Source organism: Hymenobacter nivis, assembly GCF_003149515.1.
In the GTDB taxonomy this organism is placed as follows: Bacteria; Bacteroidota; Bacteroidia; order Cytophagales; family Hymenobacteraceae; genus Hymenobacter; species Hymenobacter nivis.
On sequence record NZ_CP029145.1, the window covers coordinates 4,159,285 to 4,216,617 of the forward strand.

The 57,333-nt window shown below is 59.7% G+C and carries 48 protein-coding genes, 1 tRNA gene, 3 rRNA genes and 3 pseudogenes (2 of these 55 cut by a window edge); 34 read left to right on the forward strand and 21 right to left on the reverse strand.

Translation table 11 applies throughout. The annotated features are described in order from the left end of the window. Positions 1–661: pseudogene (locus tag DDQ68_RS18470) on the forward strand (excinuclease ABC subunit UvrA); its annotated part reaches 335 nt to the left of the window's first position; the annotation flags it as partial. On the opposite strand, the gene DDQ68_RS18475 reads toward DDQ68_RS18470, so the two are convergent. Further along, a complete protein-coding gene (locus DDQ68_RS18475) occupies positions 653–1,765 on the reverse strand; it encodes a transposase (protein ID WP_109656069.1) in 1,113 nt (370 codons plus the stop codon). The pseudogene DDQ68_RS18470 and the gene DDQ68_RS18475 sit on opposite strands and share 9 nt — an antisense overlap. A gap of 81 nt (positions 1,766–1,846) precedes the next feature. On the opposite strand from DDQ68_RS18475, the pseudogene uvrA reads away from it, so the two are divergent. After that, positions 1,847–3,715 (forward strand): annotated as a pseudogene (uvrA, locus tag DDQ68_RS18480) (excinuclease ABC subunit UvrA); the annotation flags it as partial. A 6-nt stretch (positions 3,716–3,721) separates the two neighbouring features. Continuing rightward, the gene (locus DDQ68_RS18485) at positions 3,722–4,120 is read left to right on the forward strand and encodes a DUF2251 domain-containing protein (protein ID WP_109657626.1); all 399 of its coding nucleotides are present in this window, start codon (positions 3,722–3,724) and stop codon (positions 4,118–4,120) included. Positions 4,121–4,124: 4 nt separating this feature from the next. On the opposite strand, the gene DDQ68_RS18490 is transcribed toward DDQ68_RS18485, so the two are convergent. Beyond that, positions 4,125–4,559 carry a DUF4174 domain-containing protein gene (locus tag DDQ68_RS18490; RefSeq protein WP_109657627.1) on the reverse strand — a complete coding sequence of 145 codons (435 nt, stop codon included), beginning with the start codon at positions 4,557–4,559 and terminating at the stop codon, positions 4,125–4,127. Positions 4,560–4,778: 219 nt separating this feature from the next. Between DDQ68_RS18490 and DDQ68_RS18495 the strand changes: the two genes are divergently transcribed. From DDQ68_RS18495 to DDQ68_RS18515, 5 genes are all read left to right on the forward strand, one after another. Further along, entirely contained in the window at positions 4,779–5,684 is a 906-nt protein-coding gene (locus DDQ68_RS18495; protein ID WP_109657628.1) for a TspO-related membrane protein, read from the forward strand. A gap of 44 nt (positions 5,685–5,728) precedes the next feature. Beyond that, complete coding sequence (gene tpiA, locus DDQ68_RS18500; protein WP_109657629.1) at positions 5,729–6,490, forward strand: triose-phosphate isomerase; 762 nt, start codon at positions 5,729–5,731, stop codon at positions 6,488–6,490. 229 nt (positions 6,491–6,719) lie between these two features. Then, a complete protein-coding gene (locus tag DDQ68_RS18505) occupies positions 6,720–7,121 on the forward strand; it encodes a 7(1) septoil knot domain-containing protein (protein ID WP_109657630.1) in 402 nt (133 codons plus the stop codon). Between the two features lie 114 nt (positions 7,122–7,235). Then, complete coding sequence (locus tag DDQ68_RS18510) at positions 7,236–7,997, forward strand: ABC transporter ATP-binding protein (protein ID WP_109657631.1); 762 nt, start codon at positions 7,236–7,238, stop codon at positions 7,995–7,997. Beyond that, the gene (locus tag DDQ68_RS18515; protein ID WP_109657632.1) at positions 7,976–9,385 is read left to right on the forward strand and encodes a hypothetical protein; all 1,410 of its coding nucleotides are present in this window, start codon (positions 7,976–7,978) and stop codon (positions 9,383–9,385) included. Before DDQ68_RS18510 ends, DDQ68_RS18515 begins: the two co-directional genes overlap by 22 nt. A gap of 245 nt (positions 9,386–9,630) precedes the next feature. On the opposite strand, the gene DDQ68_RS18520 is transcribed toward DDQ68_RS18515, so the two are convergent. The 4 genes from DDQ68_RS18520 to DDQ68_RS18530 all read right to left on the reverse strand — a co-directional run bounded on the left by DDQ68_RS18520 (position 9,631) and on the right by DDQ68_RS18530 (position 11,571). Further along, entirely contained in the window at positions 9,631–9,957 is a 327-nt protein-coding gene (locus DDQ68_RS18520; RefSeq protein WP_162550241.1) for a hypothetical protein, read from the reverse strand. A 31-nt stretch (positions 9,958–9,988) separates the two neighbouring features. Then, positions 9,989–10,168 (reverse strand): hypothetical protein, encoded by a 180-nt coding sequence (locus DDQ68_RS23545; protein WP_211320172.1) that lies wholly within the window; start codon positions 10,166–10,168, stop codon positions 9,989–9,991. Positions 10,169–10,510: 342 nt separating this feature from the next. Beyond that, a complete protein-coding gene (locus DDQ68_RS18525) occupies positions 10,511–10,837 on the reverse strand; it encodes an OmpA family protein (protein WP_109657634.1) in 327 nt (108 codons plus the stop codon). 14 nt (positions 10,838–10,851) lie between these two features. Beyond that, on the reverse strand, positions 10,852–11,571 hold the full coding sequence (locus DDQ68_RS18530; RefSeq protein WP_109657635.1) for a hypothetical protein: 720 nt from the start codon (positions 11,569–11,571) through the stop codon (positions 10,852–10,854). Between the two features lie 129 nt (positions 11,572–11,700). Between DDQ68_RS18530 and prmA the strand changes: the two genes are divergently transcribed. From prmA to DDQ68_RS18560, 5 genes are all read left to right on the forward strand, one after another. Continuing rightward, positions 11,701–12,531 carry a 50S ribosomal protein L11 methyltransferase gene (gene prmA / locus DDQ68_RS18535; RefSeq protein WP_109657636.1) on the forward strand — a complete coding sequence of 277 codons (831 nt, stop codon included), beginning with the start codon at positions 11,701–11,703 and terminating at the stop codon, positions 12,529–12,531. Between the two features lie 227 nt (positions 12,532–12,758). Then, positions 12,759–18,530, forward strand: a complete 5,772-nt coding sequence (locus DDQ68_RS18545; RefSeq protein WP_162550242.1) for a hypothetical protein — start codon at positions 12,759–12,761, stop codon at positions 18,528–18,530. An 89-nt stretch (positions 18,531–18,619) separates the two neighbouring features. Then, positions 18,620–19,264, forward strand: coding sequence for a glycerol-3-phosphate 1-O-acyltransferase PlsY (gene plsY, locus DDQ68_RS18550; RefSeq protein ID WP_109657639.1), 645 nt, complete (start codon positions 18,620–18,622; stop codon positions 19,262–19,264). 75 nt (positions 19,265–19,339) lie between these two features. Further along, positions 19,340–19,909, forward strand: coding sequence for a GNAT family N-acetyltransferase (locus DDQ68_RS18555; protein WP_109657640.1), 570 nt, complete (start codon positions 19,340–19,342; stop codon positions 19,907–19,909). Positions 19,910–20,158: 249 nt separating this feature from the next. Continuing rightward, entirely contained in the window at positions 20,159–21,532 is a 1,374-nt protein-coding gene (locus tag DDQ68_RS18560) for a dipeptidase (protein WP_109657641.1), read from the forward strand. A 101-nt stretch (positions 21,533–21,633) separates the two neighbouring features. Here the strand turns inward: DDQ68_RS18560 and DDQ68_RS18565 are convergent, their stop codons facing one another. Continuing rightward, positions 21,634–22,239: a porin family protein gene (locus DDQ68_RS18565; RefSeq protein ID WP_109657642.1), complete on the reverse strand. Its 606-nt coding sequence runs from the start codon at positions 22,237–22,239 to the stop codon at positions 21,634–21,636. A 243-nt stretch (positions 22,240–22,482) separates the two neighbouring features. Next, on the reverse strand, positions 22,483–23,154 hold the full coding sequence (locus DDQ68_RS18570) for a porin family protein (protein ID WP_109657643.1): 672 nt from the start codon (positions 23,152–23,154) through the stop codon (positions 22,483–22,485). Between the two features lie 446 nt (positions 23,155–23,600). Here DDQ68_RS18570 and DDQ68_RS18575 point away from each other — a divergent pair, with 446 nt between their 5' ends. Beyond that, positions 23,601–24,287 (forward strand): hypothetical protein, encoded by a 687-nt coding sequence (locus DDQ68_RS18575; RefSeq protein WP_109657644.1) that lies wholly within the window; start codon positions 23,601–23,603, stop codon positions 24,285–24,287. On the opposite strand, the gene DDQ68_RS18580 is transcribed toward DDQ68_RS18575, so the two are convergent. The 6 genes from DDQ68_RS18580 to DDQ68_RS18605 all read right to left on the reverse strand — a co-directional run bounded on the left by DDQ68_RS18580 (position 24,232) and on the right by DDQ68_RS18605 (position 32,318). After that, the gene (locus tag DDQ68_RS18580) at positions 24,232–25,263 is read right to left on the reverse strand and encodes a quinone-dependent dihydroorotate dehydrogenase (RefSeq protein ID WP_109657645.1); all 1,032 of its coding nucleotides are present in this window, start codon (positions 25,261–25,263) and stop codon (positions 24,232–24,234) included. The genes DDQ68_RS18575 and DDQ68_RS18580 overlap by 56 nt on opposite strands. 10 nt (positions 25,264–25,273) lie before the next feature. Next, positions 25,274–26,809, reverse strand: a complete 1,536-nt coding sequence (locus tag DDQ68_RS18585) for a YifB family Mg chelatase-like AAA ATPase (RefSeq protein ID WP_109657646.1) — start codon at positions 26,807–26,809, stop codon at positions 25,274–25,276. A gap of 175 nt (positions 26,810–26,984) precedes the next feature. Next, complete coding sequence (lpcA, locus tag DDQ68_RS18590; RefSeq protein WP_211320173.1) at positions 26,985–27,581, reverse strand: D-sedoheptulose 7-phosphate isomerase; 597 nt, start codon at positions 27,579–27,581, stop codon at positions 26,985–26,987. A gap of 30 nt (positions 27,582–27,611) precedes the next feature. Then, positions 27,612–28,052: a hypothetical protein gene (locus DDQ68_RS18595; RefSeq protein ID WP_109657647.1), complete on the reverse strand. Its 441-nt coding sequence runs from the start codon at positions 28,050–28,052 to the stop codon at positions 27,612–27,614. A 58-nt stretch (positions 28,053–28,110) separates the two neighbouring features. Further along, positions 28,111–29,955 carry an ABC transporter ATP-binding protein gene (locus DDQ68_RS18600; protein ID WP_109657648.1) on the reverse strand — a complete coding sequence of 615 codons (1,845 nt, stop codon included), beginning with the start codon at positions 29,953–29,955 and terminating at the stop codon, positions 28,111–28,113. Positions 29,956–30,287: 332 nt separating this feature from the next. After that, the gene (locus DDQ68_RS18605; RefSeq protein ID WP_245897107.1) at positions 30,288–32,318 is read right to left on the reverse strand and encodes a capsule assembly Wzi family protein; all 2,031 of its coding nucleotides are present in this window, start codon (positions 32,316–32,318) and stop codon (positions 30,288–30,290) included. Between the two features lie 208 nt (positions 32,319–32,526). Here DDQ68_RS18605 and upp point away from each other — a divergent pair, with 208 nt between their 5' ends. Continuing rightward, positions 32,527–33,228, forward strand: coding sequence for a uracil phosphoribosyltransferase (gene upp, locus DDQ68_RS18610; RefSeq protein ID WP_109658511.1), 702 nt, complete (start codon positions 32,527–32,529; stop codon positions 33,226–33,228). An 86-nt stretch (positions 33,229–33,314) separates the two neighbouring features. Beyond that, positions 33,315–33,761: a hypothetical protein gene (locus tag DDQ68_RS18615; protein WP_245897108.1), complete on the forward strand. Its 447-nt coding sequence runs from the start codon at positions 33,315–33,317 to the stop codon at positions 33,759–33,761. 157 nt (positions 33,762–33,918) lie between these two features. On the opposite strand, the gene DDQ68_RS18620 is transcribed toward DDQ68_RS18615, so the two are convergent. After that, positions 33,919–35,328, reverse strand: coding sequence for a DEAD/DEAH box helicase (locus DDQ68_RS18620; RefSeq protein WP_109657649.1), 1,410 nt, complete (start codon positions 35,326–35,328; stop codon positions 33,919–33,921). A gap of 90 nt (positions 35,329–35,418) precedes the next feature. Here DDQ68_RS18620 and DDQ68_RS18625 point away from each other — a divergent pair. The 3 genes from DDQ68_RS18625 to DDQ68_RS18635 all read left to right on the forward strand — a co-directional run bounded on the left by DDQ68_RS18625 (position 35,419) and on the right by DDQ68_RS18635 (position 36,899). Continuing rightward, a tRNA-His gene (locus tag DDQ68_RS18625) sits at positions 35,419–35,492 on the forward strand. A gap of 146 nt (positions 35,493–35,638) precedes the next feature. Continuing rightward, a complete protein-coding gene (locus tag DDQ68_RS18630) occupies positions 35,639–36,571 on the forward strand; it encodes a PfkB family carbohydrate kinase (RefSeq protein ID WP_109657650.1) in 933 nt (310 codons plus the stop codon). A 73-nt stretch (positions 36,572–36,644) separates the two neighbouring features. Beyond that, positions 36,645–36,899 carry a hypothetical protein gene (locus DDQ68_RS18635; RefSeq protein WP_109657651.1) on the forward strand — a complete coding sequence of 85 codons (255 nt, stop codon included), beginning with the start codon at positions 36,645–36,647 and terminating at the stop codon, positions 36,897–36,899. Positions 36,900–36,981: 82 nt separating this feature from the next. Here the strand turns inward: DDQ68_RS18635 and DDQ68_RS18640 are convergent, their stop codons facing one another. Then, positions 36,982–38,718, reverse strand: coding sequence for a M61 family metallopeptidase (locus DDQ68_RS18640; protein WP_109657652.1), 1,737 nt, complete (start codon positions 38,716–38,718; stop codon positions 36,982–36,984). Between the two features lie 200 nt (positions 38,719–38,918). Between DDQ68_RS18640 and rpmH the strand changes: the two genes are divergently transcribed. The 6 genes from rpmH (at position 38,919) to tsaB (ending at position 43,102) form a co-directional block, all read left to right on the forward strand. Then, complete coding sequence (rpmH, locus tag DDQ68_RS18645; RefSeq protein WP_070741311.1) at positions 38,919–39,077, forward strand: 50S ribosomal protein L34; 159 nt, start codon at positions 38,919–38,921, stop codon at positions 39,075–39,077. A gap of 47 nt (positions 39,078–39,124) precedes the next feature. Further along, the gene (locus DDQ68_RS18650; protein WP_109657653.1) at positions 39,125–39,613 is read left to right on the forward strand and encodes a ribonuclease P protein component; all 489 of its coding nucleotides are present in this window, start codon (positions 39,125–39,127) and stop codon (positions 39,611–39,613) included. Positions 39,614–39,637: 24 nt separating this feature from the next. Beyond that, positions 39,638–41,335: a S41 family peptidase gene (locus tag DDQ68_RS18655; RefSeq protein ID WP_109657654.1), complete on the forward strand. Its 1,698-nt coding sequence runs from the start codon at positions 39,638–39,640 to the stop codon at positions 41,333–41,335. Between the two features lie 50 nt (positions 41,336–41,385). Continuing rightward, on the forward strand, positions 41,386–41,718 hold the full coding sequence (locus DDQ68_RS18660) for a hypothetical protein (protein ID WP_109657655.1): 333 nt from the start codon (positions 41,386–41,388) through the stop codon (positions 41,716–41,718). Positions 41,719–42,120: 402 nt separating this feature from the next. Next, a complete protein-coding gene (locus DDQ68_RS23080) occupies positions 42,121–42,402 on the forward strand; it encodes a hypothetical protein (protein WP_162550243.1) in 282 nt (93 codons plus the stop codon). Positions 42,403–42,412: 10 nt separating this feature from the next. Then, entirely contained in the window at positions 42,413–43,102 is a 690-nt protein-coding gene (gene tsaB / locus DDQ68_RS18665; protein WP_245897109.1) for a tRNA (adenosine(37)-N6)-threonylcarbamoyltransferase complex dimerization subunit type 1 TsaB, read from the forward strand. 9 nt (positions 43,103–43,111) lie between these two features. Here tsaB and DDQ68_RS25100 read toward each other — a convergent pair whose 3' ends face one another. Next, entirely contained in the window at positions 43,112–43,282 is a 171-nt protein-coding gene (locus DDQ68_RS25100; protein ID WP_498366108.1) for a DUF8622 domain-containing protein, read from the reverse strand. 86 nt (positions 43,283–43,368) lie between these two features. On the opposite strand from DDQ68_RS25100, the gene DDQ68_RS18670 reads away from it, so the two are divergent. The 7 genes from DDQ68_RS18670 to rrf all read left to right on the forward strand — a co-directional run bounded on the left by DDQ68_RS18670 (position 43,369) and on the right by rrf (position 53,579). Continuing rightward, complete coding sequence (locus DDQ68_RS18670; protein WP_438830710.1) at positions 43,369–43,893, forward strand: DUF2480 family protein; 525 nt, start codon at positions 43,369–43,371, stop codon at positions 43,891–43,893. An 82-nt stretch (positions 43,894–43,975) separates the two neighbouring features. Further along, entirely contained in the window at positions 43,976–45,331 is a 1,356-nt protein-coding gene (locus DDQ68_RS18675; RefSeq protein ID WP_245897110.1) for an APC family permease, read from the forward strand. Positions 45,332–45,393: 62 nt separating this feature from the next. Next, positions 45,394–46,662 carry a hypothetical protein gene (locus tag DDQ68_RS18680; RefSeq protein WP_109657658.1) on the forward strand — a complete coding sequence of 423 codons (1,269 nt, stop codon included), beginning with the start codon at positions 45,394–45,396 and terminating at the stop codon, positions 46,660–46,662. Positions 46,663–46,806: 144 nt separating this feature from the next. Next, positions 46,807–48,063, forward strand: a complete 1,257-nt coding sequence (locus tag DDQ68_RS18685; protein ID WP_162550244.1) for a serine hydrolase — start codon at positions 46,807–46,809, stop codon at positions 48,061–48,063. 632 nt (positions 48,064–48,695) lie between these two features. Continuing rightward, a 16S ribosomal RNA gene (locus DDQ68_RS18690) occupies positions 48,696–50,211 on the forward strand. A gap of 222 nt (positions 50,212–50,433) precedes the next feature. Next, positions 50,434–53,360: ribosomal RNA gene (locus DDQ68_RS18695) — 23S ribosomal RNA — on the forward strand. Between the two features lie 107 nt (positions 53,361–53,467). Beyond that, positions 53,468–53,579 (forward strand): 5S ribosomal RNA (rrf, locus tag DDQ68_RS18700). Together the 16S, 23S and 5S rRNA genes form the textbook arrangement of a ribosomal RNA operon. A gap of 301 nt (positions 53,580–53,880) precedes the next feature. Here rrf and tnpA read toward each other — a convergent pair. The 4 genes and pseudogenes from tnpA to DDQ68_RS25030 all read right to left on the reverse strand — a co-directional run bounded on the left by tnpA (position 53,881) and on the right by DDQ68_RS25030 (position 55,243). After that, positions 53,881–54,214 (reverse strand): annotated as a pseudogene (gene tnpA / locus DDQ68_RS18705) (IS200/IS605 family transposase). 160 nt (positions 54,215–54,374) lie between these two features. Beyond that, on the reverse strand, positions 54,375–54,512 hold the full coding sequence (locus DDQ68_RS24860) for a hypothetical protein (protein WP_109657660.1): 138 nt from the start codon (positions 54,510–54,512) through the stop codon (positions 54,375–54,377). Positions 54,513–54,548: 36 nt separating this feature from the next. After that, entirely contained in the window at positions 54,549–54,851 is a 303-nt protein-coding gene (locus DDQ68_RS23085; protein ID WP_162550245.1) for an IS1 family transposase, read from the reverse strand. A 296-nt stretch (positions 54,852–55,147) separates the two neighbouring features. Continuing rightward, positions 55,148–55,243: an IS1/IS1595 family N-terminal zinc-binding domain-containing protein gene (locus tag DDQ68_RS25030; RefSeq protein ID WP_438830711.1), complete on the reverse strand. Its 96-nt coding sequence runs from the start codon at positions 55,241–55,243 to the stop codon at positions 55,148–55,150. A 510-nt stretch (positions 55,244–55,753) separates the two neighbouring features. On the opposite strand from DDQ68_RS25030, the gene rodA reads away from it, so the two are divergent. Next, positions 55,754–57,049, forward strand: coding sequence for a rod shape-determining protein RodA (rodA, locus tag DDQ68_RS18715; RefSeq protein WP_109657661.1), 1,296 nt, complete (start codon positions 55,754–55,756; stop codon positions 57,047–57,049). A 92-nt stretch (positions 57,050–57,141) separates the two neighbouring features. Beyond that, positions 57,142–57,333, forward strand: a protein-coding gene (locus DDQ68_RS18720) for an IS3 family transposase (protein WP_109657662.1) (it continues 905 nt past the right edge of the window). Within the gene, positions 57,142–57,333 belong to an annotated coding region that runs on past the window's edge; the region does not span the whole gene.

The window sequence follows — 57,333 nt, forward strand, 5'->3', positions numbered from 1 at the left end:
CATCAAGAACAACCGCTCGACGGTGGGCACCAGCACCGAGATTTACGACTACCTCAAGCTGCTGTTTGCGCGGGTGGGGCGCACGTACTCGCCCGTGAGTGGCGTGCAGGTGCAAAAGGATAACGTGGCCGACGTGGTAGATTTTTTGGGGGCCCTACCCGAGGGCACCCGCGCCATGATTCTGGCCCCGCTGCCGCCGCTGGCCCCGGGCCGCACCCTTATTAAGGAGCTGGATTTGCTGCTGCAAAAAGGCTACAGCCGCGTGGTGGTAGGCGGCGAAACGGCCTTCATCGAAGACCTGCTGGCCGTGGGGGCCCCTGAGCCGAAAGGGGAGGTGTTCATCATGATTGACCGCGCCGTGCTGCGCCCCGGCGATGAGGACCTGCTGTTTCGCCTCTCCGATTCGGTGCAGACTGCGTTTTTCGAGGGCCACGGCACTTGCCTGTTGCGCCTGAATGATGACGAGGCGCGCACGTTCTCCGACAAGTTTGAGCTGGATGGGATGACGTTTGAGGAGCCGAGCGTCAACTTCTTCTCCTTCAATAACCCGTATGGGGCTTGCCACACCTGCGAGGGCTTCGGCTCGGTGCTGGGCATCGACGAGGATTTGGTGATTCCCGACAAGAGCATGACCGTGTACGAAGGGGCTACTCTACCCTACTATTTTAGTTACTTTATAATGAGTTAGTTGATTGATAATCCATCGGAACACAGCATTCATGTTGGCGGTAAATACCGGGTCGGTGCTGCGGCCGGGCCGCGTGTACTGGCGCAGGGCGTTGAGGCCGTGGCGGCCAAAACTGGCGCGTTTGTAGCCGTTGTTCTTCTGGGGGATGGGTTGCACTTTTTCGTGCAGGCGGGTGCCCACGCTCACGCAAAGCGCGTAGGCCAAACTCACCAGGCCCACGAGTTTTTTGAGTTTGTCCCGGCAACGCAGGTGCGTGGCCCGCAAGGCAAAGCCCCGCCCTTTCAGGTTCTGGAAACAAGCCTCAATCGTCCAGCGCTTGCGATAGAACTGGCCCAAAAAAGCCGGGTTGGCCGTGCCGAAGAGGAAGAGGTACTCGCCCCCGGCCAAGGCCGTGACCTGCGCCCCGCCCCAAACCCCGTCGACTTGGCACACGGGCAACTGGCGGCACTGGCCTGGCCGCAGGCCCCAGTCGGCCACGGCGTGACGACGGCCTTGGGGGTCGGTGAGCAGGTGGTGCTTGGGCAGACGCATGACGAATAATATGCCCTTGTCTTTGAGGTATTTGAACCAGGCATGGCCCACAAACTCGCGGTCGCCCACTACCAGCCCCACGCGGTCGGGGCCCAGCACCCGCAGGCAAAAATCCAGTAGCGCCGTGCGGTCGGCGGTGCCGGAGTTGCCGCTGCGGTTGTCGAGCAACTCCCAGCACAAGGGCCAGTGGCAATCGCCCCGGCCCACCGTCACGAGCAGGATGTTGACCTGGCAGCGGCCGAAGTCCCACTCCGTGCGGTCGATGCACAGGCGCAGCTTGCCCGTGCCCGGCAAGAGGCCGACGAGCAACACGGCCAAGGCGACGTAATCCAGGTCGGCTTCGCGGAAAAAGTCTTGGATGCGCGTCTCGTTCGAGGCCAGTTTCACGCCGTCGTTGAGGTGCTGCGCCACCTCGCAGAATTGCACATTTCGGCTTTTAAAGAGGCCGAGCACGAAGCGGGCCACGAACTTTTTGCGGGCCAGGTTCCGCACCAGCGGGACCGAATGTAAAAGGGTCGTAATTTTGACCACGAGGCGTTGCTTCACGGGAAGGAGCGCATTTGGTAGTTGAGGAACTCCAAAGGTCGGGCCTTCCCGTTTTTATGCCCGATTTTTAGTAGGGTAGAGTACGAAGGGGCCATTGCGCCTTGGCGCACCGAAAAGCAGGGTGAGTGGCTGAAGCCGCTGCTAAAAAACGGCATCCGCTTCGACTTCCCCATCCACCGGCCCTACAGCGACCTGAGCGAGGCCGAGCAGCGCCTGCTGTGGACCGGCAATAAGTACTTCCAGGGCCTCGACGCCTACTTTAAGTGGGTGAGCGAGCAGAGCCACAAAATCCAGTACCGGGTGCTGCAAAGCCGCTACCGGGGCCGCACCGTGTGCCCTGACTGCCGCGGCACCCGCCTGCGCAAAGACGCGCAGTACGTGAAAATTGACGGCCGCAGCATTGCCGACGTGGTGCTGCTGCCCATCTCGGGGGCCCTGGAGTTCTTCGCCGGCATGGCCCTGAGCGAGCACGAAGCCAAGGTGGCCGAGCGCCTCGTCACGGAAATCACCAACCGCCTGGGCTACCTCAACCGCGTAGGCCTGGGCTACCTCACCCTCAACCGCTTGAGTAATACGCTGAGCGGCGGCGAGAGCCAGCGCATCTCGCTGGCCACGTCGCTGGGCTCGGCGCTGGTAGGCTCGATGTACGTGCTCGATGAGCCTAGCATCGGCCTGCACCCCAAGGACGCCGAGCAGCTCATTGGCGTGCTGCGCTCGTTGCAGGAACTTGGTAATACTGTAGTAGTCGTCGAGCACGAGGAAAAGATGATGGAGGCCGCCGACCAGATCATCGACATCGGGCCCGAGGCCGGCAGCGGCGGCGGCCACCTCATGTTCCAGGGCACGTACTCCGAGCTGCTGCGCGACACGGCCACCTACACCGGCAAGTACCTCAGCGGGGCTATGGCGGTGCACGTGCCCGCCGTGCGCCGCCCCTGGCGCAACGCCCTGGAGCTGACCGGGGCCCGCGAGAACAACCTCAAAAACGTAAGCGTGAAAATCCCGCTCGGCGTGATGACCGTCGTTACGGGCGTATCGGGCTCGGGCAAGTCCACGCTCATCAAGCGCATCCTGGCTCCGGCCCTGATGAAGCAGCTGGGCGGCGGCGCGGGCGAAAGCACCGGCAAGTTCGACAAGCTGACCGGCGTGCAGGGCCAGGTGTCGCACGTCGAGTTCGTGGACCAAAATCCAATCGGTAAGTCGTCGCGCTCGAACCCCGTTACCTACGTGAAGGCTTACGATGCCATCCGCACGCTGTTTTCTGAGCAGCCGCTGGCCAAGGCGCGGGGCTTCAAGCCGTCGCACTTTTCCTTCAACGTGGATGGTGGGCGCTGCGAGGTGTGCCAGGGCGAGGGCCAGGTGAAGATTGAGATGCAGTTTATGGCAGACATCTACCTGACCTGCGAAAGCTGCGGCGGCCGCAAGTTCAAGCAGGACGTGCTGGACGTGAAGTTCCAGGACAAAGGCATTGACGAAGTGCTGGAGCTGACCGTGGCCGACGCCGTGCAGTTTTTCAAGAGCCAGCCCAAAGTAGCCGAGCGCCTCCAGCCGCTGGAGGATGTGGGCCTGGGCTACATCCGCCTCGGGCAATCGGCCAACACGCTGAGCGGCGGCGAGGCCCAGCGCGTGAAGTTGGCCTCGTTCCTCACCAAAGGCGCTACGCTTCAGCAGGATAAGATTCTGTTCATCTTCGACGAGCCCAGCACCGGCCTGCACTTCCACGACATTGCCAAGCTGCTGGGGGCCCTAAATGCGCTGATTGAGCAGGGCAACTCGGTGCTCATCATTGAGCACAACGTGGACATCATCAAGTGCGCCGACTGGCTGATTGACCTGGGCCCCGAGGGCGGCCTCAACGGTGGCCACCTGCTCTTCGAGGGCACACCCGAGCAGCTGGTGAAGCTGAAGGACACCAACCACACGGCCCGCTTCCTGGCCGACAAAGTATAGGCCCGCATGCAATTAGGCACCGAAGCCACCGTGGTGGTGGGCACCCCCGATACGCTGCTGGTGAGCACCGCCGCGGCGGGAACGGCGCAGGTTATTTTTGAGGACGATGGCACCACTGGCTATTTCTGCGCCGTGGCGCCGGGGCCCGAAACGGTCATCCTCGACGCGCTGCACGTGGCCGATGTGGCCGATGTGGCCGACCGGAGCATCCCTGTGGCTGTGCAGCTGTTCTGGACCGTGGGGGAAACGGCGGCCGCGCTCGTCATCAACGGCCACTGCCACGCGCTGTACGATTTCCAGCGCCGGGCCGGGTTCTGCCGCAACGCCTTCCCGCCGGCGCCCCACGGCCAGGTGCCCAAGCGCGAGCTGACCGACGAGCTGGTGGAACAGTACTTCGGGGCCTAGCCGGCTACTGGCTGCGCCGGCGCATTTCCTGCTGCCGCATGGGCATCTTGTCCACCGTGCCGAACAGGTCGTCGGGCAGCAAGGGTTTGGCGCTGCTGCGCTTGGCTCCGCCGTCTTTGCCCACCAGCACCACACCGAACGCGGGTGGGTGCAGGCCCAGGCGCTGCACTAGCTGGCGGTCGGCGGGGCTCAGCTGGTCGTAAAACACGTCCAGCACCTGGAAGTCGCGCGCTTGCAGCTGGTCGGCGGCCGCGGCCAGCAGGGCTTTTTGGCGCTTGAAGTCGGGGTGCTCGGTGCTGGGGGCCCCCACCAGCAGGAAGCGGTGCTCGCCGCGGCCGGCACGCAGGGCCTGCTGCAACGACGCCGCAGTGGGTGTTTGGGCCGCCGCCCAGGGCAGGGCCCCCAACAGCGCGGCCAGGAGGAAACAGAAATGTTTCATGGTGAATTGTTTCTTAGCGAAGAGCCGTTAACCTTGTGGTCCTGCCGGGCCACGCAACGCCAACAAAAAGCGCCGGCCTTTTCGTTTGATGGCCGGGTTCGTCGGTAGAAAGCCGTTGTTGGGCGAGTAGGGCTCGGAACTGGGCGACTGGGCGATGAGCCAATCAAGCCTGGGTTGGTGTTTTGTTCGTAACTGTTCTTCTTTCTTGTCTCTCTAGCCATGTCCTCCGCCCATTCCCACCCGCCCGACCTTTACGCAACTCCCGAACGCTCGGCTACCGGCCGCGCGTGGCGCTGGCTGGCGGCGGCGGCTATTTTTGGCAACATTTTTCTCAATTACTACTCCAACACGCATCCGCTAAACGGGCAAACCATGGGCGCCGTGTCGGCCAAATACCCGACGCTGCTGACGCCGGCGGGCTATGCGTTTAGCATTTGGGGCGTGATCTTCCTGGGCCTGACTATTTATGCGGTGTGGCAGCTGCTGCCCGCCCAGCGGCTGCTTTCGCTGCCCGACGCGCTGGCCAAGCCCCTGGCCCTGGCTAACGTGGCCACCGGCGCATGGGTGGTGCTGTTTGCCTACGAGCTGATTTTGCCCAGCGTGGGCGTGATGCTGGTCATTTTAGGGACCCTTATCACGGCCTACGGGCGGGCCCGGCGGCGGGTGTTGGCCCAGGCGGCCCCGGCCTGGGCCAGCTTGCCGGTGGCCCTGTACCTGGGTTGGATTTCGGTGGCGTCGGTCATCAACGTCACCACCGGGTTGCAGCAGCTGGGCTGGCAGCCCGTGCAGGGCGGCGCCATTGTGCTGGCGCTGGGTATGTTGGTGGTAGTGGTGGCCCTGGCGCTAATTATTAGCCGGGTGTTTCAGGAAGTGGCGTTTCCGCTGGTGATTGCCTGGGCCCTGGTGGCTATCTGGCGTGCCCAAATAAATGAGGTTCCCGAGCTGGGTTGGGCCGCGCTGGCCGGGGCTGCCGTAGCGGTCATTGGCGGCGTTGCACTGTCGCGGGTGGGCCGCCGCCGGCAGCCGTGGGAAATTGCCACTACCGCTGCCGAAGCCCAAATCGCGGACCTGGCCCGCCGCCGGGCCGCGGCCGCGGCTGCGCCGCCCACCCAAAATCCTGCATAGCGTGCGCCGCGTAGCTTTGCGGGGTCTCACCCTCACTTTGTGCTATGCGTCAAAAACTCGTTGCCGGCAACTGGAAAATGAACCTCATCTACCCGGGGGCCCTCGCGCTGATTTCAGAAATCATTGACCAGTTAGGTCCGGCCGCGCCTACCGACCCGGTGGTAGTGGTGTGCCCCCCGTTTCCGTTCCTGGCGGGGGTGGGTGAAAAATTGCCCAAAGGCGGCACCGTGCACCTGGGGGCCCAAAATTGCCACCAGAAAGAAAGCGGCGCCTTCACCGGCGAAGTAGCCGCTCCAATGCTGGCCTCGGTGGGCTGCGAATACGTGATTCTGGGCCACTCGGAGCGCCGCCAGCAGTTTCGCGAAGACGACGTGCTGCTGGGCCAGAAGCTGAAGGCCGCCCTGGCCGCCGGCCTCAAGCCCATTTTCTGCGTTGGCGAGTCGCTCGAAACCCGCGAGGCCGACGACACCTTCGATTTCATCGGCAAGCAACTGAAAGACGGCTTGTTCCACCTCAGCAACGAGGAGTTTGCCCAGGTCGTCATCGCCTACGAGCCCGTGTGGGCCATCGGTACCGGCAAAACCGCCACCAGCGCCCAGGCGCAGGAGGTGCACGCCTTCATCCGCGAGCAGGTGGCCCGTGCCTACACTGCCGCCGCGGCCACCGACGTGTCCATTCTCTACGGCGGCTCGGCTAATGCCCAGAACGCCCGCGAGCTGTTCGGCCAGCCCGACGTGGACGGCGGCCTCATCGGCGGCGCTTCGCTGAAGGCGGCTGATTTCGTGGCCATCGTTCGGTCGTTCTGAGTTGTCAGGTAAAACTGTTACAGCATAAAAAGTGGTCATGCTGAGCCTGTCGAAGCACCTCTCCCGCGTAGGTAATCCTGCTGATTGGGTTAATTACACGGGAGAGATGCTTCGATAAGCTCAGCATGACCGCTTTCTTTCTCTTCATTTAAACAGGCTCTAAGCACCAGGGCCCGCTTTTTGCCTTGGGGGCCCGTAGCTTTTTCACCCTTTAACCACCTGCCCGCCCGTGTTTTTCTCCTTTCTCTGCGCGGCGCTGCTGGCGCTGGGGCCCCCGCCCACGCCGGGCGCCGGGGCCCCCAAGCTGGAAGCCCGCCGGCCAGCCCCCGCGGCCCGGCGCGGCTCTGTTGATCCGTGCAAAGTGTACGGCTCCATTTACCTCGAAACCGACCCGACGCGGCGCAGCGGCTGCTTCGGCATCGTGTACGTGGAGCCCGACCAGGCCTTTGCCGATTTGCTGGTATTCAAGGAAGCCAACAAACTGTTTGCCGACAAGGCCGGGCTGTGGGCTGAAGCCCCCAACCGCGACTTTGCCGACTACGTGCTGTTCGTGACGCCCACCCGCGGCCTGGCCGATTTCACGATTCACTACACGCCCGCGCGCTCCTTTGCTGGCTGCAAAACGCAGTAAAATAGTTGGTTAAGTACGCGAACCGTTAGCGAGCCACCTCCGTTGGGAGGCGGCTTTTTCGTGGTAGGCCGCTGTGGGGCCCCGGGGTAGCCGGGCCGCCGTATTTTGCCGCCGATGGAACTAGAACTACGCCACCTCGCCAAAGCCTTTGGGCCCAAAACCGTGCTGCACGACCTGAGCCTGACCGCTCGCACCGGCTACTGCGTGGGCGTGCTGGGCCGCAACGGCGCGGGCAAAAGCACACTTTTCAACCTGCTCACCAACGTGCTGCTGCCCAGCCAGGGCCAGATCGTGGTCGACGGCGCGGTGCTGGGCGAAACCTTCCCCATAGCCGTGAAGCGCCGCATGGGGGCCCTCGTGAACCAAGGCTACTTGGTGGAGGAGCTCACGGCCGAGGAGTACCTGCAATTCGTAGCCCGCATTTATGAGCTGCCGGATGCCCAGGCCCGCATTGCCAGTCTGCTGGCCCACCTGCTCGAAGACTACGACACCGTGCGCCGCAAGCGCCTGAGCACGTTCTCGACGGGCATGAAGCAGCGCGTGGCCATTGCCTCGTGCCTGCTGCACCGCCCCGAGCTGCTGATTCTGGACGAGCCCTTCAACGGCCTCGACGTATTTGCCGCCGACCGCGTGCTGAGTTTGCTGCGCAGCTACCAACCGCAGGCCCTCACCTTCGTCTCGTCGCACAACCTGGCCCACATCGAGCAGCTGGCCACCCATTTGCTGGTGATTGACGGGAGCGAAGTGAAGTTCTGGGGTACCATGGAGGAGTTTGCGCATGGCGAGCGCGCCGCCCTCGGCGATGCTCTGCTCCAGCTGCTGCACCCGGCCACCAACCAAACCCAGGACCTGACATGGCTGACCGCGCAACGCTAGGGCCCCCGGCCCCGGCGGGCCGGCTCGGCCACTTCCTGCCCTACCTGCTGCGCCGCCGCCTGCGGGCCGTGCTCTGGCCCGGCGATGGTGGCGAGCGCGCCGGGATCCTGCTAGTGCTGGGGCTCACGGCTTTCTACGGCGTAGGGTTGGGCTTCTTGCTGAACCACACCAACGCGTTGGGCTCGGTCAAAGGCTTCGACGAGCTACTGCTGGGCCTGAACGCTACCTTGCTGGCCTCAGCGCTTTTAGTCGATTTTCTGCCCGCCATGCGCTCCATTACCCGCGTGGTGCCGGAGCATTTTCCGGTTTCGGCCCGCTGGAACGTGGCCGGAGCCTTCCTGCTCGATTTTATCACCCTGCGCCGGCTGCTCATCCTCACGCTGCTGCTGGCGGCGCTGGCCGTGGCGCCCCGGCAGGCCGGCGCCACAGGCTTTAGCTTGCTGCTGGTGCTGGGCGCCACGGCGTTCAGCTTCAACTTACGGCTGCTGCTTACACTGCGGCGCTGGCGGCACCCGCTGCTGCTGGCCCACCTCGCCAGCCTGGGCCTGATGCTGTGGTGGCTGGCCCACCCGGCCGCGCCATATGCGCCGGCGCTGGGCCTGGGCATGGCCCTGCTGCCGTGGGCGCTGGGGGCGGTGCAGCTGGCTTGGCTGGGGCCCTATTTTAGCTCCCGCTTCCTGCCCGATGTGGCGCCTCCGGCAGCAGCTGGGGCCCCGGCCGGAGCCCTGCTGAGCCGCCTGCTGCCCGAGCAACGTGCCTACCTGCGCCGGACGTGGGGCATGCTGCTGCTGGGGTTCGTGCTGAAAATTCTGCTGTTGGGCATCGCTCGCTGGCAGCTGGCCGATGGGATGGGCCCCAGCACGCAGTACACCTTTTACCTGGGTCTGGCGGGCATCAGCGGCTTCACGTACATCAATAATAACCTGTTCGGCTTCATGCGGGGGCTGGCGGCTAATGAGCTGCTGCGCCTGGGCCTGACGCCGCGCGTGCTACGGCTGTACCTGCGCCTGGTGGTGCCAGTGGTGGCGCTCGATGGCCTGCTGGCTGTGCTGCTGACGCTGGCGCTGTTCCCTAGTACGGTGTGGCCCTGCCTGGGGCTAGTGCCGCTCTACGCCCTGTCCCTCACCAGCTTGGGGCTGTGGAGCTCTCTCTACCAAGCCAAGGTGGTGAGCAAGGCCGTTAATTTTTCTAACGCCAACAAAAACAACAGCATGCTGATGGGCCTGGTGACTGTGGTCGTGGCGGCCGCGCTGTACTTCGTGCCGTGGTGGTGGGCCCGGGTGGCGCTGGCGGCGGTCGTTACGGCTTCTGCTTACTGGCCCATCCGGGCAGTGCTGCGCAACGATGGGGCCCTGCGCCGGCGGCTGTGGCGCGGCATCGGGGCGTAAGAGCAGGTATATTATCATGCCAAAAAGCCCTTTCGTGACTTACGAAAGGGCTTTTCATGTTCATGCAGTGGCTGCTGCCATCTATGGGCCCGGTTCTGTTTGATGCTGGAAATCAACCTGGCAGGTATCTCCATTGGCGGCCTCGTGCGTCTGGGAACTGCGCGGCCCGGGCCCCGCCGTCGGGCGGCGGGGCCCGGGCCCTTTTGTGCCGGGCGCTGGAGTGGCCCATTTACTCCGCGCCGGATTTACCGCAAGCCTTCTGCGGCCTTCAGCGCTTTCTGCAAATCCCCCATCGACTTCTCGTAGTCGCCAAAAGGTAGGTTCTTGAATGTGCCCTTTACCGTATGTTCCTCTAGTTTGAGAAGCGCCCTCGGCCGGCCCTGATACTCGACCTGTTGTAGGGCATTCGTTACGAGCCGGTACACCAGCGACTGAAACGAGCCGTCGGCGGTGCCGCCCCCCACGCGGGTAAAAACCAGCTGGCCCAGCGGCCGCCCCCGCAGCTCCTGTAGCCACTGGCCCCGATTATGGATAACCAAGGCGCTAAGCGGGGCATCTGCTGGAATGGGCACGAAAAATGGCGCGGAAAAACCATCCAGGTCGTCAGGGTTCGCCCGTTCCTTGCCGGGCTTGGGGCAAGTTGCCCGTTATCAGCACGGCCGATGCGGTGTCGAAGATAGCGTATTTACCCACGACCAGCGGCGCTTTCAGGCCCCCAAAAATCTGAACCGCTACCTTATCCGCTTCAAAACCCATCGTAAAGCCTCCTTTTGCGCTGAGCATAACCAGGGTAGCCGACTGCACCGGCTGCGCTTCGCCGTCGATGAGTAGTGTATTAGGATGCGCCGGCCGCGCCGGCGTTTGCGGGGGCAGGGGAGGGGGCCCCAGCGTTGGCTGGGGCGGCAGCTTCCCCGTTGGCCAGAGCAGTGCCGCCCTCCTGGCAAGCCAGCAACAGGCCCAGCGAAAGCACACCGATTGCGCGTGCCCGCGCCCGAAAAGGCCGGGGCGCGGTCGCATCAGGCGCATATTGGGCGGGGCAGAGAGTAGCAGGCGAAACAGGAAAGACGGGCATGGGCGAAGGCGGGAAAAGGGCGTTTTAATCGTCGGTTTGTACGGGGCTTGCCGCTACAGTTTCACCAGTTCCACGCGGCGGTTTTTGGCCTTGCCCGCTTCTGTCGTGTTCTCGGCCAGCGGCTTGGTTTGGCCAAAGCCGGCCGCTTGCAGGCGGCTGGCCGCAATGCCTGCCTGCGCAAGCGCCGCCACCACCGCTTGGGCGCGGGCCTCGCTTAGCTGCTGGTTGTGGGCGGGGGTGCTGGTGTTGTCGGTGTGGCCCTGCACGGCCAGGCGCAGGTCGGGGCTGTCGGCGAGCAGTTTCTGCACTTCAGCCAGTACGGGCTGGGCATCGGGCCGCAGGGTGGCCTTATCCGGGTCGAAGTTGAGGTAGAGGGCCACGTGCCCCTCCGTTGCTAGTTTTTTTTTAAATCGGCGGCGGGCATCGCAGTAGTTAGTTTGGGCATCACGGCTTTTTCGACCACATCAATCCCGTAATCACCTCCTGGCTGACTATTTACCTGCACCCATACCTCTTTGTTTTTCTGGCGGATGAGGTACGTATCGCTGGCATCATTGTCGCTGGAACCGAATCCATGGTGCTTATAAAATTCATCGCTCCCAATTTTATCGACGGCTTCCTTCGGAATCGTGCCCGTCCACACCTTCACGGCGCCCAGTTTCTTGAGCAGGTTCTCGAAGTTGCGGTCAATCGCCAGCTCAGATACCGCTTTAGTGTTTTCACCCGACCGTTCCGCATCAAATAAACGGCGCGATACCTTGCCTTCGATGGCCAGGAGAGTTTTTCCGTCGTACACGTAGGTCCGCTCAAAATCGTACTCCTTGCTATTGCTGGTGTTGAGGCTGAACCCTTTAAGCCCGGCGATGTACGGAAATCGGCCTAGGTTAGCCGTCGAAACGGGAACCGTGGTGATGTCAAACGCGGCCGCTGGCGCAGCGGCGGTGGCTGGCGAAGTCTCGGCGGGAGCGGTGGCCGTTTCGGTGGCCGCGGGCGGGGCAGTAGCGGTCGTGGTGGGCTGGCTGGCTTGCTCGGCGGCTTGGTCTTTGTGGCCGCAGGCGCTGAGGCCGCCAGCCAGGGCCAGGGCAGTGAGGAGAAGACGGGGTACTTGGCGCATGAACGGGGAATGAAGATGGTTTGTGGCGGCAAACATAGCAATGTCTTGTGAATCGGAATCCTGGCAAATCCATTACAGCCGTTTGTAGCGACTTTTGTGCATTGTTAACTTATTGCTCCGGTACGCCGCATGGATTTTATTGAACTGACCGTTGAGGCCCCCCGCGAGCTGGCCGACATTCTGGTGGCCGAGCTGGGCGAAGTGGGCTTCGATACCTTTGAAGACAACGACGCCGGCTTCTGCGCCTACACCACCGAGGCCGCGTTTGACCCCGACGGCGTGGCCGAAATCATGGCTCGCTACGAGGGTCTGGGCGAGCTCAGCCATTCGCACCGCGTCATCACCCGCCAAAACTGGAACGCCGAATGGGAGAAAAACTTCCAGCCGCTTATCATCGCCGAGCGGGTGTCGGTGCGGGCCCCGTTCCACCCCAAGCCCGCGGGCGTTGACTACGACATCGTGATTATGCCGCGCATGTCGTTCGGTACGGGCCACCACGAAACCACGGCCCTGATGATTGAAAACCAGCTCGATATTGACCACCGCGGGCTGCGCGTGCTCGACATGGGCTGCGGCACGGGCATCCTGGCCATCATGGCCGAACTGCTGGGGGCCCGCCAGGTGCTGGCCGTCGACGTGGAGCCCTGGACCGTGGAAAACGCCGCCGACAACGCCGCCGAAAACCAGTGCCGCACCATCGAATGCCGCCTGGGCGGGGTGGAAGTGCTGGCCGGCGAAGCGCCGTTCGACCTTATCCTGGCCAACATCAACCGCAACGTGCTGCTCGAAGACATGCACGCCTACGCCACCCTGCTGCCCAGTGGCAAGCCCATCTTGTTCAGCGGCTTCTACGAGGAAGACTTGGATAAAATAAAGAATGAAGCGACGCGACAGGGCCTGGTTTACCAGCGCCACCGCACCCTGCGGAGCTGGGTGTCGGCACTTTTCGTAAAAGCTTGAGAAAATTATAACATATCAAGATATTTTGCTTAAATAATTGATAATAAATTAGTTGAAATATAATAATTAGAACCCCGGGCACGTTTTGACTGGTGCGGCGCGTTGCCGCGCCAGTTGGGCGACCTGGGGTGCAGGGCAGATGTCCCGGCAATTCCCGAAATTGTAGCCCGACGCTGCACCTGCGCTATCAATCCTTGGGGCGCGGCGGGTTTTAGATTGCTATTGCTATGAGATATCTCTTTGTTGTGGCCGCGTTGGCGGCAGGTGTGTGGGGCAGTGGGCGGCCGGCGGCGGCCCAAACGGTGCCGGCCGCCAAGGCCGCGGCCATGCCGCCCACGGGCACCGTCCGCGGTAAGCTTTCGTCCGAGCCCGCCCAGTTTATTGTGGATGTGCAGGCCATGCTGGCCAGTACCAACAATGCCCCGGCGAAGGCCGTGGGGGCCCAGCTCCAGCAGCTTTGGGGCGGCGGCAGCTTCACAGGGCCCCAGCAGGCGCGCATCGTGGCGGTGTCGCAGGCCATGCTGGCTAAGAAATTCCGGCCCCGGCCGCAGTTCGAAACGTTTTTCCGGGCCCTGGTTGGCGCGGCCACCACCGCCAAGCTGAGCCCCGCGCAGCTCGACCAGTATCTCGACGTGCTGGCCCAGACGCTGGACAAGGAGCCCGTAATGGAAACCGATAAGTTCCTGACTTCCAGCAGCCGCTTCCTGAACGGCGGTTACCTGTACCGCTCGGGCTTCAACTCGCTGCGGGCGGCGGGCGGTACCGTGTCGTTTGCCTATTCACCCATCGCGGCCCCGGTTTCCAACCTGGAATTTGGGGCCCCCGCTCCGGCGAAGAACGAACCGCTGCCGGCCGCCAAGCCCGCGGCCAAGCCGGCCGCTAAAGCCGCTCCTAAGGCCGCCGCCAAGCCCGTGGTCAAAAAGAAGAAGTCCAGCAGCGGCTGGGATACATCCGACCTGTGGTCGTCGCCGGCGGCCAGCAGTGGCTGGGGCGACAAGGACGACGGCTGGGGCAAGGCCGACGATGGCTGGGGGGGGGGCGCCAAGAAAAAAGCGCCCGCCAAAAAAGCCGTAGCCAAAGCCGCTCCCAAAGCCGGGGCCCCCGCCAAGGCCGCGCCCATCAAGCCCACCGAAACCGCCAGCGCGCCGGCCGCTAACCCCACCGATTTTGCCCCCAGCTCGGCCGGCTTCGAGCCCAGCGCCAGCTACGATACCTACTCGCCGCCGCCTACCCGGGGCGCCGTGCTGGTGGTGAAAGGCGCTGATTTAGTGATGGCTACGGCCGGCGACTCGGCGGTGCTGCACCAGGTGAGCGGCACGGCGGTGCCCGGCACCAGCCGCTTCGTGGGCACGGGCGGCCAGTTTGACTGGACGATCAAGAATAACCCCGTGACGGCCGTGCTCGGCGGCTTCGACTTCGACCTGAGCAAGCCCGAGTTCACGGCCCAGCCCGTGATGCTGACCTATGCCGCCCTGCTCGAAGCGCCCGTGAAGGGGGCCCTGAGCTACCACAGCGCACGCCGCAAAGCCGGCGCGCCCGACAACGGCTACCCGCGCTTCATCTCCCTCACCAACGACGCCCGCCTGAAAAACCTGGGCGGCAACATTGCCTACCGTGGCGGTATCTCGCTGGCCGGCAGCCGCTTGCTGAGCGCGGCGCTCGACGGTTCGCTGGCTACGCTCGTGGTGAGCGAGGGCGGCCAGCGCAAGTTCCGCGCCGCCTCGCGGGCCTACATCCTCAGCGACTCGGTGATTACGGCCGGCCGCGCCGCCATCACCATCTACCAGGGCCAGGACTCGCTGACGCACCCCGGCGTGGCGGTGCGCTACCTGCGCGATAAGCAGCAGCTGCGCCTCTCGCGGGAGGATGGCCTGTATAAGAACACGCCCTTCAACGACTCGTACCACAAGCTCGAAATCCGCTCCGAGCAGCTGACCTGGGACCTGCACCAGCCCACTATCGACTTCGCGGTGCTGACGGCTAAGAACCAGCAGACGGCCGACTTCGAGAGCCAGGAATTCTACACCGATTCGCGCTACCAGCAGATTAAGAGCATCAACCGGCTGCACCCGCTGCAAATGCTGGTGGGCTACAGCCAGGCCCACGGCAACGCCCGCACCCTGAACGTGAGCGACATCGCCACCGATCTGAGCACGGCCGAGGGCAACTTGCGCAGTGCCATGGCCGGCCTCGCCCGCGAGGGCTACGTGCAGTGGAACGGCCAAACCGGCAACGTCACCATTCTGCCCAAGGGCCTGCACTACGTGGCCTCGGCCCGCGACCGGAAGGACTACGACCACCTGGCCATCAAGTCGTTGTCGGGCGCCGGGCGCAACGCCACGCTTAACCTGGCCACCAACGAGCTGCTCATTCGTGGGGTGGACCGCTTCAACTTTACCGACGACTCGCTGGCCGTGTACGTGCGGCCCGACAGCAGCTTGGTGCGGGTGCAGAAAAACCGCAACATCAAGTTCAGCGGCACGGTGGTGGCAGCGGCCATGCGATTCAAGGGCAAGGAGTTCGCCTTCGATTACGACGGATTTTACGTTGACATGGCCAAGATTGACTCGATGGTCATCCGCAGCCAGCCCAAGAAGTTGGCCGGCAAGAGCAACAACGGCAAGCACTTCGATTTTGCCCTCACCAACCGGGGCAAGGTGTCGAGCGGCCGGCTGTTTTTGAATGACCCGCGCAACAAGTCGGGCCGCAAGAAAAAGCCCAACTTCCCAGCCTTCGATTCCAAGACCGGGGCCAGCGTGTTCTTTGGTAAGCAGGACGTGCTCGGGGGCGCCTATGATTCGACGATGGTTTTCGACATTCCGCCGTTCCGCCTCGATTCGCTTAACAACCTGGGCCAGACGGCCAGCGGCTTCGACGGCACGTTCCGCAGCGGTGGCATTATTCCCGATATCAAAACCAAGCTCACGCCCCAGCCCGACGGCTCGCTCGGCTTCGTGTACGACGTGCCCAAGGAGGGCTTCCCGCTCTACAAGGGCAGGGGGCGCGTATTCAATAAAGTGAAGCTCGACAGCCGGGGCTTACAAGCCGACGGCACGGTGAAGTACCAGAGTGGCACGTTCACCTCGGATCGGTTCACGTTCTACCGCGACTCGGTGGTGACGGAGGGCAAGACCGGCGAAATTGCGGCCCGCAACTCGGCCGGCGTCAACTCGCCGCGCATGGCCCTGCCGGCTGGCTACCTCATGAACTGGGTGGTGAAGGCCGACTCAATGTACCTGACCACACCTCGCACCGGGGCCCCCATCAAGCTCTACGCCAACGACGCTTACAGCTTCCGGGGCCGGGCGCTGCTCACGCCCAAGGGTACTGGCGGCGACGGCCGCCTCGACGGGCCCCAGTCATTCATCCAGTCGCCCGACTTTACTTTTAAGACCGACGGCTACAGCGGCCGTAAGGCCACGCTGAGCGTGAAATCGGCCGAGGCCAACAAGCCCGCGCTTACCGCCAACGAGGTGGCGTTCCAGTACGATTTGAAGAAAGGCTACGCCGATTTCTCGCGCGAGCCCGACAGTAAGGCCAGCATCGACCTGCCGTACTCGCAGTTCCGCACCACGCTCAGCGGCGGGCGCTGGGACTTCAAGAAAAAGCAGGTGCAACTGCGGGTGGCCCCGGGGGCCGATTCCACCAAGTCGTACTTCTACGCCACCGGCAAGGCCCAGCACGGGCTGAAGTTCCGGGCCGCTACCGGCGTATACGACCTGGCCCGCTACCGCCTGCAGGCCGGTGGCGTGCCCTACATCGCCTCCGCCGACGCCTGGATTGTGCCCGACTCGGGCCGGGTGAGCATCCTGGCCAACGCCCAGCTCACAACCTTGCGCAATGCAGGCGTGGTGCTCGATTCGCTGGCCAAGTTCCATCACCTCTATAAGGGTAACATCAAGGTGGTGTCGCGCAATGCTTTTACCGGCGACGCGCTATACAGCTTTAAAACGTTGCGCGACTCGTTCGCCCTCAAGTTCACCAATTTCGCCAGCGACTCGGCGGCGGCGGGTACGGTGCGTAAGAGCGGGGGCCTGTTCCGGAAAAAAGCGGTGGCAGCCGACGCGGCGGGCCCCGCCCAGGGCCTGCCCACGGTGGCCGTGGCCACGGTACAGACGAACACCAAGTTTCTGCTGGCCCCGCGCATCGGCTACCGCGGCGATGTGAAGCTGAACTCGCAGCGGCGGGGCCTGATTTTCGACGGCCAAGTGCAGCTGCAATTCGGCAAAGACCTGGCCCGGGCCCAGTGGTTCCCGGTGAAGGATAGCATTGATCCTAAGAATATTACGCTGACGCTGCGCGACGCTAAAACCGAGGACGGCTCGCCCCTGTTAACCGGCCTGTTCCTGTCCGACCAGTCGAACAGCGTGTACCCGCTCTACGCATCGGCGATACCGAACGATACGGACGTACCGCTGTTCACCGTGGACGGCAAGCTGCACTACGACGCCAAGCAGGGCCTGTTCACCATCTCGCGCAACGACCTGACGGACGCCAACCGCTACGATGGCGCCGTGATGACCTACAAGGACTCGACGGGCCAGGTGGGCTTTCGGGGCCCCCTCACGTTCATTAAGTCGAGCAAAGAGTACCGCATGGTGGGCAGCGGCGTGGGCGTGGCCAACCCCGACAGCGCCGCCTACCGCGTGGACGCCCTGTTGGGCCTCGACATTACGATGCCTGCCAAGGCTCTGGAGGTGCTCGGTACTGAAATGGTGGCCGTGACCAAGGGTTCGCCCGAGGCTCTGGACGGCTCGCCCAATGAGCTGTACAAGCTGGGCGAATTTGTGGGCAGCAAGGGCGTGGAAACCTACCTGAGCAGCAAAGGCCAGGCCGTGGCGCTGGCCAAGCTCAGCCCCAAGCTGGCCCACACCCTGCTGCTGAGCCGCGTGAACCTGCGCTGGAACGCCAAGAAAAAAGCCTGGTACTCGGTGGGTAAAATCGGGGTGGCCGGCGTGGGCAAGCAAAGCCTGAACGCGCTGGTGGACGGCTACGTCGAAATCAAGCGCAGTAACTCGACCGATGAGGTGGAGATTTACCTCGAAGCCGGCCCGCAGGACTGGTACTACTTCAAGTACGCCAACAACCTGCTGCTCACCAAGAGCCAGAGCGACAACTACGACAACGAAATCACGAAGGCCCAGAAGGGTGACTACAACACGGCCCTGAGCTACGGCGTGTTCCTGGGCGACTTCGGCGACGTGGACGGCTTCCGCAGCCGCTTCCAGCGCGACTACCTGGGCCAGAGCGGCAAGCTGGCCGCCCGCGCCGCCGCCCCGCCCAAGGCCGAGGAGCCGATGGTGGACACCGGTAAGAAGAAGAAAAAGAAGAAAGGCGACGACGCCTTTGGCGCGGATGGGGCCCCCGTGGCGGCCGATGGGGCCCCCGCCCCGGAGCCCACCGGCAAGAAGAAGAAAAAAGCCAAGGACAACGACCCTTTCAGCAGCGGCGAAATCACCGACGCCAGTATCCTGCCGGTCGAAGAGCCATCCAAGAAGAAGAAAGACCAGGAAGCCGCCGCCACCGAAGCCGCCGCGCCCGTGGAGGCGGCCCCCCGGAAGAAGAAGAAAGCTAAGGGCGACGATGCCTTTGGCGACGCCGAAACCACGGGCACGGCCGCCACGCCCGCGGCTGGGGCCCCCGTGAAGAAGGTTGCCGTGCCGGCCGCCGCGCCGGCGGTTGCCACCCCGGCACCAGCCGCCATTACCCCCGCGGCGGTTCCTGGGGCCCCCGCCGCTACGGCAGTGGATTCCGTGCGCAAGGCCGTGGGGGCCGCCGCGCCAGCGCCGAAAGAAGGCGTGGCTGCCCAGGCGGCGGCGGCTGCGCCTGCTGCTGAGGAGCCCACCAAGGAGTCGAAGAAAAAGAAGAAGGACCGGGAGAAGGAGCAAGCCGCTGCCGCCGCTGCCGACGCGGCCCCCGCCGAGGCCCCGGTGGACGAGGCCCCGAAGAAAAAGAAGAAGAAGAAGGGCGCTACTGAAGACCCCTTCGGTGATTCGTAAGCCCGCCGAGAAAGGCCCTGCTGCAGTGCAGCAGGGCCTTTTTTGGGGCCCCGGGGGCGGTCGGGGGCCCGGCGTACCTTTGCCCGGCTATGAACATTCCTTTGCTGCTGCTGGCACTGCTGGCGGCGTACCTGCTCGGCTCCATCCCTACGGCGCTGTGGGTGGGCCGCCGCTTTTTTGGCCTGGCCGACATCCGCCAGCACGGCTCCGGCAACGCCGGGGCCACCAACACCTTCCGGGTACTGGGCAAAAAAGCCGGTTCGGCCGTAATGGCCATCGACGTGCTGAAAGGCTACGTGGCCACTGCCTTGCCCGCGTGGCTGGCGGTGGCCCCAGCTGGCTCGGGGCCCCTGCTGTATGCGCAGCTGGGTGCCGGGGCCCTGGCCGTGGTGGGGCACATCTACCCGGTGTGGGCTCAGTTCCGGGGTGGTAAGGGCGTGGCCACCATCGTGGGCATGATGCTGGCCATTGCGCCGGCTACGGTGGGCGTGTGCATCCTGGTGTTTCTGGCCATGCTGGCACTGTTCCGCTACGTGTCGCTGGCCAGCATGACGGCCGGCCTGGCCTTTGCGCTGCTCCAGCTGCTGCCCATGAAGCCTTTCAAGCCTGACCAGTCGTTTATGCTAGGAGTGGGCTTTGCCATCGCCATCCTGCTCGTGTACACCCACCGCGCCAACATCGGGCGGCTGCGCGCCGGCACCGAGAGCCGGGTGCCCATGCCCTGGGCCCGGTAGCGTCTTCCCAGAGGCAGGAAGACGCCGCCAAGCTGCTTCGCCCTTGCTCCCCGTTCCTTATTTCCCACTCCCCCAATGTCCCCCTTTCCCCGCCTCGAAACTCCACGCCTGGTGTTGCGCGAACTGGCCGATGCCGACGTCCCGCGCATCGTGGCCCTGGCCAGCGACGAGGCCGTGGCCCGCAACACCCTCAACATGCCGCACCCCTACCGCCCCGACTATGCCCAGAACTGGCTGAAAACTAGCCGGGAAGCGCACGCAGTAGGCGCGGGCATCACGTTTGCCATCGAGCTGCGGGCCACCGGCGAATTCATCGGGGGCATTGGCCTCAAAACCGAGCCGCGCTTCGACCGCGCCGAGGTGGGCTACTGGCTGGGCGTGCCCTACTGGAACCAGGGCCTGATGACCGAGGCCCTGGCCACTGTGTTGCGCTACGGCTTTGACGACTTGCTGCTCAATAAAATCCTGGCCAACCACACCACCCAAAACCCGGGCTCGGGGGCTGTGATGCTGAAAAACGGCATGGTGAAAGAGGGCGAGCTGGTGGAGCACGTAAAGCGCGATGGCCAGTACCACACCCTGGCCCAATACCGTCTCACCCGGCGTGAGTACGCGCAACGCCTGGCCCGGGTCGGTGTCCTTTAGGCACTGGAGTTGTTGTTGAATAAAAATTGCACAAAAAAGAACTTCATGCAGAGCGTAGCATCTCTTCCGCGCAACTAATCCTGAATACTGGCGCCGGAATGATGATTCGTCGCTGCTTGATGCGCAGAATGCTCTGCATGACGTGCTGCTTTTCTTCTAATTCAGGAATAAGGCTGTTTCATTTGAAGCCCGCTGGCGCAATTACTTTTGCCCAACTTTTGCTGATTTCCCACCATTACCGCCCATCCTATGGCCGTTTCTTATCTTGCCGATAACCAGCAGCGCTTCCTCGACGAGCTGCTTGACTGGCTGCGCATCCCCAGCGTATCGGCCGACCCCAAGTTCCACGGCGATGTGCTGCGGGCCGCCGATTTTCTCAAGGCCCGCCTCGAAGAAGCCGGCGTGCAAAACGTGGCCCTGTACGAAACCGCCGGCAACCCCATCGTGTACGGCGACTACCTCACCGACCCTGCCCTGCCCACGGTGCTCGTGTACGGCCACTACGATGTGCAGCCCGCCGACCCCTACGAGCTGTGGCAATCGCCGCCGTTTGAGCCGGTTATCAAGGACGGCAAGATTTACGCCCGGGGGGCCTGTGACGACAAGGGCCAGGCCTACATGCACGTCAAGGCCTTCGAAATGATGATGCGCGACGGCCAGGGCGGCGTGCCGTGCAACATCAAGTTCATGATCGAGGGCGAGGAGGAAATTGGGTCCAACAACCTGGCCCTCTTCGTGCAAGCCAACAAGGAAAAGCTGCAAGCCGACGTCATTTTGCTGTCCGACACCGGCATGCTGGCCAACGACGTGCCCAGCATCGAGGTGGGCCTGCGGGGCCTCAGCTACCACGAGGTGGAGGTGACGGGCCCCAACCGCGACCTGCACTCGGGCCTCTACGGCGGGGCCGTGCAAAACCCCATCAACGCGCTGTGCGCCATGATTGCCAGCCTGCACGACGAAAACGGCCACATCAATATCCCCGGCTTCTACGCCAACGTGGAGGAGCTGACGCCCGCGGCCCGCGCTGAGTTGGCTAAGGCGCCCTTCAACGAAGCTGATTTTGAGGCCAGCATCGGCCTGCCCGCAGCCTATGGCGAGGCCGGCTACAGCACGCCCGAGCGCACCAGCATCCGGCCCACACTCGACGTGAACGGCATTTGGGGCGGCTACACTGGCGAGGGTGCCAAAACGGTCATCGCCTCGAAAGCCTTCGCCAAAATCTCGATGCGCCTCGTACCAAACCAAACTAGCGACGAGATTACGGCCCTGTTTCAGCAGCACTTTGCCAGCATTGCCCCGGCCGGCGTTACGGTGCAGGTGCGGCCCCACCACGGCGGCGAGCCCGTCGTAACGCCCACCGATTCGGCCGCTTACCGCGCCGCCGCCGCCGCCATGGAAACTACCTTCGGCAAGGCCCCGGTGCCCACGCGCGGGGGCGGCTCCATCCCCATCGTGGCCATGTTCAAGTCCGAGCTAGGCATCGATTCGGTGCTGCTCGGCTTCGGCCTCGATTCCGACGCCATCCACTCGCCCAACGAGCACTTCGGCGTCTTCAACTTCCTGAAAGGCATCGAAACCATCCCGCACTTCTACCGCAACTACGCCGCCGCGGAAACGCGGTAGGGCCCCGGGCAAGCGCCAGCAGGGCCCTCGTTTAAGGCCCTAAAAAGGCCCGGCCTCCGTCAGGAAGCCGGGCCTTTTTGGGGCCCTAAACAGCCTGGCGGCTAGTTAAACGAGTACGTTGCGTAGAGCTGGAATGCGCTGTTGCGCGCCCGGGACTGCACCGTCGTATTGCCCATCGGATAGGAAGTGGGGAAATTGGTGAATTCGCCGTTGTAGCGCAGGCCCAGGCCTAGGCCGTGCTTGAGCTGGTAGCCCAGGCCTGCCAAATAGCCAAAATCAACGCTCTTGTAACTAGGTGTAACGTCGGTTGACGCGCTGCCGGACTGGTACTTCGCGGCCACTAGGAAACCAACTTGGGGCCCTGCTTCGAAAAAGAACCCGTCGGTGTTGATGTGGAAGGCCAGCGGCACATCAATGTAGTGCAGGCGGTAGTTGACGTCCACCGCGTTGGTCTTGGCACCCTTCTGCGAGTACAGCACTTCGGGTTGAAAGGCAACTAGCCGCGTGAGGCCAATATTAGCGAAGATGCCGGCGTGGAAGCCAAAGCGATTATTGAAGATATTCTTGGCGTCGGCTCCCACAAAATCGGTAAGCGACGCACCAGCCTTAAGGCCCAGCGATACGTTGCCGCCGCGGCCACGGTACTGCGCTTGGGCCGCGCTGCCCATGCTCATTAGCAACGCAATAGTAATAATTGATTTTCTCATGAAATTAATTTGGTGGAAATAGCAAGCCGCAAAAATACGGTGTTATCTCTTTGATCAGTAACGCGGAGCTTATTTTTTTATAGAACAAGATGTTTTGTAACGTATAGAATGGATCAATATTTTATTATTCAATAAAATATTTTTATATTTTCTGGATAATAAATAATTAGGTCTACTATTGTATGCAAAATAAAAACCCGGCCTTTACAAAAGGCCGGGTTTTTATTTTGTCTTATCGAATACTTATTTTCCGCCGAAGGCGTAGCCTACTTGGAATTGGAATACCGAGTTGTGCACGCTAGGGTTGTTGCCGTTGCCACCGGCGTAAGCTTGGCCAGCGTAGTTAGCTGAAATACCTTGCTTGTACACTTGCGTAAAGTCGCCGGTGTAGCGCAGGCCAAGGCTCAGGCCGCTGGTGATCTGGTAGCCGATGCCGCCTACATAGGCAAGCACCGTCTTGTTCATGTCGGCGCTGTTGGTGTTGTCCGTGCTCTGGGTGCTGGCGTTGCCGGTCTGCGTGAAGTCGCGGTTGCGCACCAAAAAGCTAGCCTGGGGGCCCAGTTCAAAGAAAAGCCCTTTGCCATCCTGGCCGGCGTTCACGCGCAGCAGCACGGGCACGTCGATGTAGCTCAGCGTGGTTTTAAAGCGGGTAGTAGGCAGGTTCTGGAAGTTGTCAATCGAGGCACCCTTCTGCGAGAACAGCACTTCTGGCTGCACCGAAAAGTTGTCGGCAATGCCAAAGTTGGCGTAAAGACCGGCCGTAAAGCCCGACTTGTACTGGCTGCCCTGCGAATCGGAACCGGAGAAAGTAGCCAGGTTATAGCCGCCTTTCACACCGTATTTAATGCCGGTCTGGGCGTTTGCGGTGCCAACGATGCCGGCAAGGAGGGCGAGGGGAAGGATTACTTTCTTCATAATTGAAAGAATGTAAAAAAGGTATAATTAACAATTACTCACAACGGCAAATTGCCAATCTGAACGTGCCTTATATCGGGCCTGGGATTAGCAGGGTTGCGGTTTTTTTGTAAAAAACTTCCTCTTTTAATAATTCAGAATTAATTCACGCAATTTATTTCCGTGCTTATTCCTCCTGATGGCGTGGTGCTGAAAGCATTAGGGCTGCACGGCACTTAGCCAGTGGTTCAATTCAAACTGTGGTGATTTATTAGTTTGGAACTGTACGCCCTAGCCCGGCGCGTGCCGGGGCCCCGGGCTCTGACCGTACGCCGGGGCCCAAACGCTTCAGGGCCCCACCGCTGGGGTTGGGGCTGGTTTTGAAACGGTTCGGTAAAAAAAGCTGGTCCAGTGGCGAAGTCTTTTCCATCTTTCGGCCGTGGCTGCACTACTGGCCGCGCCCAACCATGGAAACCTTCTTTCAATATAACCGCTACCTGCACATTACGGCCGGCGTCATCGGGTTTTTTGTGGCTCCGGTGGCCCTGGCAGTCCGCAAGGGCGGAGCGGCCCACCGGCTCTGGGGCCGCGTATTTTTTTGGGCAATGGCGGTGGCCGGCACCACGGCCATTGCCGGGGCACAGCACATCCACAGCTTATTTTTGCTGCTCACGGCGGTGTTCAGCCTGTACATGGCCGGGTTTGGCTACCGTTCCATTTTTCTGAAGCCGCTGGCCTGGAATGCCCGCGTGGCGGCCTTCGATTGGGCCGTGGCGGGCACTGGCCTGGTGGTGTTCGCGGGCACGGTAGCCTACGCCTTCGCGGCGGGCAATGTGCCCGTGGGCGTGTTTGGGGCCCTGGGGGCCCTAACGGCGGGGCGGCAGCTGCGCGGCTATGCCAACGCCGGCCACTGGGCCAAAACCCAGTGGCTGCTGAACCACATTTCGGGCTTTATGGCGGCGTACATCGCGGCGGTGTCGGCGTTTTCGGTTACTAGCCTGCGCTTTATCCCGTTCCCGTACAATTTTTTGTGGCCCACGGTGCTGGGGGTGTCCGTCATTTGGTGGTGGCAGCGCCGGGTGCGGGCCGGGCGGGCGGCTACCGCACCAGGCTTCGGTTTATCTGCTTCACCAGCCCCGGCCCTTCATAAATAAAGCCAGTATAGAGCTGCACCAGCGAGGCGCCGGCCGCCAGCTTTTCCTGCGCGTCGGCTGCCGAATGGATGCCGCCCGCTCCGATGATGGGCAAGCCGCCCGCGCTACGCCGGTGCAGGTAGCGAATCACTTCCGTGGCCCGCTCGCGCAGTGGCCTGCCGCTGAGGCCCCCCGCACCCAGGCCCGCCACGTGGCCGGCGTCGGTGCGCAGGCCGCCGCGGCCGATGGTGGTGTTGGTGGCCACGAGGCCACTCAGGTGGGTTTCCTCGGCGATTTCGATGATGTCGTCGAGCTGGGCGTCGGTGAGGTCGGGGGCTATTTTGAGAAGCAGCGGGCGCGGTACGGGGCGGGCCAGGTTGCGGGCCTGCACCTGCTGGAGCAGGTCAATCAGCGGCTTCTTTTCCTGCAACTCGCGCAGGCCCGGCGTGTTGGGCGAGCTCACGTTCACCACGAAGTAATCCACCACTTCGGCTAGGGCGTCGTAAGCGGCCAAGTAATCGGCCGCCGCTTCGGCGTTGGGCGTGTCCTTGTTCTTGCCAATGTTGCCGCCGATGATGAGCTGGTGGTTGCGCCGCCGCGCCAGCTGCGCCGCCACGGCTGGGGCCCCGTCGTTGTTGAAGCCCATGCGGTTGATCAGGGCCTCGTCCTGCGGCAGCCGGAATAGGCGCGGCTGCGGGTTGCCGGACTGCGGCCGGGGCGTTACCGTCCCAATTTCCACGAAGCTGAAGCCCAAAGTGGCTAGCTCGTCGGTAAGGGCCGCGTTCTTGTCGAATCCCGCCGCCAGGCCTACGGGGTTCGCGAATTTCAGGCCGAATACCGTGCGTTCCAGGCTCGGATGCTGGTAGTCGTACAGTCCGCGCAACAGGGCCCTGACGCCCGGCACATGGGCAGCCCGGCGCAAATTATCGAACACGAAGTGGTGGGCGCGCTCGGCGTCGAGTTTGAAAAGCAGGGGCTTAACGACGGATTTATACATATATAGGGTCTTATCCGGCCCAACCTTCGCGGTCGAGGCTGCGGTACTGGATGGCTTCGGCTAAGTGCTGGATCTGGATTTCTTCGGTGCCGGCAAGGTCGGCAATGGTGCGTGCTACCTTCAGGATGCGGTCGTAGGCGCGGGCGCTCAGGCCGAGGCGCTCCATGGCCGTTTTCAGCAGCATGCGGCCGGCGGGGCTGATTTCGCAGATGTCCTTCACCATCTGGGGCGGCATCATGGCGTTGGAGTGCACGTCGGGAAACTCTTTAAAGCGGGCTTCCTGCACCTGCCGGGCCCTGTCCACGCGGGGCTGAATTTCGGCGCTGGTTTCGGCCTTGCGGGTTTCCGTCATCTGGTCGAAGGTCACGGGCGTCACTTCCACGTGCAGGTCGATGCGGTCGAGCAGGGGCCCCGAGACTTTGTTGAGGTACTTCTGCACCACGCCGGGGCCGCATACGCACTCCTTTTCGGGGTGGTTGTAGTAGCCGCACGGGCACGGGTTCATGCTGGCGATGAGCATGAAGTTGGCCGGAAACTCGATGCTGATTTTAGCGCGGGCGATGGTCACGCGGCGCTCTTCCAGCGGCTGGCGCATCACCTCCAGCACTGAGCGCTTAAACTCGGGCAGCTCGTCGAGGAACAGCACGCCGTTGTGGGCTAGCGAGATTTCGCCCGGCTGCGGGTTGCTGCCGCCGCCTACCAATGCCACGTCCGAAATTGTGTGGTGTGGGGCCCTGAACGGCCGCGTGCTCAGTAGTCCGCCGCCGGCCAGCTTGCCGGCCACCGAGTGGATTTTAGTGGTTTCCAGGGCCTCCTGCATGCTTAGCGGGGGTAAAATGCTGGGCAGGCGCTTGGCCAACATGGTTTTGCCCGCGCCTGGGGGCCCGATCATAATCACGTTGTGGCCCCCGGCGGCGGCAATTTCCAGGGCCCGCTTGATGTTTTCCTGGCCCTGTACGTCGGCAAAATCGGCCGTGTACTTGTTCACCGCGTGCTGAAACAGGTCGCGCGTGTCCACCACCGTGGGCTTGACATCGGCGCGGCCCTCCAAAAAGTCGATGGCCTCCTGCATACTGCCCACCGCCAGCACATCAAGGTTGTTGACGATGGCCGCTTCTTCGGCGTTTTCCTTGGGCAGGATGATGCCCTTAAAGCCTTCCTTGCGGGCCTGAATGGCAATCGGCAGCACGCCCTTGATGGGCCGTAGCTCGCCATCGAGCGACATCTCGCCCATAATCACATACTCGTGCAGCCGTTCGGTGTTCAGCTGCTGCGAGGCGTGCAAAATGCCCAGCGCAATGGGCAAGTCGTAGGCTGCGCCCTCCTTGCGTATGTCGGCCGGGGCCATGTTCACCACCGTTTTGGTGCGCGGCATCCGGTAGCCGCGGAATTTTAGCGCCGCCTCAATCCGCTGCTGACTCTCCTTGATTGCGTTGTCGGGCAAGCCCACCACGTTGAATCCCGTTCCGGCCGATACTACTACTTCAATAATAATGGTGTAGGCATTGACTCCCTGCACGGCCGAGCCGAAGGTTTTGGTTAGCATAAAATAATTAGTAACAGAAGATATTTGATTGATTAATTGATAATTAGGCCGTCATGCAGAGCGTAGCGAAGCATCTTTCCCGCGTAACTAATCATGATTACTAGCGCAGTAAAGATGCTTCGCTGCGCTCTGCACGACGGCCTTTTCTAAATATGATAACCTGTTTAAGCAGAAATTAGCTAAGCACCAGTTGCTCAATTAGCATAATCAAAATGTGAATCACTTTAATATGGATTTCCTGGATGCGGTCGGCGTAGCCGCTGTGCGGGGCCCTGATTTCCACGTCGCAGATGCTAGCTAGCGCGCCGCCGTCCTTGCCGGTGAGGGCCACTACTTTTATGCCTTGGGCGCGGGCGGCTTCGGCGGCGCGGAGCACATTGGGCGAATTGCCGCTGGTGCTGATGGCCAGCAGCACGTCGCCCGGCCGGCCCAGGGCTTCCACGAAGCGGCTGAAGACGAACTCAAAGCCATAGTCATTGCCCACGCAGGTCATGTGCGAGGCGTCGGTGAGGGCGATGGCGGCCAGGGCCCGGCGGTCGGCGCGGTAGCGGCCGCTCAGCTCTTCGGCGAAGTGCTGGGCGTCGCAGAGGCTGCCGCCGTTGCCGCAGGTGAGGATTTTACCGTCGTTTTTGAGGCTTTTCGCCATCAGCTCGGCCGTATCGGCGATGCGGGCCAGGTTGGTTTCATCGGCCAGGAAGTGGTCGAGCACGGCGCGGGCTTCGGTTAGTTCGGCGTGGATGGCCGCGGTGAGGGCAGTGGTGGGATGGGGCACGCGAAAAGGGTGGGGCGCGGAAAAAAAGAACTACAGCTGCGGCCGCTCGGCCGAAGGCGTATTGGGCAGGCTGGGATCGTGCTGCGGAAACATTGGGTGCTGCGGTGCGGGCGGCGCGGTGGGGGTTCCGTAGCGGTTGGCGGGCGCGCCCTGGGGCCCGGTACCCAGCGGCTGGCTCGTCTGCTGGTGGTCGTAGAGCCTGGCTTTTAACTCGTTGATGCGGCTATCTTGCTTGGCCACGTTGCGGCGCAACAGGCTGCTGTCGAGGTTCTCAACAACTAGGTGTACGGCCAGGATGCTGGCCCCGATGGTGGCCAGCATCTGGAAGAAGTCCCGCTCTCGCTCCACTTCCGACAGCGCCGTTCCCAGGTCCGCTATTTGATTCCGCACCGCCGGCACCAGCAGGAACAGCAGGGCCAGCAGCAGGTACACCATCACCACTACCGAAACGAAACGTTTGAGCGCAATCATGAGGAGAGAAAGTTTTTAAGTGAAGGGTTCGGCAATAAAGATAAGCCCCGCCGGGGCCCTACACCAGCGCGGCGTTGGTTTGTAGCGAGCTAAGGCGCTGGTACACACCGCCAGGCCGGCGCAGCAGCTCGTTGTGGGTGCCACGCTCCACAATGCGGCCGTGCTGAAGCACGATGATTTCGTCGGCGTGCTGCACCGTGCTCAGGCGGTGGGCAATGACGAGCGAGGTGCGCGCTGCCATCAGGCGTTGCAGGGCCTCCTGCACCAGCTTTTCGCTCTCGGTATCGAGCGCCGAGGTGGCTTCGTCCAAAATCAGAATCGGCGGGTTACGCAAAATGGCGCGGGCGATGCTCAGGCGCTGCCGCTGCCCGCCCGAGAGGCGGCCGCCGCGGTCGCCAATCATGGTTTGGTAGCCGTCGGGGCTGGCCACGATGAACTCGTGGGCGTTGGCGATTTTGGCGGCTTCGATGACTTCGGCCTCCGTGGCCTCTGTGTTAAAGCGGATGTTGTTGAAAATCGTGTCGTTGAACAAGATGCTTTCCTGCGTGACGATGCCCATCTGGTCGCGCACCGAGTGGATGGTGCAGGCGCGTACGTCGTGCCCGTCGATGAAAATCTGGCCGCCGCTGGCGTCGTAGAAGCGCGGCAGCAGGTCGGCCACCGTGCTCTTACCGCCGCCGCTGGGGCCCACCAGGGCCACCATCTGGCCTTTCTTAATAGTCAGGTTCAGGTCGTAGAGCACCGGCGTGTCGCCGTAGCTGAACTGCACGTCGCGCAGCTCAATTTCGTGCGCGAAGGGCGGGAGCACCAGGGCCCCCGGCCGGTCGCGCACCGTCGGCTCGGTATCGATGATGCGCAGTACCCGCTCGCCGGCCACCAGCCCGCGCTGGATGTTGCCAAATGAGCCCGACAGCGCCTTGGCTGGCGTGAGCACCTGCGAAAATAGGATGACGTAGCCGATGAACACCTCACCGGTTAGCGTGGTGTTGCCGCCCAAAATGAGCGAGCCGCCGAAGTACAGCAGCCCCGCCACCACCGACACGCCGGCGAATTCAGAGAACGGCGAGGCTAGGTCGCGGGTGTTGTCAATGCGCCGCGAGGTGCTGGCATAACGGTTGTTTTGCTCATCAAACTTGTCTTTGATGTAGCCCTGGGCATTGAACGCTTTGATAACCCGGATGCCGCCCAGCGTCTCGTCAATCACCGACATCATGGAGCCCAGCGTGCTCTGGCTGATTTCGGCCTGCCGCCGCAGCCGCTTGGCGATGCTGGCAATGATGCCGCCCGATACGGGCAGGAGCACCAGCGTGAACAAGGTGAGTGGGGCCGAAATGTGAAACAGCACCAGAAAATACGCCACGATGGTGAGGGGCTCTTTGATAACCGCCGTCATGGTATTCACTACCGAAGTTTCTACTTCCTGCACATCGGCCGTGAAGCGCGACATCAAATCCCCTTTGCGCTCACTCGAAAAAAAGCTCAGTTGCAGCCCCACCACGCGGTAGTACAAGTCGCGCCGCAGGTTGAGAATAACGCGGGCCCGCACCTTGGCTAAAAGCCGCAGGCTAAGGTAGCGAAACACGTTGCTCAGTAGCACCGAGGCCACTACTATCCCGCACACAAAGGCCAGGGCCCCCATCTTGCCATACGCCGCCAATACATCGGCAAAGAAATAATTGAAGGTCTGCGTCACCCAATCGATGGTGGGCTTGAAGACGGGCAGGTGGGCCGGGGCCTGCGCGGGCATCTTGTCCGTTTTATCGAACAAAACGCTGAGCAACGGAATGATCAGCGTGAAGTTACCGATGCTGAAAAAGATGGTCAGCACCGTGTACAACAGGTATTGGGGTAAAAATGCAAGCCAAGGCCGGGCGTATTGCAGGATGCGGAGGTACGTCTTCATAAATCACAGATTATGCAGATTAACCGTGATTTCGCTGATTCCTAATTTCACGTGTGTTATCGCAATTATTCCTAGCCGGTAAGTACCCGTTGCTAATTAGTTTGATGTAAAGAGCGTCATGCTGAGCGTAGTCGAAGCATCTCTTATTCGGGGTTAACTACAATATTTAAAGTTAGTTACGCAGCGTATATGCTTCAACAAACTCAGCATGGCCGGCTGTTTTAATATAAGCTATTTACCGACGGGTACTTAATGATTGGTAAAAGCCGTTAATTACTTGCCGCCTTTTTCTTTGAATCTGCGAAATCACGGTTAATCAGTTTAATCAGTGATTAAAATTCATTCAGGCGCTTGGCGATGTTCCAGCGCACAGCCACCGAGGCGTAGGTTTCGTTGCCGCTCATGGCACCATAATAGGTGGGCTGGTTTAGGGTTTGGTGCCGGGTGATGAGGGTGGCGTCTAGGAACAGGTTGAGGCGCGGCTGGTAGGTGGCCGTAAAGTCGGCGTGGAACAGGTGGCTTTTGTCGCCGTTGCCTACGCGGTAGCCGTGGTCGACGTCGGTGCCGGGGGTAGTGGAAGGAGCTCGCTGGTTGTACGAGAGCAGTACGTTGCCCCCGTTGTTGCTATAGGCAGTAGCGGTAGTAGGCAGTGCATCAAGGCCCTGCATCGTATAAAAGCCCTTGGCTACCAGGTGCAGGCGGGGCAAGGGTTGGTAGCTGAGTACCGCCAGCAGTTCCGTCAGGTTGGCCCCCATGGGATGGGCCAGCGGCTGCTGGTAGTTTTGGTAGTTGGTATAAATGGTTTCGTGCTGATAAGTGTAGGGGCGGATGAAGTTGACTTCCACTTGCAAATCAAGGTTTTGCACGCCGCCCACGTCGAGCAGCTTGCCGCCGACCTGCACGGCCTGCTTGTTGGCCCACCAGCCGTTGCCGGCTAAAATCTCGTTCAACTTAAACTCGTCCAGCACCAACTGGCCATAAAGCTGGGCGCGGTGCCGAATGTTCCACTTAAAATCAAGGCCCAGTAAGGCATTGTCGGCCGAACCCACGTTTTGCTCAATAGCGCGGTAGAAAATAACTGGGTTCAAGTATTGAATTTCCAGCCCGCGGCCCGGCCCGCCCGATACTTCCGATTCAAACACGCCGATATTGAAATTCTTGGTCACGTCGAAGCTCAGGTGGTGCAGCGCCAGGTATTTCTTGGGATACACTTGGTCGGCGTTTTCGCGCTGGGCCGTAAGCTCGGCGAAAATGTTCTGGTAGTTGAATTTCCAGACGCGGGTATTGAATTTTAGGAAGAAATACGGCGCACTGTAGTCCGATAAAATCAGCGAGCGGTAGCCGTTGCCGATGAAGTTGCGGTCGTGCGCAAACTGGATGTTGATGTGCTTGGTGGCCGCGTAGGTTACGCCGCCCCGCGCCGTGAAGAAGTCGTAGGCGCTGCCATTTTGCACTTTAAAGTACTTAGTGTAGCCCTCGTGCGGGGCCACGGGCCCGCCGGTCAGGTTGTCGCGCTGGATACGCTGCTGCACCCAGCCCGGCACGGCCTCCTGGTTATCGGTCAAAAAGCCGTAGAAGCCCAGCCGCTGGTCCACGGTGCCTTCAAAGGAGACGCCCCGCGTGTTCACGTAGCGCAGGCCGTCGATACTGCCGTTGCCGCTGTCTTTGCCGCCTTGCAGCAATAGCACCGGGTTCAGCCGAAAAGTAAAATCCTTGGTTTGAACGTGGTAAAAGTCGGTCTGGTCGCGGTAGAAATACGTGAGGATGGGTTGCTTGCTTTCGTTCAGGCTGTTGCCCGGTACCGAGTACATCCAGTTGTCTTTCAATAAGTACTGCGCGTTGAAGCGGTCGGCCCGCGAGAGCGTGCCGGGGCCCACCCCGGTGCTGTCGGGCGAGAGGAGCCGCTCGCCCAGGCGGGCCACGCCAGCGCGGGTGTAGGGCCGGGCACTGGTGTGCGGGTCGTTCAGCGAGTCGGGTCCGTACTTGATGGCGTAGCGGTCGATGAGCCGGTACGTGTCCGCATCGAGCGGCACGTAGAGGGCCCCCTGGGTGGAGAACGGCGCGGGGCTAGCCGGAGCCTCCACGTCCGCCGCGGCCCTGTCGGGCTGCGGCGTTGCTACCGGGGCCGCCGCTGGCATTGCCATTGGCGTGGCTACCGGGGCGGCTACCGGGGCTGCCGCCGGGAGCGGTAGGGGCGTTCTGGCCGCGGGCTTCAGCGTATCGTTAAAGATGTACCAGTTCGAGGTTTCGTTGCCTCGCGCTGGGATGGTGGGCGTGGCGGGGGCTGGGGTGGCAGGCGTTTGGGCCGCTGCGAAGCCGGCCGGTAATGCGTAGGTAGCGAGGAGTAAAAGGATCTGTTTCATATCAAATAAGCAACTCGGTAAAGCCAGGGGCATTGCGCGCCGCACCCATCAATTAACAAACCTACGCAAGCGGCCGTTGGCAGCGTAGGGGACCTGCTTGGGGCCCCCGCGGGGCAGGTACCTTTGGGCGTTGGGGGTTTTTGTGCCAACTTCGGGACGCGGTTGGCGTTTGGCCGGCCGGTTCTTTTCTATTCAAAATTCCCGCCGCATGGCCGATATTCCGTCCGTTCCCGCTTCCGAAATCGCCCACGCCGCCAAAGCCAATCCCCGCGTGCACGAGGTGTGCGCCGAGCCCAGCATCGCCAACCACTTCCTGGCCGAGCTGCGCGACCGTGAGGTGCAGAAGGACAGCCTGCGCTTCCGCCGCAACTTGCAGCGGCTGGGCGAAATCATCGCCTACCGCATCAGCGCCCACCTCAGCTACACCGACAAAACCATCCAGACGCCCCTGTCCGAAACCACCGGCAAGCTGCTCCACGACTTCCCGGTGCTGGCCACCGTGCTGCGGGCCGGCCTGCCCTTCCACCAGGGCTTCCTGAACTACTTCGACCAGAGCCCCAGCGCGTTCGTGGCCGCCTACCGCATCGAAGGCACGGCCCAGGTGACGGTGCAGGTGGACTACCTCTCGGCCCCGAGCCTCGACGAGCGGGTGCTGATTCTGGCCGACCCCATGCTGGCCACCGGCAAAAGCCTGGTGCAAACTTACCGGGCCATGTTGCGCTTCGGCATGCCGCGGCAGGTGCACATCGCGGCCGTCATTGCCTCGCCCGAGGGCCTGGCCCATGTGGCCCGCGAAATCCCGGAAGCGCACCTTTGGGTGGCCGCCATCGACGAGCACCTCAACGACCAGGCCTACATCATCCCGGGCCTGGGCGACGCTGGCGACCTGGCTTTCGGCAGCAAAATCTAGCGCCGGGGCCTTGGCCTGCCGGCGGGGTACCTTTACCGCTGGCGGGATTTTTGCCCCTCGCCCGTCGTCTACCCTAACCCCCTGCCGTGCTCCCCCACGCCTTCAAATACGCTTCCGTGTTCCTGCTGAGCATGGTGAAGTTTTTGGGCGGCCCCCTGGCGGGGGTGTCGATGGGCTTGCCGTTTGGCCTCACACTACTGCTCACCGTGGCGGGTATGATGACCACAGTGTTCATCATTTCGGGCGTGGGCCGGGTGTGGGTGCGCCACCGCCAGCAGCAGCGACGGTTGCGGCGGGTACCCATATTTTCGTCGCGCTCGCGCAACATTATTAAGGTGTTTCGGCGGTTTGGCATGGGCGGCATTGCGTTCCTCACGCCGGTGCTGCTCTCGCCCATCGGGGGCACGGTCATCGCCACGCTGCTGGGCGTGCCGCGCGGCCGCATCCTGCTGCACATGCTCTGGAGCGCTGTGTTTTGGGGCGGCGTACTTACGCTGGCCAGCGTGCGGTTCGGGCATTTGATCCACCATTGATTGGTCCCAGGCACCCGTTTCTCAGGTAAAAAGAACGTCACGCTGAACGCAGTGAAGCATCTCTACCGCAACAGTAATTATATGCTTGCGTGGTAGAGATGCTTCACTGCGTTCAGCATGACGTTCTTTTTGCTTGGAGCATCAAACACCAAAGCTCTTACCGCCCGCGCCGCTTCAGGGCCTTGACGCCGGGGGCCGAAGCACCCTTTTTGCCCGGGTTGGCCTTGGCGCCTTTGGAGCTTTTCTTCTTGCCTGCCTGGAACACCTTGCCCGTGCGCTTGTCGATGGTTTCGCCGGGCTTGATCCACTCCTTACGCTCGTGAAAGGCCCCCTTAAACTCGGGGTCGAGCAGCTTGCGGCGGTCGTCCAGCTCGCGGCTCATGGTTTGCTGCTCCTCAAACGGAGTTTCCTCCACCTTCACTTCTTCGGGCAGTGGCAGCAGCTCGATGGTCTGGTTGATGAGCTGTTCAATCTCGGCGATGTGCACCATCTCGGCCTCGTTGGCGAAGGTGATGGCCGCGCCCGTGTGCAGGGCCCGGCCCGTGCGCCCGATGCGGTGCACGTAGTCGTCGTGGATGATGGGCACATCGAAGTTGATGACGTGGCTCACCTGGGGCACGTCGATGCCGCGGGCCGCCACGTCGGTGGCCACTAGGTAGCGTACCTCCCCGGCCCGAAACGCGTCCATGTTGTTGATGCGCGCGTTCTGGCCCTTGTTGCCGTGGATTACGCGCACCTCGCCCGCGGGGGCCTTGCGCTCCAGGAAGTGCGCCACCTGGTCGGCGTGCTCCTTGGTGCGGGTGAAGAGCAGCACGCGCGTCATGATTTCCTGGTCGCGGTGCAGCAGGAAGTGCAGCAGGTTAATTTTGGTGAGCAGGTTGGGGGCTTCGTACAGCGTCTGCGTCACGGTCGAAGCCGTTTGGGCCGGCGGCGTCACCTCCACCCGTACCGGGAATTCCAGGAACTCCTCGCTCAGTAATGTTACCCGCTCGGGCATGGTGGCCGAAAATAGGATGTTCTGGCGCTTGCGCGGGATGATTTCCAGAATACGCCGGATCTGGGGCATGAAGCCCATGTCCATCATCTTGTCGGCCTCGTCGAGCACCAGCGTCTTCAAGTCCTTCAGCAGCAGGGCCCCCTTCAGGTAAATTTCCATCAGCCGGCCCGGTGTGGCAATCAGGATGTCCACGCCCTGGGCGATGGTTTCAATCTGCGTTTTGGGACCCAGGCCGCCGTAAATGGCGAAAATGCGCAGGTCGGTTTGGGTGGCCAGCGCCTTGAGGTGGGTTTCAATTTGCATGGCCAGCTCGCGGGTGGGGGCCAGCACCAGGGCCCGCGGGTTGATGCCCTGGGCGTACTTCACCTTCATCAGCAGGGGCAGGCCGAAGGCGGCCGTTTTGCCCGTGCCGGTCTGGGCAATGCCGAGCAAATCGTGCCCGGCCAGCAGCAGCGGAATGGTTTGGGCCTGCACCGGCGTGGGCTCGGTGAAGCCGGCTTCGGCCACGGCCGTAAGCAATTGTTTGTTGAGTTTGAAATCGTTGAACGACGGGGCAGCAGTGGGTTCCATCCCGCAAAGGTCGGGTATTTGGGCCGCTCCCGAAGTTTTTTTGCCCGCTACCGCATCCTTTCCTATCTTTGCAGCACCAAAAACCACACGGTAGATATAGCTCAGCTGGTTAGAGCGCCGGATTGTGATTCCGGAGGTCGTGGGTTCGAGCCCCATTATTTACCCTCATTTGAAAGTCCCCGGGAGTCATTCCGGGGACTTTTTTATTTATTGCCGTGTCTTAAGCCCAGCGGGCCCCCCGGCCGCTTGTCCGGGGGGCCGTCGCCGCCTAACCTTCCCCGATCGTTCCACCTCCTTTAAACGCTTTCTAATGAGCCTACTCGTCATCGGTACCGTTGCCTTCGATGCCCTCGAAACCCCGTTCGGCAAAACCGATAAAATCGTCGGCGGGGCCGCCACCTACATCAGTCTCTCGGCGTCGTACTCGCTGAAGCCCGTGAATATTGTGGCCGTGGTGGGCGACGATTTTGCCTCGTCTGACATTCAGCTGTTGGAAACGCACGGCGTGGACACTGATGGCTTGCAAATCAAAGCGGGCGAGAAGTCGTTTTTCTGGTCGGGCAAATATTCGCAGGACCTCAACTCGCGCGAAACCCTGGCCACCGAGCTGAACGTGTTAGCCGATTTCGACCCCGCCATTCCCGACGGCTACCAGGACTGCAAGTACCTGATGCTGGGCAACCTGACGCCCGCCGTGCAGCGCCTCGTCATCCAGCGCCTGGTAAACCGGCCCAAGCTGATTGTGATGGACACGATGAATTTCTGGATGGACGTGGCCCTGGAAGAGCTGCTGGCCACCATCGAAATGGTCGACGTGCTCAGCATCAACGACGAGGAGGCGCGCCAGCTGTCGGGCGAGTATTCGCTGGTGAAGGCGGCCAAGAAAATCCAGGCCATGGGCCCCAAGTGCCTCATCATCAAGAAGGGCGAGCACGGGGCCCTGCTGTTTCACAAGAACAAGATGTTCTACGCCCCGGCCCTGCCGTTGGAAGAAGTATTCGACCCGACCGGCGCCGGCGACACGTTTGCGGGTGGCTTCATCGGCCACTTGGCCGCCACCGACGACATCAGCTTCGAAAACATGAAGCGCGCCGTCATCCACGGTTCGGCCATGGCCTCGTTCTGCGTCGAGAAATTCGGCACCGAACGCCTACTAAACCTCTCGGCCGAAGAAATTGAGGCCCGCGAAGCTCAATTTACCGAGCTCGTGCGGGTAGAGCCGGCGCTGGTACCGGCCGGTTAGGGCCCCGGCGGCGCAACCCTTTTGCGGTGAGATGGGTACACCTCATATCCTCCCACCGCAAATCCCCGTCGCCATGTCCTTATCCAAAAAGCAGATCGAACTCACGAACGCCAAAACGTCCGTCAACCCCGTAGCTAATACCAAGAAAAAGAGCACGCAAATGCAAAGCCCCAACGCTACCGACGTGTCGGCCCACGGCAACACCACCGATGGTAATAGCGTCGGCCACGGCGTACAAAAAATCCGCAGTAACCCCCAAAACAACAAGCCCATGTCGGTGAACAAAGGCCCAATGAAAAAGGGCGCCGATAACAGCAAGGATCACTAGTAGCTGGTGCTGTGATAAATAGTAAAAGGCCCCGCCAGATTCGTCCGGCTGGGCCTTTTGTTTTTAGGGCGAATACGGCGGGCTAAAACTCCCAGCCCAGCCACTTCGCAAAGCCTTCGCGCTGGGCCGCATCGGCCTCGGACAGCTTGGCCACAGAGTACCGGGGCCCGTAGCTGGTTCCTTTCGTTGCCGTCAGCGTCACGGTTACCAGCCGGTGCTGGCGAAACACGCTGATTTCGTAGCTGGGGCCCCCCGTGCTGAGCAGGGTTTGCAGGTTCAGGTCTACGCGGCGGCCGTTCACGGCCACCACCTCGTCGTCCACGGTGAGGGCGGCCGCCGCCGGCGAGCCGGGCCAGATGCCGCTGACCTCCGTACGCTCGTTGCGGGTCACCACGGTGCGGAAACCGAAGCGCCCTTCCGAAGCCGACCCGTTTTCTGCCACCAGCAGTTGACAGCCCACGGTGTGCAGCACCTTGTCGAGGGGCGGGGCCAGCGGCTCCAGCCCGTAGATGAACTTGTCAAAGTAGGCCCCCATTTTCCGGCCGGCCACCTCCTCCACCAAGCGGATGTAGTCGGCTTCGGTGTAGCCGATACCGGTCTGGCCGAATTCGGAGTACAGCCGCCGCATCACATCGTCGAGGCTGCGCGCGTGGCCCGAGAGCTGCCGCAGCGTGAGGTCGAGCAGCAGCGCCGCCAGGGCCCCCTTGTGGTATACCGATACCTTGCGGTCGGGCACGCCGGGCTTGTAGCCGTCGAGCCATAGGTCCACGCTGGCGTCGGCCAGCGAAAGGTTATCGGGGCCCGCGTCGGTGAAGTGCTTGTGCAGCACCGTGCCCAGCTCCTCGAAGTACTGGGCCGGCGTGCGCACGTGGCTGCGGGCTAGCAGGTACTCGCCGTAGTACGTGGTGATGCCCTCGGCAATGAAGCAGGTGCGGAAGTAGTTTTCGCGGGCATAGTCGTAGGGCTGCATTTCGGCGGGCCGGATGCTTTTGATGTTCCAGGTATGAAACAGCTCGTGGCAGCTCACGCCCAGAAACTCCTTGTACAGCGCCTCCGTCATAATAAGCTCAGCGGGCCCCAGCGTAATCACGGTCGAGTTGTGGTGCTCCACTCCGTGGTAGTGCTTGTAGGGCAGCAACTGGTTCAGGAAGTGGTAATCGGCCACTGGGAAGCCCCCGAACAACTGCAACTGCTCTTCCGAAAACGCCTTGAAATCGGCTAGCACGCGCGGCCAGTGGAGCGGGGCCGCGCCCTGCACCCACACGTGGAAGGGCAGGCCCCCCGCCTCGTACTGCTGGTGCATCAGCGTAGGGCTGGCGATGAGCGGCGCATCGGCCAGCTGGTCAAAGTTCTGCGCTTGTAGCACGTTGGGGGCCCCATGGGGCAGGCCGCAAGCCACCTGCCAGCCCTCGGGCAAGGCCAGGGCCAGCTCGCATTCCTCCTGCTCGCGCCCTTCGGCGTACATCAGGCACTGCACGGGGTTGAGGTAAAGTTGGTTTTCGTCGAGCCACGAGCCGCCCGCATCCATCTGGTGGGCGTAGAAATTATACTTGATTTTCAGGTCTTTGCCGGCTGCTTCGGCTACCTCCCAGCGGTCCTTGGTGGTCTTGCGGTAGGGCAGGACTTGGCCGGTGGCCGCATCGCTAATTTCAACTTTCTGAATCTTCTGTGCGAAATTTTGTAGCTCGTAGCGGCCCGGCCGCCAGGCGGGCAGCTGCAACGCCAGCGGCGCAGGGCCCTCGGCGGGCACGGCCAGCGTCATTTCCACTTGCAGGTAAAACGTGAGCGGGTTTTCGTAGGAAACGCGGTACTGAATCATGGGCGGCAACGGGTGGATGGATGGGCAAAGCTAGGGCCCCTGCATACGCAAGCCGCCCCGCCCGAAGCCAACCAAATCAGGGCCCCCGGCGCAACCGCTTGGGGCCAAGCGCATCGGCCGGAACCAATTGTGGCCCGGAGGCTTGCGAATCCTGGCACTTACCCGTACCTTTGCCGGCCCAACTCGAAACTTGATTTGACATGAAACGCACCTACCAACCTTCGCAGCGCAAGCGTCGCAACAAGCACGGCTTCCGCAACCGCATGGAATCCGTTAACGGCCGCAACGTGCTGGCCCGCCGCCGTGCCAAAGGCCGCAAGCGCCTGACTGTATCCGACGAAGGCCGTCACAAGCGCTAGTAATTAGGCTGTTAGCTAATGGTTAACCGCCGTTAGCTTATTTAGCTATGGAACCAACTCAATCCCTGGGCCCAACTTCTCCCCCGGAGAAGGGGCCCGGGAATGAGGTTCCGGGCGCCGCGCCCACGCGCCGCCATAATTTCCCGAAAGAGGAACACCTGTGCCGCAAAAAGCTCATCGACGAGCTTTTTGGGAAGCAGAGTTCCTCTTTTGGCGTTTACCCCCTGCGCATTGTGTGGCTGCCCAGCGAGGGCCCCACCGGGGCCCCGCCCCAAGTGCTCATCAGCGTGAGCAAGCGCGGCTTCAAGCGGGCCGTCGACCGTAACCGCCTCAAGCGCCTCATCCGGGAGGCATACCGGCTGAACAAATACCAGCTCCTGGAGCACCCGGGGGGCCATCCGGTGGGCGTGCTGGGCATTATTTATACCGGTAAGGAAAAAAGTGCGTTGCCGTTGGTGGAAAAAAAATTAATTTCCGCCTTCCATCGTTTGCTCGGCACGGCGGTTTCCCGCCCGGCTTCGCCGCCCGCCGCGTAGCTTCGCTCTTCGCCCCGCCGCTCCATGATCTTCCGACACAAACTTATTGCCGGTGCCGCACTCGGTAGCGCCGTGCTCCTGTTTTCGTTCCGTACCGCTGCCGACAACGAGCGCTACTTCGAGATTGCTAAAAACCTCGATATTTTCGCTACCACGTTCCGGGAGGTTAACACCTACTACGTGGACGAAATCAATCCCGGCAAGCTGGTGAAAACGGGCATCGACGCCATGCTTAAGTCGCTCGATCCTTATACCAACTACATCCCGGAGGACGACATCGAGGATTTCCGCACCATGACGACCGGGCAGTACGGCGGCATCGGCATCCTAACGGTGAAGCGCAACGGCAAAACCGTGGTGCAGAGCGCCTACGAAGGCTACCCGGCCCAAAAAGCGGGCCTGCTGCCGGGCGACGAAATCATCAGCGTCAACGGCGTAGTCATTGAAAAAAAGTCGAATTCCGACATCAGCAAGCTGCTCAAGGGCCAGGCCCTGTCGGTGGTGAAGCTGCTCGTGACACGCTATGGCCAGGACAAGCCGGTGGAAGTGGCCATCACCCGTGATAAAATCCAGGTTGAAAACGTGCCTTACGTAGGCATGATTTCGCCCGAAGTCGGTTACTTCCAGCTCGCTGGCTTCACCGTGGACGCAGGCAAGGAGGTGCGCGCCGCCATCACCAAACTCAAGGCCCAGGGCGCAAAGAAAATCGTGTTCGACATCCGCGACAACCCCGGCGGCTTGTTAAACGAAGCGGTGAACATCTCCAACCTGTTCATCGACAAGGGCCTGGATGTGGTGAGCACCAAGGGCAAGGTGACGGAGTGGAACAAGACATACAAGGCCCTCGACCTGCCGCTGGATGTCCAAATCCCGGTGGCCATTATCACGAGCAACCGCTCGGCCTCGGCCTCGGAAATCGTATCGGGCGTGTTGCAGGACTACGACCGCGCCGTGCTGGTGGGCGAGCGCACCTTCGGCAAGGGCCTCGTGCAAGCCACCAGGCCCCTGAGCTATAACTCGCAGTTGAAGGTGACGACCGCCAAATATTATATTCCCAGTGGCCGCTGCATCCAGGAGATTGATTACAGCCACCGCGCCGACGACGGCACGCTGGGCAAATTCCCCGATTCGCTGCGCACGGCCTTCAAAACCACCGCCGGCCGCACCGTGTACGACGGCGGCGGCGTGGCCCCCGACGTGGAAGTGGTCGACCGCGAAATCGCAGACATTACCCGCGTGCTACTCCAGAAAAGCTACTTGTTCGACTATGCCACCCGCTTCAAGTCCGAGCACGCCAGCATCGTCCCGGCCCGCGAGTTCAAGCTTTCGGACCCCGAATATCAGAAATTTGTGGCCTACCTCCAGGGCAAAAATATCAGCTACAATACCGACTCTGAGAAATCCCTCACCGACCTCAGCAAGCGGCTAAAGGAGGAAAAGCATTACGACGATGTGAAAACCGAGTTGGAAACCATGCGCCGCAAAATGGTCGTCAACAAAGCCAACGACTTGCAGCGCTTCAAGCCCGAAATCAAGGAAATCCTGGAGCAGGAAATTGTGTCGCGCTACTACTACGAGAAGGGCCGCACCGAAGCCGGCTTCGACGACGACCCCAACATCCTCGCCGCCGTGGCCGTCCTCAACGACCCCAACCGCTACGCCGCCCTGCTGAAACCCAGCGGCCAGGCCGCCAGCGCCCGCAAGTCGGCTGGGACGAAGTAATCATCCATAGAGCTCGTCCCCGTTTCAGCTGATTTTCTGCTATTTCCTTTATGACCGCCGACCAACGCCTTGACCAACTCGAACCCCTCGTCGCCCAGACGCTGGCCGTTGCTGACCGCCACACGGCGCAGTTGAAGCAGATTTATGGAGCTGTAAATCAACTACTGGAAGCTGGAAAGATACAAAGTGACGACGTGCAGTTCGTTTTGCGGGAGATGAGTGAACTGACCTATAAAGTGGGTGCAGTAGAACAAAATCAGTCAATTGCGAATACCCGGATTGGTGATGTAGAAAACGCTGTTTCCCTCGTGGGAATACAGGTTGCCAATTTGGACACCAAGCTTGACCGTATCCTCGGTTTGCTCAGCGGAAATAAAGAATAGTTGACTTTTTGGTCGCCGTCCTCAACGACCCCAACCGCTACGCCGCTTTGCTAAAACCCAGCGGCCAAGCCGCCAGCGCCCGCAAGTCGGCCGGCACGAAGTAATTGTATTTTCTAATTCATGCAAAAAGAGCAGGTCAACAGATTGGCTTGCTCTTTTTAAATTTAACTAGTTTATGGAGCATACTTTACTAAAAGCAAAAGCTTGGCACATATTCATAATATTGTTGATAAGCTATTTTATTTCTTGGTTTCTTAAAGACGAAGAACTTAAGGATATGATGAAGCTACTGGGCTTCTGCATCTTTTGTATTTGGCTTGGGATCCTTGGTAATACCTTGAATCAGCTTGAAGAAGGTGGTCAAGAACGTAGTGCCAGTAGGTTTGTATTCAATGTTTTTTTGTGATTGCAGCATTCGCACTTAGTAAAATATTAGCTAACCCTGATTTTGATATAAGCCCGAATAGCTTTCATGCAAATGGTCTTTGGTCAATTCCAATGATTTATTCGCTCGTTGCTTATATACAGATTCATTGGTTTCCTGCATCAATTCTGGTAGCAAAAGAGCAAGGAAAAAAGCCCGATTTTAGTCAGATTTTGGGAACATTCATTCTGCTTTTCTTTTGGCCAGTAGGAATTTGGTTAGTGCAACCGCGCTTGAACCGTATTTACAACGCTGTCTAAAGCAATACAATTGATTATCCTCTCCCTCGAAACCTCGTCCCCTGTCTGCTCCGTCGCGCTGCACGACGTGGCCGACGGCCGCCTGATTGGCCAGTCCGAGCTGCGGCTGGAAAAGTCGCACTCTACTCACCTCACCGTATTGATTGAGCAACTGCTCGCAAACACTGGCCACGCCCTGGCCGACCTTGCCGCAGTAGCCGTGAGCGATGGGCCCGGCTCCTACACGGGGCTGCGGATTGGGGCGGCGGCGGCTAAGGGCCTGTGCTTTGCGCTGGATATCCCGCTGGTGGCGGTGAGCACGCTGGGGGCCCTGGCGGCGCAAGTAGCGGCCGTGACGGCGGGAGCGGAAGAAATGCTGTTTTGCCCGATGCTCGACGCGCGGCGCATGGAAGTGTACACGGCCATCTACGCCCACGATGGGCAGGAAGTGCTGGCGCCCGCGCCGCTCATTCTCGCGCCCGGGGCCTTGGCCGAACATTTGGCCCACCGCCGGGTGTTGTGCTTTGGAAACGGCGCGGCCAAGTTCCAGCCGCTGGTGGCAGAGCAGGCCAACACTGGCTTTCTGGCTGGCATCGAGCCGTCGGCCGTGGCGGTGGGGGCCCTGGGCGTGGCAGCTTTTCGTCGCCAGGCGTTTCAGGACGTGGCCTATTACGAGCCGTTTTATTTGAAAGAAGTGTACACAACCACGCCTCGGTCTTGAGCTTTTACGCTAATGCCGGTAGCCCTGCCAAGTGCCACCGTAGCGGTAGCCCAGTTGGGGCTTCGCTTCGATGCAACATTTCTTGCAAACGAAAAACCACCCCTTGCCGCCGGCCTGCGTCTGGATTCGGTACAGTGTGGTAGCCTCCTGCTGACAATGCGCACAAAACTTAGTTTTCATAATTGCTGACTCGTTGTAGCTCTCCGCTGTAACTGTTCTCTGTGAAACACTGTTTTTAGTTTATTCTCTCGGTATTTTCTATGGATATGGAACCACTTTTCACCAACCGCGTCGCCAACAGCGGCCTCGTTACCCTCAACCTGGAAGAATTTATTCACGCCGGCGAACGGGTGCTTTATGACATCAAGGATAACCTTTTCCATGGGCTAATCCTGCGCGAAAAGGACTTCCGCGAGTTCATCAAAACCCACGACTGGGCCCAGTACGACGGCCAGAACGTGGCCATTATCTGCTCGGCCGATGCCATTGTGCCCACCTGGGCCTACATGCTGCTCGCCATTAAGCTGCAAAACCACGCTCACCGCTACGTGTTCGGCGACTTGGGGGCCCTGGAGCAGTCGTTGTTTGAAGAAGCCATTGCCGGTATTGACGCCGAAGAATACCGCGACGCCAAAGTGGTGGTGAAGGGCTGCGGCGACAAGCCCGTGCCCACGTTCGCCTACGTGGCCATCATGCAAAAGCTGCTGCCCGTCACGAGCAGCATCATGTACGGCGAGCCGTGCAGCACCGTGCCTCTCTACAAAAAGCCCAAAGCCTCCGTGGCGGAGTAACAAACCCTGCCACAGACAGAACAAAAAACGCGCTTCGGCGCGTTTTTTCGTTTAGCCAGCCCAAAGCCCGACATTTGCCAGCGTGCAAAGTCAACCATACAAAATAAGTTTCCTCACCGGGGCGGCCATCGTAGTGGCCAACATGGTGGGTACGGGCGTTTTTACCAGCTTGGGGTTTCAAGTGCTCGATATTCAGAGCGGCTTCGCGCTGCTGATGCTGTGGGCTGTGGGTGGCCTTATTGCGCTGTGCGGGGCCGTCAGCTACGGCGAGCTAGCGGCGGCTATGCCCCGCTCGGGCGGCGAATACCACTACTTGGGGCAGATTTACCACCCAGCGCTGGGCTTTTTGTCGGGCTGGGTGTCGGCCACCGTCGGCTTTGCGGCCCCCACGGCCCTGGCGGCGCTGGCGCTGGGCGAATACGCGAAAAGCGTGTGGCCTGGCTTGGGCCAGGCCGTGGTGGCGGGCACCGCCATTACCGGGGCCAGCCTACTCGGCGTGGGCGTGGTGCTGGCCCTCACGCTGGTACATGGCACCAGCACCCGCGCCGGCAGCCGCCTGCAAATCGTCATCACAGCCTTGAAAGTGGCTATTCTGGTCGCGTTCATCGGCGCCGGACTGGTGGCAGGGGAGGGGCAACCCCTGCACTACGCCCCCGATGCCGCCGGCTGGCGGGCGGTGCTCAGCCCCGCTTTCGCCGTGAGCTTGGTGTACGTGAGCTACGCCTACTCGGGCTGGAACGCCGCTGCGTACCTCACCGGCGAAATCCAGAACCCCGGCCGCAACCTTTCGCGCATTTTGCTAGCTGGCACCGCCATAGTGCTCCTATTATATGTGGGCCTGAATTACGTGTTCCTCCGCTCCACGCCGCTGGCTGGGCTGAAGGGCCAGGTAGAAGTCGGCTTCGTGGCCGCTACCTCGCTGTTTGGGGCCCCGGCGGGCCGCCTGGCGGGGGGCATTATCGCGGCGCTGCTCGTTTCCACCATCAGCTCGATGATTTTTGCGGGGCCCCGCATCGTGCAGGCGATGGGCGAAGACCTGCCTGCCCTGCGCTTCTTCGCGGCCAAAAGCCGCGCCGGCGTCCCAGTCAGGGCCCTAATGCTGCAAACGGCCATCACGCTGGCGTTCATTCTGCGGCCCAGCTTCAAGGAAATCCTGGTGTACGCCGGCTTCGTGCTGAACCTGTTCACCTTTCTCACCGTGCTGGGCCTGTTCATGCTGCGTTGGAAAAAACCCAACCTGCTGCGCCCGTACCGCGCCTGGGGCTACCCATTCACGCCTCTCATTTTTTTGGGCCTGAGCGGCTGGACGCTCGCCTTCATCCTGCGCGAAAAGCCTACGGAGTCGCGCTACGGCCTGCTAACCTTGGCGGGCGGCTTGGTGGTGTACTTGGTAACTACCCGATTTTTCCGCTCGCCCCGGCCTGCGCCGAACCCGTAACTTGCGGCTTCCAAGCAGGGGCTCCGGCACCGGCCGGCACCACATTCTCACTCCTTATATATATGCTGCTCCGAAATGCTGCCCTTCGGCTGCTCCCCGTGGTCTTGCTGGCCCTGGCGGCCTGCTCCGAATCGACAACCAAAACCGAAACCTCGGCTACTACTAAAGCCACCCCTGACACTGGGGCCCCAGCACAAACTCCCCCCACCGCGCCGCCTGCTCCCGCCGATACGGCCGGTGCGCCCGCCGCCCGGCCCGCTGTCACCGCCGCTCCCACCGACACGGCCTATGTGCAAGACGCAGCTACTTACCTCGCCGGTTTGCCCGTCCGCGCCAATTCCGAGCTGGCCGCCCTCGCCCAGGGCCCTGCCTACCAAGCTTTCGCCAAAGACCAGGATAAAAGCTGGGCGAAGTACACCAGCACCCACACTAGCCGCATGACGCGGTGGGCCACCCACGCGCTGGATTCGGTGCAACGCCGCAGCCCCACTATTTTTTACCCGTTCAGCGGCCCCGACTTTCTCAACGTCGCCACCCTGTTCCCCACTAGCCAAACCTACGTCATGGTGGGCCTGGAGCCCGTGGGTAGCGTGCCCGCCCGCGCTTCGCTTGAAAACCCTAAGCTGTACCCCGCCATCAAGGCCTCGCTGTGGTCGGTGCTAAATTTTAGCTTCTTCCGCACTAACGACATGGCCATCGACCTGAAATCGGTGGAGCTCGACGGGGCCGTGCCGCTCATCATGCTATTCGCTGCCCGCACCGGCCACCAGGTACTGGCCGTGCGCCCCGTGCAGCTCACCGCCGCCGGCCAGCTCACCTCCGGCGCAGCCGATACCACCCGCGCCAGCGGCCGCCCCAACATCCCGGGGGCTGAAATCCAGGTGCGCAGCGCCAGCGGCCAGGCCCAAACCATCTACTACTTCTCCGCCGATATCAGCGACGCCAAGCTCACGCCTCACCCGGCTCTGCTCACCTACGCGCGCACCCTGGGGCCCCTCACCACCTACGTGAAGTCGGCCACCTACCTCATGCACAAGGCATATTTCTCGAAAATCCGCAACCTCGTGCTGGCCCGCAGCAATTACTTACTGCAAGACGACTCGGGCATCGCCATGAAATACTTCCCAGCCAGTGTTTGGCAGTTCACTTATTACGGAACATACCGCCGCCCCATCAACCTTTTCGCCAAGCACTACCAGCCCGCCCTCACCGCCGCCTACACCGATAGCCTACGCCGCCCCAGCCCGCTGCCGTTCGGTACCGGCTACAACTGGCGCCAAACCGATTCGAATCTACTGCTAGCCCAGCGCCGCACGCCAGTCAGCAACTAAGCCGTTTGCTAAACCCCAGGCCCGGGGGCCGTGGTGACCTCACCGCGGCCCCCGTCGTTTTTCGCCCTGCCGATGAACCCCAAGCTCACCCCCGCTGCCCGCCACCCCTATACCTATATAATAGGTGGGCTCCTACTTCTGGCAATGCTTGCCGCGTTCGGGCACGCCGCGTCCCCTAACCGCGTAACCAACGCTCAGGGCCCCCAGCAGAGCGCCGATTCTCCGCTTCTGGATTCGTTGCTGCATACCTCCCCTGGCTTGGCCCACATTGCCGATAACCCTGCCTACGAGCTGCAAATCATCTACACCCAAATCGACCGCGACGCGCAGAACGTGCCTCGTTTCACGCCGCATACCTTCCACCTCAACGCTCGACAATACTTCAATCCGGCCAGCCTAGTCAAATTGCCCGTGGTAACGCTGGCCCTGGAAAAGCTGAACGACCTACACCAGCCCGGCCTTACCCGCCGCACCATAATGGCCACGGGAACCGCCTGCCGCTGCCAAACCGCCGTGCCCTTCGCTGCCCCCGCAGATTCTGACCAAACAGCGACCGTGGGTAACTACATCAAGCGTATGCTACTGGTGAGCGACAATACCGCCTACAACCGCCTCTACGAATTCCTAGGCCAGGGCCCCCTCAACGAACGCCTCGCCCAGTTAGGTTTTCCCAACGCCCGCATCACGCGCCGCTTTGCCCCCTGCGACACGGCCGCAAACCGCCATACTAATCCCATCAGCTTCCACACCGCCACCGGCGATACCATTTATAAACAGCCAGCGCTTACCAACCCCAGGCCCTACGCCAGCCCCCTGGGTCCCGTATCGAAAGGCCGCGCTTACCGCATCGGCACACGCCTCATTCGCCAGCCCTATGATTTCACCACAGCCAATCATTTACCCCTGGCCGACATCAGTACTCTGCTGCGCACCTTGCTGTTTCCTGAATCAGTACCCGATTCCCTTCGCCCGCACCTTAGGGCCAACGATTATTCCTTCCTCCGGTACTACCTACATGCCACGCCCCACGAGGATGGCTTCCATCCCTACGCCTCCAAACGTTACTTCGACGCCTATAAAAAGTACCTCTATTACGGCCGTAAGCCAGCTTCAATTGCTGAGACTGGCTTACGGATCTACAACATTGTCGGTATGTCACACGGGTTTTTAGCCGATGTGGCCTACTTCGCTGATTCCCTGCACCAGTCCGAATTCCTACTGAGTGCAGTCATTTACGTAAACTCCGACGGAGTTATTAACGATGGTCTTTACGAATACGAAACCATCGGGCTGCCCTTCTTGGCTCAATTAGGCCATACTATTCGCCAGTACGAAGCATTGCGGCCCCATGCATACCGTCTCCATCCCGACGATTTTGCTGCCCCGGTTCGTGTTCGCTAGCCTGAATCCAAATAAACATTCTCCTCAGTAGCTTGATCATCAGCGTAGAGCTATACACAGTTCAGAAATCTGTGATGTACTACCAAAAAATGTGGATGCACTTGCGTAAGCTAATCCCAATGCCTAATTTTGCACTCCCAAATCGAATGGACGAGGGCAAAAGGATCACCGAAAACAAAATTTCTGATTCATTTGAATAACTGAAAAGATTGTCGTAGTTTTGCACCCCGCTTCGGTTCAATCGGAACAACAGTAGCAAAAGAAAAAATAAAAACTCTTTTACCTTGCAAAAAGGGGCAAAATAGTTATATTTGCACCCCGCTTCAGATTAAAAGAATCAAAGCATTTATCAACAAGAAGACCAAACAAAATTTCTTGCTGATTCAAAAAATTTCATTACCTTTGCACTCCCAAATCGAAAGACGCGGAACAGAGGCCCGGCTGAAAAGCCACACTGTTGTTTCAAATGGAAGCGACACACGTTCTTTGAATGTTTGGAAAAGACAAATGGTAAAACTCGACTTAAGTAATTAAGAAGAGTGTTTAACAAGCGTAAAATCGATTTGAACTCGTCAACACGAGTTGAATTAGCCAAGACAGCAACCTACTTACGAGTAGGTGAAGGACATTATACAATGGAGAGTTTGATCCTGGCTCAGGATGAACGCTAGCGGCAGGCCTAATACATGCAAGTCGAACGGTTTGTAGCAATACAAATAGTGGCGCACGGGTGCGTAACGCGTAGCCAACCTACCCGAATCTGGGGGATAGCCCGCCGAAAGGCGGATTAATACCGCATAAGACTATGAGCCGGCATCGGTTGATAGTTAAAGATTTATTGGATTCGGATGGGGCTGCGTGCCATTAGCTAGTTGGCGGGGTAACGGCCCACCAAGGCGACGATGGCTAGGGGAGCTGAGAGGCTGGTCCCCCACACGGGCACTGAGATACGGGCCCGACTCCTACGGGAGGCAGCAGTAGGGAATATTGGGCAATGGGCGAGAGCCTGACCCAGCCATGCCGCGTGCCGGATGAAGGCCTTCTGGGTCGTAAACGGCTTTTTTCCGGGAAGAACCGGTTCCTTGCGAGGGGCTCTGACGGTACCGGGAGAATAAGCACCGGCTAACTCCGTGCCAGCAGCCGCGGTAATACGGAGGGTGCGAGCGTTGTCCGGATTTATTGGGTTTAAAGGGTGCGTAGGCGGCCGCGTAAGTCTGGGGTGAAAGCCCGTTGCTCAACAACGGAACTGCCCTGGAAACTGCGTGGCTTGAGTCCAGACGAGGTTGGCGGAATGGGCGGTGTAGCGGTGAAATGCATAGATACCGTCCAGAACACCGATTGCGAAGGCAGCTGACTAGGCTGGTACTGACGCTGAGGCACGAAAGCGTGGGGAGCGAACAGGATTAGATACCCTGGTAGTCCACGCCGTAAACGATGGATACTCGCTGCCAGCGATAGATGGTTGGTGGCTTAGCGAAAGCGTTAAGTATCCCACCTGGGGAGTACGCCCGCAAGGGTGAAACTCAAAGGAATTGACGGGGGCCCGCACAAGTGGTGGAGCATGTGGTTTAATTCGATGATACGCGAGGAACCTTACCTAGGCTAGAATGCGCGTGACCGGTTCGGAGACGAACCTTTCCTTCGGGACACAAAGCAAGGTGCTGCATGGCCGTCGTCAGCTCGTGCCGTGAGGTGTTGGGTTAAGTCCCGCAACGAGCGCAACCCCTATGTTTAGTTGCCAGCGGGTTAAGCCGGGGACTCTAGACAGACTGCCTGCGCAAGCAGTGAGGAAGGCGGGGACGACGTCAGGTCATCATGGCCCTTACGCCTAGGGCTACACACGTGCTACAATGGACGGTACAGCGGGTTGCCAACCAGCGATGGTGCGCCAATCCCGAAAAGCCGTTCTCAGTTCGGATCGGAGTCTGCAACTCGACTCCGTGAAGCTGGAATCACTAGTAATCGCGCATCAGCAATGGCGCGGTGAATACGTTCCCGGGCCTTGTACACACCGCCCGTCAAGCCATGGAAGTTTGGTAGACCTGAAGCCGGTGCTCCGCAACGAAGCCGGTTAGGGTAGAACAGGTAACTAGGGCTAAGTCGTAACAAGGTAGCCGTACCGGAAGGTGCGGCTGGATCACCTCCTTTCTGGAGCATTTTGACTCGTGAGTTTGAATCAATCAAGCAGTTATATCAAATGTCTTTTCCATCATTCAAATAATTATAGATTAGCTCATTAGGAGTTTTTCTACACTACCATTAACAAGTTAGTGGTAACCGTTCTTTGACGTAAGGGGTAACAAAAACGAAGCGCAGCGCGCCGTGTCTCTTTGGAGGACGGCGAGTTCTCTCAGGAGAACACGTTGCGAAAGCGAAGTAATGAAGAGCACACGGGGGATGCCTAGGGTCTCAGAGGCGAAGAAGGACGCGATAAGCTGCGATAAGGCGTGGGGAGGGGCACATGCCCGGTGATCCGCGCATTTCCGAATGGGGCAACCCCGCGACTGGAAGAGTCGTGAACCGACGGGCTTGACCCGCGGTGGCAAACGCAGGGAACTGAAACATCTAAGTACCTGCAGGAAAAGAAAATAACAATGATTCCCCAAGTAGTGGCGAGCGAACGGGGAGGAGCCCAAACCACGGCGGTCACGGCCGCTGTGGGGTTGTAGGACCACGAGATCTGATTAAATCGAGTTAGCTGAAGCCGGTGGGAAACGGTGCCAGAGACGGTGAGAGCCCGGTAAGCGACAATTCTGATTTACGGTAGTGGGATCCTGAGTAGGGCGGGGCCGGAGAAACCCCGTCTGAAGCGAGCGGCACCATCCGCTAAGGCTACATACTCCTGAGACACCGATAGTGAACTAGTACCGTGAGGGAAAGGTGAAAAGAACCGGGAATACCGGAGTGAAAAGAACCTGAAACCGTGTGCTTACAAGCAGTCAGAGGGATTTAGTGTCCTGATGGCGTGCCTTTTGCATAATGAGCCTACGAGTTACTCCTCCCCGGCAAGGTTAAGGGCTTGAAGGCCCGGAGCCGCAGCGAAAGCGAGTCTGAACAGGGCGCGTAGTCGGGGGGGGTAGACGCGAAACTCGGTGAGCTACCCATGACCAGGATGAAGGTGCGGTAACACGCACTGGAGGTCCGAACCAGTTTCCGTTGAAAAGGATTTGGATGAGTTGTGGGTAGGGGTGAAAGGCCAATCAAACTGAGAAATAGCTCGTACTCCCCGAAATGTATTGAGGTACAGCGTCGGCGTAGAGCGTGTTGGAGGTAGAGCTACCGATAGGACTAGGGGGTGTCAGAGCCTACCGAATCCTGACGAACTCCGAATGCCAGCACGTATAGCCGGCAGTGAGGCCTGGGGTGCTAAGGTCCCCGGCCGAGAGGGAAAGAACCCAGACCAACAGCTAAGGTCCCTAAATCCAGGTTAAGTTGAACAAAGGAGGTCCGATTGCTTTGACAGCCAGGAGGTTGGCTTGGAAGCAGCCATTCCTTTAAAGAGTGCGTAACAGCTCACTGGTCGAGCGATCGGGCGTCGATAATACGCGGGCATCAAACCTGGTACCGAAGCTTTGGATGCGACTTGCAAGACAGTTGCGTGGTAGGGGAGCATTCTTCTTGCGGAGAAGCCGTCTCGTCAGGGGCGGTGGAGCGTGGAGAAACGCATATGTAGGCATGAGTAACGATAATGGGGGTGCGAAACCCCCACGCCGATAGACCAAGGTTTCCAGCTCAACGCTAATCGGAGCTGGGTTAGTCGGGACCTAAGGAAAAGCCGAGAGGTGTATTCGATGGCCAGCTGGTTAATAGTCCAGCACTGATGAATTGAAGTGATGCAGTGACGCAGAAGTGAAAGCACCGCGGGCGGACGGAAGTGCCCGTTGAAGGGCGTAGGTAGTGGGAGAGTAGTTAAGTACGCTCACCTAGCCGAAACCTGATAGTACCGCACGGCCTTCGGGCCACGCGGATAGTGTGCCTAATCCGACTGCCAAGAAAACCTGCTAAGCGTTTTAATTGATTCATCACCCGTACCGCAAACCGACACAGGTGGTCAAGGAGAGTATCCTGAGGCGCTCGAGTGAATCACGGCCAAGGAACTCGGCAAAATGGACCTGTAACTTCGGGAGAAGGGTCGCTTCCTCTGGTGCAAGCCAGAGAAGCCGCAGTGAAAAGGCCCAGGCGACTGTTTAACAAAAACACATGGCTATGCCAACGCGCAAGCGGACGTATATGGCCTGACACCTGCCCGGTGCCGGAAGGTTAAGAGGGGAACTTAGTGGGGGCGACCTTGCGAAGGTTTGAATCGAAGCCCCGGTAAACGGCGGCCGTAACTATAACGGTCCTAAGGTAGCGAAATTCCTTGTCGGGTAAGTTCCGACCTGCACGAATGGTGTAACGATCTGGGCGCTGTCTCAGCCGTGAGCTCGGTGAAATTGTAGTCTCGGTGAAGATGCCGAGTACCCGCCACGGGACGGAAAGACCCCGTGCACCTTTACTATAGGTTGCCATTGGTGTTGGGTTCGGCATGTGTAGCATAGGCGGGAGGCGCTGAACCGGGGCCGCTAGGTCTCGGGGAGCCAACGTTGAAATACCGCCCTTGCCGTGCCTGATGCCTAATCCGCGAACGCGGAGACAGTGGCTGCTGGGTAGTTTGACTGGGGTGGTCGCCTCCAAAAGAGTATCGGAGGCTTTCAAAGGTCCGCTCAGTCCGCTTGGTAACCGGACGCAGAGCGCAATAGCAGAAGCGGGCTTGACTGCGAGACCTACAAGTCGAACAGGGTCGAAAGACGGATATAGTGATCCGGTGGTTCCGCATGGAAGGGCCATCGCTCAAAGGATAAAAGGTACGCCGGGGATAACAGGCTGATCTCCCCCAAGAGCTCATATCGACGGGGAGGTTTGGCACCTCGATGTCGGCTCGTCACGTCCTGGGGCTGGAGAAGGTCCCAAGGGTTCGGCTGTTCGCCGATTAAAGTGGCACGCGAGCTGGGTTCAGAACGTCGTGAGACAGTTCGGTCCCTATCTGTGGTGGGCGTTGGATATTTGACAGGACCTGTCCTTAGTACGAGAGGACCGGGATGGACCAGCCGCTGGTGCGCCGGTTGTACCGCCAGGTGCAGCGCCGGGTAGCTACGCTGGGAGGAGATAAGCGCTGAAAGCATCTAAGTGCGAAACTCACCTGGAGATGAGATATCCCAATTGGAAGGGCCGTGGGAGACGACCACGTGGATAGGCGGCAGGTGAAAAACCAGAAATGGAACAGCCGAGCCGTACTAATGGCCCGAGGGCTTCGCATAATTTCGATGGCGCGCGCCATGCGTTTCGTTTTTGTCCCTTACGTCGAGTTATTGAGGGTTGCGTTCCTGCGCGAGCAGGACAACAGAACGCCGCAACCCCCGCCAGCAATGGTGGCTTTAGCCCGGGTGTTCACCTCTTCCCATTCCGAACAGAGCCGTTAAGCCCCGGTGCGCCTATGGTACTGCCTTCACCGGTGGGAGAGTCGGTCGCCGCCAACTTTATTTTATTCCCCAACGCCTGCCGCTTTCAACAGCGGCGGGCGTTTTGCATTGTATATTGCCCCTAATGGGGAAATTATGGGGTTGCTATTTGGTGGTTTGAGGTAGAAAGTGCCATTAGAACGGTTCCCATGTTTATGTACAGAATTAAAAATTAGGGTAGTCCGTTTAATGTAATGCTTTCATTTTGCAATTATAATCGCAAATAAACCACTATGGACTGGAAGTCTACAGGTTTTACGCAACCGGAATAAAATTCCTAGCCCAGGATAATGTTGCCGCTGTATTTTTTGAAGGCTTCTCATTGGTGTTCCAGGTATTGTTGCACCAGCTCATCGATGATGTTGCCCGTACTCCACACCCGTACCCAACGGCCCGGAAATGCCGCTCCCAATCCTTTTTGCGCAGCAATGGGTACTCTTCCTGCAACTGCCGTGAGGTGCGCCCTTTCAACCGCTTTAGCAGGTTGCTAATGGACTTGGATGGCGCATATTCGATATGCACATGGTCTTTGCTCACTACCCCTTTCAGCATTCGCACGTCCTCTGCGTCGCAGATTTGCTTGATGAGGTCGCGGCAACGGCGCTGTACGTCCCCCGTCAGCACATGATAGCGGTCTTCGTGACCCAGACCACGTGCGCTGGTAGTCACGAAAAGGTATGCCTACCCCGGCGTTGTTCATGACGCAAAACTACGGCCGTGGGTAGCAACTGAAAGTTTTGCGCTGAAAGCGCATAGTTTTCACTAGCGGTTGTGACCAATAAAATATTTAATTGCGTCAATATGATTGGTTAATTAGTTAGAAAAACTTAATGGTTTTCTAACTAATCTAGTAGCCCTTTGTCTCAGTGTGCAATTAAATCGCTCAATAAAAGCCGTCAAGCCGCTGCCTTTTCCAACGCCAAAATGCTGCTCCTCCTTAAAGGCGCCCACATAAGCCGGCCAATAGTCCGATAAAAATCCAACACATTATCTAAAGGCTGCTGGAATCTTTTCATAAAATAGCTGCGCATCTTTTCCAGAATGTCCACCAACTTGAAAAGCAATGATTTGCCTATTCGCTGGATTTAAGGCCAGCCATAGCCATTGCTTGTTTTTATTGTTTTGAACAAATGTCCACATTTCGTCTAACTGAATGCCAAAAAATTCTACTCGCCGGCCCCGTTCTTTGCTGTATGCTTTCTCGACAAGCACGTCATTGGTTTTCATAACATCTTGTAAAACACATACACTTGCTTCATTACTATCAAAACATACTTCCTCGTCTGGCATCGTATCGTCCGTTATCTGAAGGTAAGTTTGTAGTGCCGTTGAATTTTTTTGCACCCCTAATTGATTGATTTACTCGTCCATTCGGTCGGCTAAATACGCTTTTAAATCGGGTAGCGTAGGATCAGTATTTAAGTCTTCCGGCAACGCATCGTATAATTTTTTGATGTAGCGCAATAGTCACGTCTCACTTACATCGCACACGCGACAAATACCAGAAAGTGAAATGCGTTCTAATAATAATTTATTAATTCCTTATCAGCGGAACTGATAAACCACGATTAGTCTGCCGTTACAAACTAGCGCCAACAATTCGTGCATTGATAATTTTGCTTGCCATAATGCGTATGGCTGTTCTTCTTAATGTATTGGCTTTGACAGTCGGGGTAATTCATCTCGTTTTTTCTCAAAGAGAACAAAGCATTGCATTTTTAGCTCTACCAGAAATAGATAAGGCTGCTGGTCTATTTCACATTCTAATAGAATAATTATATCCTCTAAGTACTCGTTGGTAAATAGCTCATGTTAAAACAGACGGCGATGCTAAGCTCGTTGAAGTATATATGCTGCGTAACTAAATATAAATGTTGTAGTTAACTCTGAATAAGAGATACTTCGATTGCGCTCAGCATAACGTTCTTTACATTAAACTAATTAGCAACGGGTACTTACGCTAATTATTAGAGCATTTTCCAAGACAATGTACAGGACGGGCTGCCGGCTTTTTACCGACTGTCCGCTCACCTTTTGCGCCGGTGGTTCTACCGACGAGCGGACAGCCGGTAAAAAGCCGGCAGCCCGTCCTGTACATTGTCTTGGAAACTGCTCTAAGTTATAAAATTTTGCATCAGGAAGCAGGGTTGTATTTTATATTTACTGCTTTTTACTAGAGAATAAATACTGAGATGCTCTCATCACCTGCGCGGTATAGCCGTAGTATTGATTGGATAACCGTACTTATTTATATAAGTTTAGTTGGGTTGGGTTGGATGTGTATTTATGCAGCCAGTTATTCAGCTGACGCTCCAGCCAATCCGCTGAATAATTTGAGATTTGATCAATTGATGGCATTTAATTGGTTCAAGCAACTGTTATGGATAGGGACAGCGGCGGTTCTAATTATAGTATTATTAGTTGTGGATTATAAGGCATTCGATACTCTTGCCTACGGCTTGTATGGGGGGATGATTTTACTGCTTATTTTTACGATGTTGGTGGCGCGGCCCATTGCCGGTTCGCGTTCTTGGCTAGAGTTGGGGCCTGTGCGATTGCAGCCGGCAGAGTTTGCCAAATTCACGACGGCGTTGGCTGCTTCGCGGTTCATGGCTGGAATCAACTTGCGGTACCAGAATTGGCGCGACCAATTGGTATTGGCCGGTATTACATTATTGCCGCCTTTGCTGATTGTTGCATCCAATGAATCGGGACAGGCGCTAGTATTTGCTGCACTGCTGCTTGCTTATTTTCGGGAGGGTATGTCGCCGTTGATACTGTTATTACTAGCAGCTGCAGGTATAATTCTGCTATTAGCCTTGCTGGTGCCTAAGCTTTGGCTGGTAGGAGTTTTTACCCTACTATTGGCAGCGGTATTGCTACTAAACCGGCGTGTGTTGCGTCACCATTTGGTAATAGCAATTAGCGTGTGGGCGCTGGTTATTGGTATGGTAGTGGGCGTTGATTTTTTTTACAACAAGGTGCTGCAACCGCACCAGCGCCAACGCATCGAAGTGCTTCTTAACCCGTCGGCTGATCCATTGGGTAAGGGGTGGAACGTGACGCAAAGCAAAATTGCCTTAGGGTCGGGAGGGCTATTGGGTAAGGGTTTTTTGCAGGGTACCCAAACTAAGTTTGACTTTGTACCGGAGCAAAGCACCGACTTTATTTTCTGTACTGTAGGCGAGGAGTTTGGGTGGGCCGGGAGCTTGACGGTTATTGGCCTGTACTTGGCGTTGCTGTGGCGGATTCTGTACGTCGCGGAGCGCCAGAAATCAGTATTCGGGCGCACTTACGGTTACTGCGTGGCCAGTATATTGTTTTTCCACATTGCAATAAACATGGGCATGACCATGGGCTTGGCTCCTGTGGTAGGAATACCGTTGCCTTTCTTTAGCTATGGAGGTTCTTCTTTGTGGTCGTTTACCATCTTGCTCTTTAGCCTGTTGGCAATTGACGCTTATAGGAAGCAGGATTTGGTCCGCTAATTTTTTGCCGCAGTGTAGGCTTCCCCTCAAAGTGAGCCAGCCAAAAGTAGAGAGAAGTAGTAACTTTTCACTTTCTCTATTTTTAGCTACTCATGAAAAAGAGTCGATTCAGCGAAGCCCAGATTCTGGGCATCCTGCGCCAACAGGACCAAGGGCAGACCGTCGCCCAGATTTGCCGCGAACATAGTATTAGCGATGCCACGTTTTACGGCTGGAAAAATAAGTTTGGTGGCATGAGCACCAGCGAGTTACAGCGTCTCAAGCACCTAGAAGACGAAAACCGC

What these genes read in the sequence shown, in the direction of transcription:
- DDQ68_RS18485 (WP_109657626.1), top strand. Translation starts at nt 3,722, where the DNA reads ATGCAATTAGGCACCGAAGCCACCGTGGTGGTGGGCACCCCCGATACG.
- DDQ68_RS18490 (WP_109657627.1), bottom strand. Translation starts at nt 4,559, where the DNA reads ATGAAACATTTCTGTTTCCTCCTGGCCGCGCTGTTGGGGGCCCTGCCC.
- DDQ68_RS18495 (WP_109657628.1), top strand. Translation starts at nt 4,779, where the DNA reads ATGTCCTCCGCCCATTCCCACCCGCCCGACCTTTACGCAACTCCCGAA.
- tpiA (WP_109657629.1), top strand. Translation starts at nt 5,729, where the DNA reads ATGCGTCAAAAACTCGTTGCCGGCAACTGGAAAATGAACCTCATCTAC.
- DDQ68_RS18510 (WP_109657631.1), top strand. Translation starts at nt 7,236, where the DNA reads ATGGAACTAGAACTACGCCACCTCGCCAAAGCCTTTGGGCCCAAAACC.
- DDQ68_RS18515 (WP_109657632.1), top strand. Translation starts at nt 7,976, where the DNA reads ATGGCTGACCGCGCAACGCTAGGGCCCCCGGCCCCGGCGGGCCGGCTC.
- DDQ68_RS23545 (WP_211320172.1), bottom strand. Translation starts at nt 10,168, where the DNA reads ATGCTCAGCGCAAAAGGAGGCTTTACGATGGGTTTTGAAGCGGATAAG.
- DDQ68_RS18530 (WP_109657635.1), bottom strand. Translation starts at nt 11,571, where the DNA reads ATGCGCCAAGTACCCCGTCTTCTCCTCACTGCCCTGGCCCTGGCTGGC.
- prmA (WP_109657636.1), top strand. Translation starts at nt 11,701, where the DNA reads ATGGATTTTATTGAACTGACCGTTGAGGCCCCCCGCGAGCTGGCCGAC.
- DDQ68_RS18545 (WP_162550242.1), top strand. Translation starts at nt 12,759, where the DNA reads ATGAGATATCTCTTTGTTGTGGCCGCGTTGGCGGCAGGTGTGTGGGGC.
- plsY (WP_109657639.1), top strand. Translation starts at nt 18,620, where the DNA reads ATGAACATTCCTTTGCTGCTGCTGGCACTGCTGGCGGCGTACCTGCTC.
- DDQ68_RS18555 (WP_109657640.1), top strand. Translation starts at nt 19,340, where the DNA reads ATGTCCCCCTTTCCCCGCCTCGAAACTCCACGCCTGGTGTTGCGCGAA.
- DDQ68_RS18560 (WP_109657641.1), top strand. Translation starts at nt 20,159, where the DNA reads ATGGCCGTTTCTTATCTTGCCGATAACCAGCAGCGCTTCCTCGACGAG.
- DDQ68_RS18565 (WP_109657642.1), bottom strand. Translation starts at nt 22,239, where the DNA reads ATGAGAAAATCAATTATTACTATTGCGTTGCTAATGAGCATGGGCAGC.
- DDQ68_RS18570 (WP_109657643.1), bottom strand. Translation starts at nt 23,154, where the DNA reads ATGAAGAAAGTAATCCTTCCCCTCGCCCTCCTTGCCGGCATCGTTGGC.
- DDQ68_RS18575 (WP_109657644.1), top strand. Translation starts at nt 23,601, where the DNA reads ATGGAAACCTTCTTTCAATATAACCGCTACCTGCACATTACGGCCGGC.
- DDQ68_RS18580 (WP_109657645.1), bottom strand. Translation starts at nt 25,263, where the DNA reads ATGTATAAATCCGTCGTTAAGCCCCTGCTTTTCAAACTCGACGCCGAG.
- DDQ68_RS18585 (WP_109657646.1), bottom strand. Translation starts at nt 26,809, where the DNA reads ATGCTAACCAAAACCTTCGGCTCGGCCGTGCAGGGAGTCAATGCCTAC.
- DDQ68_RS18595 (WP_109657647.1), bottom strand. Translation starts at nt 28,052, where the DNA reads ATGATTGCGCTCAAACGTTTCGTTTCGGTAGTGGTGATGGTGTACCTG.
- DDQ68_RS18600 (WP_109657648.1), bottom strand. Translation starts at nt 29,955, where the DNA reads ATGAAGACGTACCTCCGCATCCTGCAATACGCCCGGCCTTGGCTTGCA.
- DDQ68_RS18605 (WP_245897107.1), bottom strand. Translation starts at nt 32,318, where the DNA reads ATGAAACAGATCCTTTTACTCCTCGCTACCTACGCATTACCGGCCGGC.
- upp (WP_109658511.1), top strand. Translation starts at nt 32,527, where the DNA reads ATGGCCGATATTCCGTCCGTTCCCGCTTCCGAAATCGCCCACGCCGCC.
- DDQ68_RS18620 (WP_109657649.1), bottom strand. Translation starts at nt 35,328, where the DNA reads ATGGAACCCACTGCTGCCCCGTCGTTCAACGATTTCAAACTCAACAAA.
- DDQ68_RS18630 (WP_109657650.1), top strand. Translation starts at nt 35,639, where the DNA reads ATGAGCCTACTCGTCATCGGTACCGTTGCCTTCGATGCCCTCGAAACC.
- DDQ68_RS18635 (WP_109657651.1), top strand. Translation starts at nt 36,645, where the DNA reads ATGTCCTTATCCAAAAAGCAGATCGAACTCACGAACGCCAAAACGTCC.
- DDQ68_RS18640 (WP_109657652.1), bottom strand. Translation starts at nt 38,718, where the DNA reads ATGATTCAGTACCGCGTTTCCTACGAAAACCCGCTCACGTTTTACCTG.
- rpmH (WP_070741311.1), top strand. Translation starts at nt 38,919, where the DNA reads ATGAAACGCACCTACCAACCTTCGCAGCGCAAGCGTCGCAACAAGCAC.
- DDQ68_RS18650 (WP_109657653.1), top strand. Translation starts at nt 39,125, where the DNA reads ATGGAACCAACTCAATCCCTGGGCCCAACTTCTCCCCCGGAGAAGGGG.
- DDQ68_RS18655 (WP_109657654.1), top strand. Translation starts at nt 39,638, where the DNA reads ATGATCTTCCGACACAAACTTATTGCCGGTGCCGCACTCGGTAGCGCC.
- DDQ68_RS18660 (WP_109657655.1), top strand. Translation starts at nt 41,386, where the DNA reads ATGACCGCCGACCAACGCCTTGACCAACTCGAACCCCTCGTCGCCCAG.
- DDQ68_RS25100 (WP_498366108.1), bottom strand. Translation starts at nt 43,282, where the DNA reads ATGAAAACTAAGTTTTGTGCGCATTGTCAGCAGGAGGCTACCACACTG.
- DDQ68_RS18670 (WP_438830710.1), top strand. Translation starts at nt 43,369, where the DNA reads ATGGAACCACTTTTCACCAACCGCGTCGCCAACAGCGGCCTCGTTACC.
- DDQ68_RS18680 (WP_109657658.1), top strand. Translation starts at nt 45,394, where the DNA reads ATGCTGCTCCGAAATGCTGCCCTTCGGCTGCTCCCCGTGGTCTTGCTG.
- DDQ68_RS18685 (WP_162550244.1), top strand. Translation starts at nt 46,807, where the DNA reads ATGCTTGCCGCGTTCGGGCACGCCGCGTCCCCTAACCGCGTAACCAAC.
- DDQ68_RS23085 (WP_162550245.1), bottom strand. Translation starts at nt 54,851, where the DNA reads ATGCCAGACGAGGAAGTATGTTTTGATAGTAATGAAGCAAGTGTATGT.
- DDQ68_RS25030 (WP_438830711.1), bottom strand. Translation starts at nt 55,243, where the DNA reads ATGAATTACCCCGACTGTCAAAGCCAATACATTAAGAAGAACAGCCAT.
- rodA (WP_109657661.1), top strand. Translation starts at nt 55,754, where the DNA reads ATGCTCTCATCACCTGCGCGGTATAGCCGTAGTATTGATTGGATAACC.